52 protein-coding genes and 3 pseudogenes (2 of these 55 only partly in view) are annotated in these 57,671 nt (G+C 62.8%); 23 read left to right on the forward strand and 32 right to left on the reverse strand.

From position 1 onward, the window contains the following. The 4 genes in view from AC0L3A_RS07735 to AC0L3A_RS07750 are tightly spaced (at most 29 nt apart) and all read left to right on the forward strand, a layout consistent with a single transcriptional unit that may run on beyond the window. Window positions 1-377, forward strand: the 3' end of a protein-coding gene (locus AC0L3A_RS07735) for an ABC transporter ATP-binding protein (protein WP_473253975.1). 718 nt of this gene lie to the left of the window's left edge; 377 of the gene's 1,095 nt are visible here — the last part of the coding sequence; its start codon lies off the left edge, out of view; it ends in the stop codon at window positions 375-377. 29 nt (window positions 378-406) lie between these two features. Then, window positions 407-1,453, forward strand: a complete 1,047-nt coding sequence (locus tag AC0L3A_RS07740) for an ABC transporter substrate-binding protein (RefSeq protein WP_473253976.1) — start codon at window positions 407-409, stop codon at window positions 1,451-1,453. A gap of 4 nt (window positions 1,454-1,457) precedes the next feature. Beyond that, window positions 1,458-2,321: an ABC transporter permease gene (locus AC0L3A_RS07745; protein WP_473253977.1), complete on the forward strand. Its 864-nt coding sequence runs from the start codon at window positions 1,458-1,460 to the stop codon at window positions 2,319-2,321. Then, window positions 2,321-3,136: an ABC transporter permease gene (locus AC0L3A_RS07750; protein ID WP_473254065.1), complete on the forward strand. Its 816-nt coding sequence runs from the start codon at window positions 2,321-2,323 to the stop codon at window positions 3,134-3,136. The genes AC0L3A_RS07745 and AC0L3A_RS07750 overlap by 1 nt, the downstream gene beginning before the upstream one ends. On the opposite strand, the gene AC0L3A_RS07755 is transcribed toward AC0L3A_RS07750, so the two are convergent. Continuing rightward, the gene (locus tag AC0L3A_RS07755; protein ID WP_473253978.1) at window positions 3,137-3,472 is read right to left on the reverse strand and encodes a hydroxyisourate hydrolase; all 336 of its coding nucleotides are present in this window, start codon (window positions 3,470-3,472) and stop codon (window positions 3,137-3,139) included. Between the two features lie 25 nt (window positions 3,473-3,497). Here AC0L3A_RS07755 and AC0L3A_RS07760 point away from each other — a divergent pair, with 25 nt between their 5' ends. After that, on the forward strand, window positions 3,498-4,694 hold the full coding sequence (locus AC0L3A_RS07760; RefSeq protein ID WP_473253979.1) for an MFS transporter: 1,197 nt from the start codon (window positions 3,498-3,500) through the stop codon (window positions 4,692-4,694). Further along, complete coding sequence (locus tag AC0L3A_RS07765) at window positions 4,675-6,048, forward strand: amidase (protein WP_473253980.1); 1,374 nt, start codon at window positions 4,675-4,677, stop codon at window positions 6,046-6,048. Before AC0L3A_RS07760 ends, AC0L3A_RS07765 begins: the two co-directional genes overlap by 20 nt. On the opposite strand, the gene AC0L3A_RS07770 is transcribed toward AC0L3A_RS07765, so the two are convergent. The 11 genes from AC0L3A_RS07770 to AC0L3A_RS07820 form a co-directional block, all read right to left on the reverse strand. Further along, on the reverse strand, window positions 6,045-6,806 hold the full coding sequence (locus AC0L3A_RS07770; RefSeq protein ID WP_473253981.1) for an SDR family NAD(P)-dependent oxidoreductase: 762 nt from the start codon (window positions 6,804-6,806) through the stop codon (window positions 6,045-6,047). The genes AC0L3A_RS07765 and AC0L3A_RS07770 overlap by 4 nt on opposite strands. A 52-nt stretch (window positions 6,807-6,858) precedes the next feature. Further along, window positions 6,859-8,598, reverse strand: coding sequence for a nitrilase-related carbon-nitrogen hydrolase (locus AC0L3A_RS07775; RefSeq protein WP_473253982.1), 1,740 nt, complete (start codon window positions 8,596-8,598; stop codon window positions 6,859-6,861). 13 nt (window positions 8,599-8,611) lie between these two features. Beyond that, window positions 8,612-9,601, reverse strand: coding sequence for an acetamidase/formamidase family protein (locus AC0L3A_RS07780; protein WP_473253984.1), 990 nt, complete (start codon window positions 9,599-9,601; stop codon window positions 8,612-8,614). A 31-nt stretch (window positions 9,602-9,632) separates the two neighbouring features. After that, window positions 9,633-10,352, reverse strand: coding sequence for an ABC transporter ATP-binding protein (locus AC0L3A_RS07785; protein WP_473254066.1), 720 nt, complete (start codon window positions 10,350-10,352; stop codon window positions 9,633-9,635). A 1-nt stretch (window position 10,353) separates the two neighbouring features. Further along, window positions 10,354-11,070: an ABC transporter ATP-binding protein gene (locus tag AC0L3A_RS07790; RefSeq protein ID WP_473253985.1), complete on the reverse strand. Its 717-nt coding sequence runs from the start codon at window positions 11,068-11,070 to the stop codon at window positions 10,354-10,356. Beyond that, window positions 11,070-12,134 (reverse strand): branched-chain amino acid ABC transporter permease, encoded by a 1,065-nt coding sequence (locus AC0L3A_RS07795; protein WP_473253987.1) that lies wholly within the window; start codon window positions 12,132-12,134, stop codon window positions 11,070-11,072. The genes AC0L3A_RS07790 and AC0L3A_RS07795 overlap by 1 nt, the downstream gene beginning before the upstream one ends. A 15-nt stretch (window positions 12,135-12,149) precedes the next feature. After that, entirely contained in the window at window positions 12,150-13,022 is an 873-nt protein-coding gene (locus tag AC0L3A_RS07800) for an ABC transporter permease subunit (protein ID WP_473253988.1), read from the reverse strand. Between the two features lie 194 nt (window positions 13,023-13,216). After that, complete coding sequence (locus AC0L3A_RS07805) at window positions 13,217-14,458, reverse strand: urea ABC transporter substrate-binding protein (RefSeq protein ID WP_473253989.1); 1,242 nt, start codon at window positions 14,456-14,458, stop codon at window positions 13,217-13,219. An 11-nt stretch (window positions 14,459-14,469) separates the two neighbouring features. Continuing rightward, window positions 14,470-15,135, reverse strand: coding sequence for an ANTAR domain-containing response regulator (locus AC0L3A_RS07810; protein WP_473253990.1), 666 nt, complete (start codon window positions 15,133-15,135; stop codon window positions 14,470-14,472). Next, entirely contained in the window at window positions 15,132-16,292 is a 1,161-nt protein-coding gene (locus AC0L3A_RS07815) for a transporter substrate-binding domain-containing protein (protein ID WP_473253991.1), read from the reverse strand. Before AC0L3A_RS07815 ends, AC0L3A_RS07810 begins: the two co-directional genes overlap by 4 nt. 449 nt (window positions 16,293-16,741) lie before the next feature. Further along, on the reverse strand, window positions 16,742-17,503 hold the full coding sequence (locus AC0L3A_RS07820; protein WP_473253992.1) for a GntR family transcriptional regulator: 762 nt from the start codon (window positions 17,501-17,503) through the stop codon (window positions 16,742-16,744). 77 nt (window positions 17,504-17,580) lie between these two features. Between AC0L3A_RS07820 and AC0L3A_RS07825 the strand changes: the two genes are divergently transcribed. From AC0L3A_RS07825 to AC0L3A_RS07865, 9 genes are all read left to right on the forward strand, one after another. Then, window positions 17,581-18,897 carry a M20 family metallopeptidase gene (locus tag AC0L3A_RS07825; protein ID WP_473254067.1) on the forward strand — a complete coding sequence of 439 codons (1,317 nt, stop codon included), beginning with the start codon at window positions 17,581-17,583 and terminating at the stop codon, window positions 18,895-18,897. 18 nt (window positions 18,898-18,915) lie between these two features. Then, window positions 18,916-20,463 (forward strand): ABC transporter substrate-binding protein, encoded by a 1,548-nt coding sequence (locus AC0L3A_RS07830; protein WP_473253993.1) that lies wholly within the window; start codon window positions 18,916-18,918, stop codon window positions 20,461-20,463. Window positions 20,464-20,478: 15 nt separating this feature from the next. Beyond that, complete coding sequence (locus tag AC0L3A_RS07835; protein ID WP_473253995.1) at window positions 20,479-21,426, forward strand: ABC transporter permease; 948 nt, start codon at window positions 20,479-20,481, stop codon at window positions 21,424-21,426. Continuing rightward, window positions 21,419-22,249, forward strand: a complete 831-nt coding sequence (locus AC0L3A_RS07840; protein ID WP_473253996.1) for an ABC transporter permease — start codon at window positions 21,419-21,421, stop codon at window positions 22,247-22,249. The genes AC0L3A_RS07835 and AC0L3A_RS07840 overlap by 8 nt, the downstream gene beginning before the upstream one ends. After that, entirely contained in the window at window positions 22,246-23,820 is a 1,575-nt protein-coding gene (nikE, locus tag AC0L3A_RS07845) for a nickel ABC transporter ATP-binding protein NikE (protein ID WP_473253998.1), read from the forward strand. Before AC0L3A_RS07840 ends, nikE begins: the two co-directional genes overlap by 4 nt. Before the next feature lie 16 nt (window positions 23,821-23,836). Beyond that, window positions 23,837-25,051 carry a M20 family metallopeptidase gene (locus AC0L3A_RS07850; protein WP_473253999.1) on the forward strand — a complete coding sequence of 405 codons (1,215 nt, stop codon included), beginning with the start codon at window positions 23,837-23,839 and terminating at the stop codon, window positions 25,049-25,051. Continuing rightward, a complete protein-coding gene (locus AC0L3A_RS07855) occupies window positions 25,042-25,239 on the forward strand; it encodes an aminopeptidase P family N-terminal domain-containing protein (protein WP_473254001.1) in 198 nt (65 codons plus the stop codon). Before AC0L3A_RS07850 ends, AC0L3A_RS07855 begins: the two co-directional genes overlap by 10 nt. 19 nt (window positions 25,240-25,258) lie before the next feature. Further along, a complete protein-coding gene (locus AC0L3A_RS07860) occupies window positions 25,259-25,873 on the forward strand; it encodes a M24 family metallopeptidase (protein WP_473254002.1) in 615 nt (204 codons plus the stop codon). 487 nt (window positions 25,874-26,360) lie between these two features. Continuing rightward, the gene (locus AC0L3A_RS07865; protein ID WP_473254003.1) at window positions 26,361-27,203 is read left to right on the forward strand and encodes a caspase family protein; all 843 of its coding nucleotides are present in this window, start codon (window positions 26,361-26,363) and stop codon (window positions 27,201-27,203) included. A gap of 759 nt (window positions 27,204-27,962) precedes the next feature. Here the strand turns inward: AC0L3A_RS07865 and AC0L3A_RS07870 are convergent. From AC0L3A_RS07870 to AC0L3A_RS07885, 4 genes and pseudogenes are all read right to left on the reverse strand, one after another. Next, window positions 27,963-28,733 (reverse strand): hypothetical protein, encoded by a 771-nt coding sequence (locus tag AC0L3A_RS07870; protein ID WP_473254004.1) that lies wholly within the window; start codon window positions 28,731-28,733, stop codon window positions 27,963-27,965. Window positions 28,734-28,974: 241 nt separating this feature from the next. After that, on the reverse strand, window positions 28,975-29,382 hold the full coding sequence (locus tag AC0L3A_RS07875; protein ID WP_051058399.1) for an AMP-binding enzyme: 408 nt from the start codon (window positions 29,380-29,382) through the stop codon (window positions 28,975-28,977). 12 nt (window positions 29,383-29,394) lie between these two features. Then, window positions 29,395-29,505, reverse strand: a pseudogene (locus tag AC0L3A_RS07880) (hypothetical protein); the annotation flags it as partial. Window positions 29,506-29,624: 119 nt separating this feature from the next. After that, window positions 29,625-29,747 (reverse strand): annotated as a pseudogene (locus AC0L3A_RS07885) (hypothetical protein); the annotation flags it as partial. A gap of 72 nt (window positions 29,748-29,819) precedes the next feature. Here AC0L3A_RS07885 and AC0L3A_RS07890 point away from each other — a divergent pair. Together AC0L3A_RS07890 and AC0L3A_RS07895 are read left to right on the forward strand one after the other, a co-directional pair. Next, window positions 29,820-30,146, forward strand: a pseudogene (locus tag AC0L3A_RS07890) (alpha/beta-hydrolase family protein); the annotation flags it as partial. Between the two features lie 794 nt (window positions 30,147-30,940). Then, a complete protein-coding gene (locus tag AC0L3A_RS07895; RefSeq protein WP_473254005.1) occupies window positions 30,941-36,820 on the forward strand; it encodes an AAA family ATPase in 5,880 nt (1,959 codons plus the stop codon). Between the two features lie 738 nt (window positions 36,821-37,558). On the opposite strand, the gene AC0L3A_RS07900 is transcribed toward AC0L3A_RS07895, so the two are convergent. Together AC0L3A_RS07900 and AC0L3A_RS07905 are read right to left on the reverse strand one after the other, a co-directional pair. Then, complete coding sequence (locus AC0L3A_RS07900; protein ID WP_007592612.1) at window positions 37,559-38,335, reverse strand: cyclase family protein; 777 nt, start codon at window positions 38,333-38,335, stop codon at window positions 37,559-37,561. A gap of 46 nt (window positions 38,336-38,381) precedes the next feature. Further along, entirely contained in the window at window positions 38,382-39,371 is a 990-nt protein-coding gene (locus AC0L3A_RS07905; protein ID WP_007592614.1) for a fumarylacetoacetate hydrolase family protein, read from the reverse strand. A gap of 88 nt (window positions 39,372-39,459) precedes the next feature. Here AC0L3A_RS07905 and AC0L3A_RS07910 point away from each other — a divergent pair, with 88 nt between their 5' ends. From AC0L3A_RS07910 to AC0L3A_RS07930, 5 genes are read left to right on the forward strand one after another with little or no spacing between them, the layout of a single operon-like run. After that, entirely contained in the window at window positions 39,460-40,407 is a 948-nt protein-coding gene (locus tag AC0L3A_RS07910; RefSeq protein WP_007592616.1) for an ABC transporter substrate-binding protein, read from the forward strand. Window positions 40,408-40,418: 11 nt separating this feature from the next. Next, on the forward strand, window positions 40,419-41,123 hold the full coding sequence (locus AC0L3A_RS07915) for a GntR family transcriptional regulator (RefSeq protein ID WP_354127824.1): 705 nt from the start codon (window positions 40,419-40,421) through the stop codon (window positions 41,121-41,123). Next, window positions 41,120-41,926, forward strand: a complete 807-nt coding sequence (locus AC0L3A_RS07920) for an ABC transporter ATP-binding protein (protein WP_354127823.1) — start codon at window positions 41,120-41,122, stop codon at window positions 41,924-41,926. The genes AC0L3A_RS07915 and AC0L3A_RS07920 overlap by 4 nt, the downstream gene beginning before the upstream one ends. Beyond that, window positions 41,923-42,687: an ABC transporter permease gene (locus tag AC0L3A_RS07925; RefSeq protein ID WP_473254006.1), complete on the forward strand. Its 765-nt coding sequence runs from the start codon at window positions 41,923-41,925 to the stop codon at window positions 42,685-42,687. Before AC0L3A_RS07920 ends, AC0L3A_RS07925 begins: the two co-directional genes overlap by 4 nt. Beyond that, window positions 42,684-43,451, forward strand: a complete 768-nt coding sequence (locus AC0L3A_RS07930; protein WP_473254008.1) for an ABC transporter permease — start codon at window positions 42,684-42,686, stop codon at window positions 43,449-43,451. The genes AC0L3A_RS07925 and AC0L3A_RS07930 overlap by 4 nt, the downstream gene beginning before the upstream one ends. A gap of 183 nt (window positions 43,452-43,634) precedes the next feature. Here AC0L3A_RS07930 and dhaK read toward each other — a convergent pair whose 3' ends face one another. From dhaK to AC0L3A_RS07990, 12 genes are all read right to left on the reverse strand, one after another. Further along, complete coding sequence (dhaK, locus tag AC0L3A_RS07935) at window positions 43,635-44,624, reverse strand: dihydroxyacetone kinase subunit DhaK (protein ID WP_473254009.1); 990 nt, start codon at window positions 44,622-44,624, stop codon at window positions 43,635-43,637. Window positions 44,625-44,663: 39 nt separating this feature from the next. Continuing rightward, window positions 44,664-45,095, reverse strand: a complete 432-nt coding sequence (locus tag AC0L3A_RS07940; protein ID WP_007592625.1) for a hypothetical protein — start codon at window positions 45,093-45,095, stop codon at window positions 44,664-44,666. Then, entirely contained in the window at window positions 45,092-46,690 is a 1,599-nt protein-coding gene (gene ptsP / locus AC0L3A_RS07945) for a phosphoenolpyruvate--protein phosphotransferase (RefSeq protein ID WP_354127820.1), read from the reverse strand. Before ptsP ends, AC0L3A_RS07940 begins: the two co-directional genes overlap by 4 nt. A gap of 5 nt (window positions 46,691-46,695) precedes the next feature. Further along, window positions 46,696-47,010, reverse strand: a complete 315-nt coding sequence (locus AC0L3A_RS07950) for an HPr family phosphocarrier protein (RefSeq protein WP_473254010.1) — start codon at window positions 47,008-47,010, stop codon at window positions 46,696-46,698. Continuing rightward, complete coding sequence (dhaM, locus tag AC0L3A_RS07955) at window positions 47,003-47,404, reverse strand: dihydroxyacetone kinase phosphoryl donor subunit DhaM (RefSeq protein ID WP_007592631.1); 402 nt, start codon at window positions 47,402-47,404, stop codon at window positions 47,003-47,005. Before dhaM ends, AC0L3A_RS07950 begins: the two co-directional genes overlap by 8 nt. Continuing rightward, a complete protein-coding gene (gene dhaL, locus AC0L3A_RS07960; RefSeq protein WP_007592634.1) occupies window positions 47,401-48,015 on the reverse strand; it encodes a dihydroxyacetone kinase subunit DhaL in 615 nt (204 codons plus the stop codon). The genes dhaM and dhaL overlap by 4 nt, the downstream gene beginning before the upstream one ends. Then, window positions 48,012-49,019 (reverse strand): ABC transporter ATP-binding protein, encoded by a 1,008-nt coding sequence (locus AC0L3A_RS07965; RefSeq protein ID WP_354127817.1) that lies wholly within the window; start codon window positions 49,017-49,019, stop codon window positions 48,012-48,014. Before AC0L3A_RS07965 ends, dhaL begins: the two co-directional genes overlap by 4 nt. Continuing rightward, window positions 49,012-50,109 (reverse strand): ABC transporter ATP-binding protein, encoded by a 1,098-nt coding sequence (locus AC0L3A_RS07970; protein ID WP_354127816.1) that lies wholly within the window; start codon window positions 50,107-50,109, stop codon window positions 49,012-49,014. Before AC0L3A_RS07970 ends, AC0L3A_RS07965 begins: the two co-directional genes overlap by 8 nt. 6 nt (window positions 50,110-50,115) lie before the next feature. Continuing rightward, window positions 50,116-50,328, reverse strand: coding sequence for a hypothetical protein (locus AC0L3A_RS07975; protein ID WP_354127815.1), 213 nt, complete (start codon window positions 50,326-50,328; stop codon window positions 50,116-50,118). Further along, window positions 50,325-51,278, reverse strand: a complete 954-nt coding sequence (locus tag AC0L3A_RS07980) for a carbohydrate ABC transporter permease (RefSeq protein ID WP_354127814.1) — start codon at window positions 51,276-51,278, stop codon at window positions 50,325-50,327. The genes AC0L3A_RS07975 and AC0L3A_RS07980 overlap by 4 nt, the downstream gene beginning before the upstream one ends. Further along, complete coding sequence (locus AC0L3A_RS07985) at window positions 51,275-52,234, reverse strand: carbohydrate ABC transporter permease (RefSeq protein ID WP_354127813.1); 960 nt, start codon at window positions 52,232-52,234, stop codon at window positions 51,275-51,277. The genes AC0L3A_RS07980 and AC0L3A_RS07985 overlap by 4 nt, the downstream gene beginning before the upstream one ends. Before the next feature lie 102 nt (window positions 52,235-52,336). Beyond that, window positions 52,337-53,683: an ABC transporter substrate-binding protein gene (locus tag AC0L3A_RS07990; RefSeq protein WP_473254011.1), complete on the reverse strand. Its 1,347-nt coding sequence runs from the start codon at window positions 53,681-53,683 to the stop codon at window positions 52,337-52,339. A 472-nt stretch (window positions 53,684-54,155) separates the two neighbouring features. On the opposite strand from AC0L3A_RS07990, the gene AC0L3A_RS07995 reads away from it, so the two are divergent. After that, window positions 54,156-54,362, forward strand: coding sequence for a hypothetical protein (locus AC0L3A_RS07995; RefSeq protein ID WP_354127811.1), 207 nt, complete (start codon window positions 54,156-54,158; stop codon window positions 54,360-54,362). A 431-nt stretch (window positions 54,363-54,793) separates the two neighbouring features. Here the strand turns inward: AC0L3A_RS07995 and acmB are convergent, their stop codons facing one another. Together acmB and AC0L3A_RS08005 are read right to left on the reverse strand one after the other, a co-directional pair. Further along, window positions 54,794-55,987 carry a methyl acetate hydrolase AcmB gene (acmB, locus tag AC0L3A_RS08000; protein ID WP_473254012.1) on the reverse strand — a complete coding sequence of 398 codons (1,194 nt, stop codon included), beginning with the start codon at window positions 55,985-55,987 and terminating at the stop codon, window positions 54,794-54,796. 54 nt (window positions 55,988-56,041) lie between these two features. After that, window positions 56,042-57,671 carry the 3' portion of a flavin-containing monooxygenase gene (locus AC0L3A_RS08005; RefSeq protein ID WP_473254014.1) on the reverse strand. Its footprint extends 11 nt past the window's final position, so the window shows 1,630 of its 1,641 coding nt (coding positions 12-1,641); the start codon falls outside the window, past its right edge — the gene reads right to left on this strand; its stop codon occupies window positions 56,042-56,044.

Here is a 57,671-nt window from a genome sequence, read left to right on the forward strand (position 1 = left end):
TCGTCGGCTCCAGCAACCGCATGCCCGGAATCGTGGTCTCGGCGGACCGCACCGCCGCGAAGGTGCGCCTCGATGCCGGCGCGGAGATCATCGCACGGCCCGCGGGGGGCGCCCTCACCGAGGGCGGCCGCGTCACAGTCTGTATACGCCCCGAACATCTGCAATTCGTCGGCGACGAGACCGGCTTTGCCGGCGTGGTCGGCATGTCGCTGCCGCTAGGCGCCACCGTCGTCCACGAGATCAAGACCGCCGACGGCTCCGGCGTCAAAGTCTCCCAGGCGCGCATTGGCGAGACCCGTGCACTGGAGAACGGCGCCGCAGTGCGCCTCGCTCCGCTCGCGCCGTCACTCGCCAACGCCTTTCCCGCAATACTTTAAACCCAGTCATAGTCCACAGGGAGTTCGACATGATCCTCAACCGCCGAAGCCTGATGACGACCGCACTCACACTCGGTGCCATGAAGGCGTTTCCCGGACTGAGCTTCGCTCAAGCCCGCCCACTGGTGTTCGCTACCTTCACCGGAAGCTGGGAGGAGGCGCACAAGGCCGTGCTGGTACCGGCCTTCCGCAAGGCGAACGCCGATGCCGCAATGGTGCTAGACCCCATGCTCTCGGTCGACCAGATCGCGAAGGTCAATGCCGCAAAAGGCAATCCGCCGATCGACGTCATGCTGCACGACCCCGGCCCCGCCCTGGTCGCAGTCGGCCAGGATCTGGTCGAGCCTTATCCGGTCGAGAAGAGCGCCTATTACAAGGACCTCATCGCCGAGGCGCAGGAGCCGATGGGCCCCGCGCCGTTCTTCCAGGTCGTCGGCCTCACCTACAATCCGGAAACGATCAAGACGCCGCCGACCTCCTGGGCGGATCTCTGGAAGTCCGAGTTCAAGGGCCGTGTGGGCATCACCAACCTCAATTCAACGCTGGGCACCGTCTGGCTGGTCGAGATCGCCAAGATGCGCGGCGGCTCCGAGGCCAATGTCGATCCCGGCTTCAAGGCGCTGGAAGAGCTCAAGCCCAATCTCGCGGCCGTCGCCGCCAATCCCGGTGCGCTCGCGACCCTGTTTCAGCAGGGCCAGATCGACATCTCACCCGGCAATTTCAACGCGATTCAGATCCTCAAAGCACACGGCGTGCCGGTCGAGTTCGTGGCGCCGAAGGAAGGCGCCATCGCCTTCAAGACCACGATCCACATTGTCAAGAACTCGCCCAACCGCGAGCTCGCCTTCAAGCTGATCGAGGCGTCGCTGACACCGGAGGTGCAGACCACGTTGATGAACCCGCCCTACCTGATCGTGCCGACCAATTCCAAGGTGACGATGGGCGGCGAGATCGCGCGGGTCCTCGCCAAGGACACCGCCGAGCTGAAGCAGAAATTCGTGTTCCAGGACTGGAAGAAGATCAACGAGCAGCGCTCGGCCTGGATCGAGCGTTTCAACCGCGAGATCAAGATTTAAAGCCATGGGCACAGCACCGGCATCACGGGACGTCACCTCCTACGGCATGGGATTGGCAGCGCCGCTGGCGCTGTTCTTCCTGGTCTTCTTCGTGGCGCCGCTGCTGCAATTGCTCTGGCTCTCGCTGCACAACGACACGGCCGCGCTCCATTGGGGGCTCGGCCAGTATCTGCACTTCCTCACCGATCCCTTCAGCCTCGGCGTGCTCGGCTCGACGCTGTTGTTAGGGGCCGAAGTGACGGCCGTCTGCCTCGTGCTCGGCTTTCCCATCGCGTGGCTCTATCAGCGGGTCGGGCCGCGGCTTCAGACCATCATCATTCTGATCGTTCTGCTGCCGCTCCTGACCAGCGTGGTGGTGCGCACCTTTGCCTGGATCGTGATCCTGGGACGCCAGGGCATCATCAATGCGACGCTGCAATCGCTTGGCATTATCGATACGCCCCTGAAACTCCTTTACACGCAGTTTGGCGTCGTCATCGCGCTGGCGCAGGTGCAGATGCCGCTGATGACGCTGCCCCTGATCACCGCCCTTGGCCGCATCGACCCCAATCTCGACGATGCCTCCTGCTCGCTCGGCGCCGGAAGCTGGCGGACCTTCTTCAGGGTCGTGCTGCCGCTGTCGCTGCCCGGCGTGATCGCCGGCTGCACGCTGACCTATGCCGCCGCCATCACCGCCTTCATCACCCAGTCGCTAATCGGCGGCGGGCAGATGCTGTTCATGCCGATGTATCTCTATCAGCAGGCCTCGACACTCCAGAACTGGCCGTTCGCATCCGCGATCTCGATCATCTTCCTGCTCGCCGTGCTCGCGGTCGTCTCCGTCTTCACCACGCTCGGGCGCCTGTCGCGCGGCTATGGAGGCGCATGATGAGCGGACGCAAGCGGACCTTGGAAGCCATCAGCTTCGAGTTGGTCATGACAATGATCGCAGTGATAGCGCTGGTCATCATCATCGCGCCCTCGCTCGTGGTGCTGATCGTCTCCTTCACCAGCGGATTCTCGCTGCGATTCCCTCCGCCAGGCTATTCGCTGCGCTGGTACGCGGAACTGTGGAATGCCTGGCAGCTTCACTTCGCGGCGAAGAACAGCCTCATGGTCGCTTTGTGGGCAACGGGCCTGTCGGTGGTGCTGGGCGTCGCGGCCGCGCTGGCGATCTCGCGCTCGCGAACGTTGTCGGGGCGGCTGCTCGATTCGCTCTTCATGTCGCCGCTGGTGCTGCCGGCGCTGGCCTTCGGGCTCGCTGCGCTGATGCTGTTCTCGCTGGTTGGCCTGCCGGTGTCGCCGCTTACGCTGGTGATCGGCCACACCGTAGTCTGCGTCCCCTATGTCGTGCGCAACACGGTCGCTGCACTGGCCCAGCTCGAACCGACCCTGCTCGAGAGCTCGGCGGTGTTGGGGGCGAGCCGCCTCTACACGTTCCGTCGCATCGTGCTGCCGCTGATCCGGCCGGGCATCATCGCGGGCGCCTTCATCGCTTTCATGTCGTCGTTCGACAACGTGCCGGTATCCTTGTTCCTGCGCGATGCCGCAACTGATATGCTGCCGATCCGGATGTGGCAGGATCTCGAGGGGAAGCTCGACGTCACCATCGCAGCGCTCTCAAGCGTGCTGATCATCGCCACCGTCGCGATGGTCGCGGTCATGGAGCGCGTCACGGGCCTGTCGCGGCGGCTGACGAACTGATCAGGCGCCACGGAACAGCGAATAACCCCAGCGCGTGAATTTGAGCGGCAGATGAAAATGCTCGTCAACATTCTTGATGCGGAAGCGGAATGGCACCACCGTGAGAAAGCCGTCGCTGCCCGCAAAGAACTCGCCGAGATGAAACAGCACCTCATACTCGCCCGCCGTCACACCAGCGCCTTGGGCAAGGGGATGATCGAGCACGCCGTTGGCACCGAGCCGCCCGTCGGCGATACGCGACGGGTCCGGATCGATCCGCCAGATCTCGACGCGCAGCCCCTGCGCAGGGCGTCCGCTCGCCACGTCGACTGCGTGAATGGAAATGCCGCCTGCCACCGTGATCCTCCATGAGCGCAACGCCATGGTAGACACAAACACAGCCGTTCCGCCAGCACCTGCGCTGCTGCCGGCCCTCGGGGCGATGACCTCGCTTCAGGCGCTGGTGGCGCTCGCCCTGTTCGCCCCGGGCGTAGTCGCGCCCCGCGCCAACATCGAGGTCTGGCAGCTCTCCATGTTCTCCTGTGCGGTATTCGCGATTGGTATCCCGGCCTCATTCTGGGGCGGCGGCTTTATCACGCGGCTCGGGTCGATGCGGATCGCAAGCCTGTGCGCGGTGGCTATCGTCGTCAGCATGGCGCTGGCGTCGCTCGGCTCGACCGTCACCCTGCTGGCCGCCGGCCTCTGCCTCGGCCTCGCCTTCGGCCCGGAGACGCCGGCAAGTGCGGCGCTGCTGGCGCGCCTAGTGACCTCCGAGCAGCGCGCTTTCGTGTTCTCGGTGCGCCAGACCGGTAACCAGATCGGCGCCGTATGTGGCTCGCTGATCCTGCCCGCGATCGCGATCTCTCTCGGACCAGCCTGGTGCTACGCAGCGGTCGGCGCCTGCGCGCTGCTCGCGATCCTGATGTTCGAGCAATTGAGGCCAGCTTATGCGGGCAAGGCCGTTCCCGCGCCAGAACTCGATCTCCGCGCGCGACTGGCGCTGGTCACTGCGGACCGGCGGATCACGATGCTGGCACTGGCCTCAATGCCGTTCAGCGCCATGCAAGTGTCGCTCAACACCGTCTTCGTCACACTCGGCACCCGCGAGCTTGGGCTCAGCCACATCGAAGCCGGCATAGCGCTCGCCTGCGCGCAAGGCGGCGGCCTGGCCGGCCGGCTCGCCTGGGGTCTTGTCGCAACGCGCCTGAACGCCTCGCGCGGGGTTCTCATCGTCATCGGCCTCGGCATGACCTTCTGCGCCGCACTGCTTGGCCTCGATGGCGCATCGCTCGGTCGCACCGGACAATTCGCGGTCGCCACGCTGTTCGGCCTGACAGCCTCGGGTTGGAATGGTGTCTTCGTCGCAGAAATCGCGCGCCTTGCCCCCCAAGATAGGATTGGCGAGACCACAGGCGCGGTGCTGACGGCGTCCTATGCCGGCCTGCTGGCGGCACCGGCGCTTGTTTCCATATTGGATACTACCGCGAGCCTCGGCGCAGCCTTCGTTGCGTTGGCGTGCCTCGCTCTGTGCGGCACAGTGGCGTTGATGTGGGGAGGCCATGACAAAGCCGGCACATAGCGCGTGCGACATCGCAGCCGAAGTCGCTGCCGGGCGGATGACCGCCGTCGAGACCGCCAAGGCTGCCCTCGGTCGCATCGAAGCCGCCCAAAGCTTGAACGCGGTGGTTACGATCGATCCTGCGCGCACGCTGGCCGACGCGGCGGCGGTCGATGATCGCCTGCGCGCAGGCGAGCGAATGCCGCTGGCTGGTGTCCCCGTCGTCGTCAAGGACAACATCTGGGTCGGCGGCTGGCGTATCACGCAAGGCTCGCGCCTGTTCGCCGATTTCATCGCGCCACGGGATGCCGTTGCGATCGAGCGACTGCGTAGCGCGGGCGCCCTGGTCGTCGGTATCGGCGCGACGTCCGAGTTCGCTTGCAAGGGCCTCACCACCTCGCCGCTGTTCGGGCCGACAAGGCATCCGCTCGATCTCGCGCTGACACCCGGCGGCTCATCGGGCGGGCCGGCAGCGGCGGTAGCGGCCGGACTTGTGCCGCTCGCAATCGGCACCGATGCGGGCGGCTCCAGCCGCAGGCCGCCGGCCCACGTCGGTGTCACCGGCTTCAAGCCGTCCTACGGCGCGATCCCCTATGGACCCGGTTTCGCCGAGCCGTTTTTCGAACTGTCCGTCATTGCACCGATCGCCGCCACCGTCGCCGATGTCACGCTGGCGTTCGAAGCCATGACCGGTGTCGATCCGCGCGACCCGAATTCCGCTTGTATCGCACAAGAGGCGGATGACCCGGCCAGCCTGCGCATCGCGTTCTCGCCGCGCCTGGGACTGGACGTCGCGGTCGACATCGTCGTCGCCGACGGACTTGCTGCTGCCGCAGAGCGCCTTTCCACCGCCGGCCTGCGCATCGCCCGGCGGGATCCCGTCTGGCCGGCGGGCGCGACGGAAGAGGCCATCATGCCGCTTCAGCACGCGGGCCTCGCCGCGCTCCATGGCGACGCCTTCCGCAGGGATCCGAGCGTGTTCGATCCCGATATCGCGAAGCAGATCGAACGCGGGCTGTCCTGGTCGGGCCCGGACGTTGCCAGCGCGCTGGTTGCGAGCACCGCGATCGCCAACGCGTTCGCGGCCTTCTTCACCGACATCGACCTGTTGCTGGCGCCGACCGTCCCCTGCGTCGCCTGGCCGTTGACCCAGCTTGGACCTGACACGATCGGCGGCCGCCCGGCGAGCCCGCGCGCGCACGCCGTATTCACGCCCTTCGTCAATCACGCCCGGATTCCCGCTATCTCCATTCCCTGCGGGACTGACGCAGCCGGACTTCCCTACGGCCTGCAGCTGATCGCCCGGCGCGGCCAGGATCGAGCTCTGCTGCGGGCCGCGCGGTACGTCGAGACGCTTCTTCGGGACGACACCTAAAACTGCACACCACGTGTCAGGGCGCCGTCGACGACGAGATTTGTCCCCGTGATGAAACTTGCCGCGCGACTGGCGAGAAACACGGCGGCGTTGGCCATCTCCTGCGGCGTCCCCATCCGCCCCGTCGGATTGAGGGCTAGCGCGGTCTTGTAGAGCTCGGGGTTGTTGTCCTTGATCATGTTCCAGACCCCGCCCTCGAAATAGGTGTTGCCCGGCGAAACGGAGTTGGCGCGGATGCCTTTCCCCGCGAGCTGATTGGCCAACCCCTGAGTGTAGTGGATGATCGCCGCCTTGAAGGTACCGTAGGGACCTGCCGCGAAATCGACCTCTCGCCCGGAGACGCTGGAGATCGTGACGATCGCGCCGGCCATGCTCTTCTCCAAATACGGCATGGCCGCATTCACCAGCCGGACCGTGCCCATCATGTCGGTCGAAAACTCCTTTTCCCAGCTTTCGTCGTCCTGCCCGATCGCGAGCGCGCTGACGTTGGCGACGACAACGTCGATGCCGCCGAGCTTGGCCGCCATATCGCCGACCCAGGCTTTTAGCGCGGCACCGTCGGAGACGTCGACCGCGCCACCAAAAGCCGCGACGCCCTTTGCCTTCAGCGCGGCGACCGTGCTCTCAACCTCGGCCCGATTGCGGGAACAGACACCAACGTCGGCGCCTTCTGCTGCAAACGTTTCAGCGATCGCCCGGCCGATGCCCTTGGTGCTGCCGGTGATGAGAACTTTGGCGCCCTTGAGTCCGAGATCCATGGTCGGTTTCCTCTTCCTTGTTTAGGCTCTGTAGATCGCATTCGCCGCCAGGTCAGTAGTTGCTCGCAGCCGCCTTGACCAGGCCGCGATAGCTGTGCGGCATGCGCATCGAGACCAGGTCCTTGCGCCGCACCACGTTGGTCGGATAGACGCTGTCGAGATTGCCGGTGTCGACCAGCGCCGTGGCGAGGCCAGTGCCGTTGGCAACGATCGCTTCCCGGCGCGGAAATTCGAATGTATCCGGCCCGAACACGCCGCTCAGTCCGGGATAGCCGCGCTCGGGATCGAGAACATTGGCGAAGGCAAGGAAGACGTTGTTCTCGCCGGCGCGCACCCGGAAGTGATGCCAGTGGTGCGGATCGCCTCCCGTCGGAATGAAGCCTGGCTGGATTACCTCCGTGCCCGCGTGCGACGAGCTGAAGCGCCCCTTGATCGCCGCTGGGCAGACGATGAGATCGCAGCCGCGAAGTGCGAGCACTCGCCCCGCTTCCGGGAACGATGCGTCGTGGCCGATCAACATCCCGATGCGACCGATCGGCGTGTCGACAACGCTCCATCCGGTACCGGCGGTTGCCCAACTTCTCTCGTCAGCCGCGAGGTGCGTCTTGCGATAAATCGATATCTTTCCGTCAGGCGCGACGAGGCATGCGCTGTTGTGGAGCACATCTCCGTCACGCTCGGCTAGGCCGCAGACAAGGTAGATACCGAATTCGCCTGCGATGCGGCGCAGGCGGTCTGTCGCGGATCCCGGTATCGGCTGCGCCGATTTCGCGGGATCCGCAAGGCCCGTCACCGCCAACTCCGGGAAGACGACAAGTTCGGCGCCTTTCTCCTTGGCCGCCCGCGCCAGCGCTTCGATCTGTCGTAGATTTTGGACGACGTCGTCGACAGGCGCGAATTGCGCGACGCTGACCCGCGACGTTTTGCCGGTCGGCCAGGGCTCGTGGCCATAGAGACCGAAAAAATCGCGTGGGTTCCAGCTGAAGGTATCGGTGAGCAATTCCGGATAGAGCTCCGGCCGCCGCTGCGCGAACACGGTCTCGCCGAGGACGCGGCGCGCGCGCGCGGCATCGAGATCGATCTCCGACAGCAGGACTCCGTCACCCTTGTCGAGTACGGCGCTCACCTGCCCGTCTGGCGCTATCACGCAGCTGCCGCCGCTGAACTGCACGGTGCGCTCCAGCCCCCATCGATTGCTTTCAATGACGTAGCAGCCGTTCTCAAAGGCGCGGCTGATCCAGTACGGTGCCGGCGTGCGCTCGGCCAGCCAGTTCGAGATGTGACAGATGACGTCGGCGCCCCCGAGCGCCATCAGCCGCGCGGTTTCCACGAAGTGGATGTCCATGCAGATCAGCAGCCCAATGCGCCCAATCGGCGTTTCGAACACCTGATTGTGCAGATCGCCCGCCGCCGCCCATTTCGGTTCGGAAATATACGGATGCGTCTTGCGATGGCGGCCGACCACGCCATTAGGCCCGATCAGCACGGCCGTGTTGAAGTAGATGCCGTCCTCGTCGACCTCGGGCATGCCGACGACGATATGGCAATCATGCTTGCGCGCCAGCGCTGCAAAGCGGCTGGTGGTCGGCCCCGGGACCTTCTCGACGAACGGCGCGACCTCGGCACGGTCGAACCAGCAATAGCCCGTGGTTCCCATTTCCGGCGTGACGATGAGCTTGGCGCCGGCCGCCGCTGCCTGCTCGCAGAGATCGAGCAGGCCTGCAATGTTTTGCTCCTTCTCGAACATGGTCGGCTCGAACTGAACGGCGGCGACTTTGTGGATGGTGGACATGATCCGGCCGGTTTCAAACGAGAAAGGATTTCTTGATGGAAGCGCCGAGCGTGTATTTCGGATCGACCATGTTGCCGAGCCGGACACGACCTGCCTGGGTCAGGAGCATGTAGGCGTCGATCTCGTCGAAACCGTAGTCGGTCGCCATCCAGCGGCAGAGCTCGCGATAAGCAATGCGGGCCGCATCCTCCATTGGCCGCGCGGAGCCGATGGTCATGATGAAATCCCTGGTCTCGAGCCGCGGCCAGGCGATGGTCCAGTTCTTGATCAGGTCGATCTGCACCGTGGTCACGGTCGGATGCTCGATAGCGACGCCGCAGAGCTCGCCATCGCCCTGCGCGGCGTGACAATCGCCGAGATAGAGCAACGCGCCCTTGGTGTTGACCGGCAGATAGATGACGGCGCCGACGCCGACATCCGGCAGGTCCATATTGCCGCCGTAATAGTCCGGAACCAGCGACGAGATCGCCTCGATTTCGGGGGACGTGCCGATGGTGCCGATAAACGGCTCATAAGGCAGCGTAATCTTGTCGTTCCACTTGGTTCCGGTCTTCGCGTCGATCACGAGCTTCTTCACTCGCTCCGGCAGCGCCGGGTTGAGCAGCGCGGTCTGCCCGGTCGAGACCAGCCCGCCGAAGTCCGGCATGACTACGGTGGTGCCGCACGGCTGCGGCCCGCGCGGCACGATATTTTCAATATAGACGGCGAGCACGTCGCCTTTCTCGGCGCCGTTGACGTGGATCGGTCCGTTCTGCGGATTGAGGAATGGAAAATTGAGGATCTTCGACGGGCTGTCGGTCTCGTGCTTGATCGCCCCCTCGAAAGCGTCATGGGTCTCGGCGGCGACCACGGCACCGGGATCGACCGTCAGCACCGGCTTCACATAGGGGCCGTAGACATAATGATACTTGCCCTGGTCGCTCTCCGTGATGGTGTAATGCTTGCCCCGTTCGCCCTTGGCGACGCCTCTGCGTGCCATGATGGAAGTTTCTTGCCAGGCCATTGCTGTTCTCCTTGGTTGGGCGTCGTTTTTTTTAAACTGCCAGATGGCGGCGCATCTCCGCCTCATCGTCGAGCGCACAGCGGTCAAGGCTTGCGACGATACGTCCCTTGTCCATGACGTAGCAGCGCTGCGCCATGGCGCGGATCATGTCGAGATTCTGCTCGACCAGGATAATGGTCACGCCGGTCACGCGATTGAGCTCGACCATGTTGCGTGCGATGTCCTGGACGATGTTAGGCTGGATGCCTTCGGACGGTTCGTCCAGCAAGATGAGATTTGGATCTGCAATCAGGACCCGTCCGATCGCGAGCTGTTGTTGCTGGCCGCCGGACAGGGTGCCGGCGCGCTGGGTCCAGCGCTCGCCGAGGATCGGAAACGCCTCGAGGATCTTGCGGCGGCCTGCTTCGGGAATGCCGCCGCCCCTGATCGCGGCACCGACGGCGACGTTCTCGCCAACGGTCAACCGGGGGAACACATCGCGCCCCTGCGGCACGTAGCCCATGCCGAGGCGTGCCCGCTTGTGCGCGGGCAAGGACTCCACCGCCTTGCCGCGATAGACGATCGAGCCGCTCATCGCCGGCACCAGCCCGATCAGGCTCTTCATCAGCGTTGATTTGCCGACGCCGTTGCGTCCGATGATGGCAACGATCTCACCCTCCCGTACCTCGATCTCGAGGCCCTGGAGCACCGGCTTGCCGCCATAACCGGCGCGCAGGCCCAGCGTCGAGAGGATCACTTCCTTGCGCGGCATATCAAGCATGGGCCTGCCCCAGATAGATCGCCGCCACGCGCTCGTCAGCCACGATCTCGGAGATCGTGCCCTGCGCAAAGACCTGGCCGAGATGCAGCACGGTGACGCGCTGGGCGACCTGGCGCACGAATGCCATATCGTGCTCGATCGCCAGCACCGTCATGCCGTCGGCATTGAGCCGCTGCACCATCGCGCCGGTCGCACGCGTCTCCTCCGGCGACATGCCGGCGGTCGGCTCGTCCAGCAATAGAAGACGCGGCTTCAGGCTGATCGCCATGCCGATCTCCAGCCATTGCTTCTGACCGTGGCTGAGATTGCCGGCGGTCTGGACCTGCTCGCTCTCCAGTCCGAGGAAGGCAAGCAGCCGGTCGATCTCCGCAGCGAGCTCGGCGCCGCGATGACGGCTCTGCAAGGCGATCTCGAGGTTCTGACGGACCGACAGGCCCTTGAAGACGCCGGGCACCTGGAACTTGACGGAAAGGCCGCGGTGAATACGTGCAAACGACTTCAGCGCCGTGATGTTTTCTCCTGCAAAGAGAATCTCGCCGCTGCCGGGATGATGCTCGCCGAGGATCAGGCGGAACAACGTGCTCTTGCCGGCACCGTTCGGGCCGATCAGGCAGTGAATCTCGCCGGCTTCGAGCGTGAGGTCCACGGCGTTCGTGACGTGGAGGCCGCCAAAATGCTTGTTCAGATTGCGAAGCTCGAGCAGCGACATCAGCCTGCCCTCTGCGTCAGGCGGGCTGAAAGCCGTCCGAGCCAGTTCATCAGGCCGAGCACGAGGCCGTTCGGGGCGATGAGGACGGTGAGCACCAGCAGCACGCCCATGAAGATGAGGGCATACTGGCTGCCATAGATCGTGAGCGCCTGGAACGCAGCAAGCACCACCAGCGTGCCGATCACGGTCGAGGTCAAGTCGCTGCGACCGCCGACCGCGACCCAGATCAGCGGCAGCGCCGCCGCCGTCATGCCCATGCTCGATGGCGTGATGTACTGTCCCCACACCGTGTAGAGCACGCCGGATATCCCTGCGAGCGCGGCGCCGATCACGAAGGTGATGAGTTGGTACCTGCGCACGTCGTAACCCAGCATCTCCGCCCGCTCGGGATTCTCGCGGATCGCAACGATGACGTTTCCGAATGATGAGTTCATCAGGATGCGCAGGCCGAGATAGACGAAGACGAGGAGACCGAGCACAAAGTAGTAAAGCCCGACGTCGGCAAACAGCACGATCGGTTCGCGCGGCCAGGGAATGGTCAGGGGCGGCATCGCGCTCATGCCGTTGAAGCCGTTCAGCCGCGCGCTGCCGATATGCCATTCCGGTCCCGCGGTCTGGGCCATGAAGCGCTCCAGCATCAAGGTCACGGCGAGCGTGACGATGCCGAGGAAGACGCCGGCGATGCGGCCGAAGAACATGAAATAGCCGAGCAGGACGGCGAACAGCGCGGCGATTGCGACCGCCGCCACCATCGCGACTAGCGTAAAGCCATAGGCCGGGCCGAAATTGATGGTCAGGACGCCGTAGCCGTAGCCGGCGATCCCGAAGAACGCCGTCTGGCCGAACGAGAGCGAACCGCCATAACCCCAGATCAGGCACAGGCTGAGCGCGATGAACACCCAGACGAAGAAGTAGACGGTGTTGCCGACGGTGTAACCGTCGCTGAACAGCGGATAGGCCAGCGCGACCACCAGCATGATGGCAAACACAGCCCAGAAGGCCCGGCCGCGACCGACGGTCTGCGGGCCTTCGAGACGTTGAAACAAGGACAGTAAACCGCTCACGACGCCATCACTCCGTCAGGTGCGCTCACGCAGTACGAAGCCGGAGATGCCTTTCGGCAGGACCCGGACGACAATGATCACGGCGACCAACAGACCGATCTGGCCGAACAACTGCCCCTGCCACGACGTCATCACCGATTTCACCACCGCAAGCACGCCGCCCGCCGGCGCCGTGCCGAGGAAAACGTCCGCCCCGCCGATTACCACGGTGACGAACGCTTCCATGATGAAGGTCGCGCCCATGGTGGGAACCAGCGTCATGGTCGGCGCGTACAGCCCCCCGGCAAGGCCGGCGAGCCCTGCCCCGCAGGCGAAGGTAAGGCTGTAGATCAGCCGCGTGTCCACGCCGAGGGCCGCCGCCATATGCGGCACCTGAATGGTGGCGCGCGCCAGCACCCCGAAGCGCGTCCAGTTGAACAGAGCGTAGAGACCCGCCAGCACGCCGAGTGCTGAGCAGAACAGCACGATGCGATAGATCGAATAGGAATAGTCACCGACTTGAAAACTGCCGAACGGCGTGCCGACGCCCGCCATCGTGGAGCCGACCATGATCAACGTGCCTTGAGTGGCGATCAGGCTCAGACCCCAAGTCGCGACAATGGTATCAACAGGCCGATCGTACAGATGGCGGATCACGGCGAGCTCCACCAGCACGCCGACCAGCGCAGACACGATCGTGCCCGCCAGTATCCCCAGCGGCAATGGCAGGCCGGCATGCACGGCAGCCGCCGTCATGTAGGCACCGCACATGATGAACTCACCATGGGCGAGATTGATCACGCCCATCATGCCGAAGATCACCGCGAGCCCGCAGGCTGACAGCACCAGGAACGCGAAGGCGTCGCCGAATTGATAGAGAGCCGAGAATGCAAGGGTCGCGATGTCCATGGACCTGCCAGACTGGTGTGAGAAGCGGAGTCGCTACCGCGGATGTCCGTGGTGGGGCCCCCCCGGGCCCCCAAACCCCGCGCCCCCCCCCCCCCCGCCGGGGGGGGGGGGGGGGGGGGGGGGGGGGGGGGGGGGGGGGGGGGGGGGGGGGGGCTCGCCCTCCCCCCCCCCCCCCCCCCCCCCCCCCGATCCCGTCAGGGCTTCGGCGGCGGATTCGACGGCGTGTACTGGGCCATCGGATCTTTCTTGGTGAGATCGCAGCCGGCATCACCGAGCCAATAGGGCTTGATGTCCTCCCAGACCTTGGGGAAGGAGATCGCGTGATTGGCGTCGACCTTCGCCAGATAGATCGTATGCGACATGTGCTGGCTCTCCGGGTCGATGCAAACCTTGCCTTCCGGCGCATCCATGCAGACATCGCCCATCGCGATCACCTTGCGGATGTCCTCGCGCTTGGTCGACTTCGCCCGCTCCACCATCTGCTTGTAGAGATAGACGGCGAGATAGGAGTTCTCGGCCTCCTGGTTCACGTAGGGCTCGCTGGGGAATTTCGCCTTGAACTTGGCGTAGAATTCCTTGCTCTTGGGCGAATCGATTTCCTCGATGTAGTTGGTGGTGACGTACATGTCCTTCAGGCTCGGCGGCTTGAAGCGCTTGTGCTCGTAACCTTGGCCGACGTTGACGGAGGACGCCATCGGCAGATTGACGTTGGCGGAGGCGGCCTGCTCGTAGTAGGAGGCCTGCGCGGTGCCGACCAGCAACGTGACCACGAAGTCCGGCTTGGCCTTCTGGATGTTCTGGACGCTCTGCGAGAACTGCGACACGCCGAGCGGGATGAACTCCTCGCCGGCCATCTTGCCGCCGTTCTCCTTGACGATCTTGCGCACCCATTCGGCCGATATCTGACCGAAATTGTAGTCAGCGGCGAGCGTGTAGACGTTCTTGCCGTACTTCTCCATCATGTAGGGAATAAGCGTCGAGAACTGCTGCTCCGGCACCGCGCCTGTCACGATCATGTGGCCGTCGCAGACGCCGCCTTCGTATTGGTTGTTGTAGAAGGCGAAACCGTTGAATTGGTCGACGATCGGACGATAAGCCTCGCGTGATGCCGAGGAAAAGCCCGCGAACACCACGTCGACCTTGTCGCGCTGGAGCACGCGCCGCATGAACTCCTGGTAGCGTGTGTTGTCGGATTGCGTGTCATAAGGAACGAGCTCCAGCGGCCGCCCCATGATGCCGCCGGATTTGTTGATCTCGTCGGCGGCGAGCTGGATGGCGTGGACCTTGCCGATGGTAGCGGCGGCGAAATCGCCCGACTGATCTTCCAGCACGCCGAGCTTGATCGGGTTTTCCGCCGCGAGCGCCTGATGTGAGCCGAAGACAAGCGTCCCCGTGAGGGCTGCGGCGCGCAGCCCCCGCAATACAGACTTGGTCATATTTGCTTCTCCTAGATGGCCTGCTTGTTGCCGCCTTGCAGCGAGATGCCGGTTGTGCGGCCGGACGTATCGGGCGGCTTCGCCCGCTTGCTCAGAAACTCCTCGCAATAGAGTTCCATGTTCTGCCGCGCGCGCATGCTGTCGCGGCGGAGCTGGGAATAGGCACCCTCCTCGTCGAGGCCGTCTTGCTGCATCAGCAGGATGACGGCCCGGATCACCGCGCGGCGCCCGCGGCGGCGCTCTTCGAGGCCCTGCAAGCGCTCGTACATTTCTGCACGCAGCAGGAACTGGTTGATGCCCATGAACAGTGACGTGTAGACGGCGCCGCCATGCACCGGCTTGCGCAGGAACGAGGTCGCCCCGAGGTTGACGAGCGCCTTGAGCCGGCTCGGCGCCTCGACGCCGACGAGGCCGATCACTGGTACCGGCGGCAGCCGCGAGGCCGGATTGACCTCGATCGCAACCGCACCTTCGAGATCGCCGTCGACGAACAGGATGTCGCGATCAGGCTGGAGACCGGCGATGTCGATCTGCGCGCGGCCCTCGACGATCTCCGGATATTCGGTCGAGACACCGAGCTTGGCCAGTGTAGTTTCGAGCGTGCTCTCCCACCCGCCTCGTCGGGTGACGACAATGGCCCGGCCACCTTTGAAATTCTGCAGCAATCGTGAGCTCATGATTGCACCACCTTCAACAGCGGAGAGCGCATTGCGCTCGCAAAGCGCGGCGACGACTGAACGAGATAGGGGTCGGGCGCGATCGGCTCGCGGGACTCCAACAGCACCTCGAACTGTCCGTTCGCGGACGAGCGGCCGATGCGCGGCGTGAGCCAGGCATGAAAGGTCTGCCGGTCGATGCGGACCTCGCCTTGCGGAGCGCGCAGCCGCTGATCAGCCACGGCGGAACGCACCGTGCGGGCGTCGTCGGTGCCGGCCTGCGCCAATGCCGCCGCGAGCAGTTTGACGGCGATGTAGGACGATTCAGCATCTGCCGAAGAGACCGGTCCGTCCGGGAAGGATTGCGCATAGGCCGCGATAAAGGCCGCATTCTCCGGCGAATTCAGGGACGAGAAGTAGACGCTCGAGGACAAATGTCCGTCGACCGCGTCCGGGCCGATCTCCGGCAATTCCGGTTCCGACAGCGTGCAGCTCGCGACCGGAATTTCCGCGGCCTGGTCGATGCCGTGCGCCCGGCAGGCGGCCCGGAATGCGCGGAAGAAGGCATAGGCACTGGTGCCGATCAAATTGTTGAACACGAAGTCGGGGCGCTGGTCGACGATCGCCGCGATCACCTGGTCGACTTCGGTATCGCCGACCGGGAGATAGCGCTCGGCGAGCACGGTGCCGCCTCGGGCGGTCAGCGCCTCGCGGAAGATGCGGTTGTTCTCCCAGGCCCAGATGTAGTTGGAGCCGACGCAGAAGGCGCGTGAGCCGACCCGGGACGCTAGATAGTCGACCAGCGGAAGCACGTGCTGGTTCGGCGCGGCGCCGGTGTAGATGACGTTGTCGGAGCTTTCGAAGCCCTCATAGTGCGACGGATACCACAACAGGCCGTCGAACTTCTCGAAGCAGGGTATCACCTCCTTGCGGCTCGACGAGGTGTAGCAGCCGACCACGTGCCGGACGCCGGAACCGAGGAGATCGAGGCTGAGCGAACGATAGCGCGCGAGGTCGCCGGACGGGTTGACCACCACCGGCTCAAGCGCGATGTCGTCCCGGCTCGCATTGACTTCCCTTAACGCGAGCAATGCGCCGTTGAGGATCGAACGTGCGACGACGCTGTAGGAGCCCGTCGTCGAGAACATCACGCCGATCCGATATTGTTTTCGCGTCATCACTCGATCCAAAAACAAAAAAAACGCCCACCGGCTGTGAAGCCGAGGGCGCCCTCGCCGCCAACCGAACACGCGACGAACGCGTGGTGTTGGAAATGGTTGAACTTACCGCGTTGACGGGCCATTTTGCCCTACGCTCGCCTAATACGGTCGTTGAGATCGGATATTATGTCAAGCGCGTTGTTGCAGCGAAAATTGCCGCACTTCGTGTCGACGTGTAGCAAAACTGTGCAGGGCTGCTCATGGCCGCCGTATGGGCCGACTGGCGGCGTGCAAACCTAATTGCCGCGCCGCCCAACCATCGCCTGCAGACGAGCATCGGTCTGTGCACGCAAGGCGGTCTATGGCGTCCGGGGCCCTCGAACATTCCGGCGCTTCCTGAGAGGAAATCGACGCAATCGTCGGTCAGTAGGAAGGATAAGGGGCGCTTGGCACCGGCTCGAAACAGGCTAGCGGATCTCGTTTACGTAGTGATGATGCGCAGTCGTGGCGCGGTGCTCACTCAGGAGTGCAAGCGTACCGGCTTGATCGTACGCCTCCTCGCGGATCACCAGAACAGCGTTCGGCGAAGCTAGCGCAAGTAGACGCCGATCCTCCTTGTCGGCGAGCTCTGCCAGAAGCTTCTCGCGTATCGCTGCAATGCGAATGCCGTAGGCGTCGAGCAGGTGGAGGTAGAGCAGCGCAGGCACCTTCTCCGCCTTGTGCGGGAAATCAGGCACGCGGCGCGCAATGAGCCGTATTCGCGAATGCATCACCGGCACGCGTCCAACACGTCGGATGCGATGAAGACAGAGCAGCGGCTCACCAACGGCTTCCGTGAAGAGCACCGCCTCCTCCGCATCTGCCGGCCGCAGCGTCACGGACAAGACTTCGGGCACGGAACGCTGGAGGCCGCCGTCTTCGCCATGAAGGCGGAAATACTGGAAGAAAAAGCGCAGACTGTGTTGCGGCGCGCGGCCGGTCACGACCGTCCCGGTCTTGCGCCGGCGCACCAGCATGCCGTCGGCCGTCAGGTCCGCGAGCGCTCGGCGGATGGTGCCGACCGCAACTCCGTATCGCGCAGCAAGCGCAACTTCACCGGGAAGCACCGTGCCCGGAGACAGTTCGCCCACCAGGATCGCCTCGGCGATCTGCCGCTTGACGTGCTCATACAAAGGAACCGGAAGGCTAGATGAGCCGCTCGCTGCTGCTTTTGCCTGTTTACCGGTCACGCCTGCCTCATTCTTCAGAATTGACAGCAATCGGCTTTGCCTATTTCTTTATAGAATATAGAAATGAGCCGCAGCAAATGGTTTCTGCACCGCCAGACCCAGAACAGGCCAGCCCGACGCTGGCAGACGGTTTCGCCGAGATCGAGCGCACGGTAGGACGTGCGGTCGACGATCTTGCGCGGATGGTGGCGATCGACACGACTTTCCCGCCTGGCGCAGGATACGAAGCGTTTGCCGGATTGATGGAGAGCACGGTTGCAACGCTCGACCTCGACTGCCAACGCGTCGATGTCCCCGAACATTTGTGGCGGGTGGCGGGCGGCCCAGCGCAAGGGCGCAGAACCAATCTCATCGCGCGCCGCCGCTCGGACAAACCGGTGCTCGGGCTGTATTTTCATGTCGACACCGTACCGGTAGCGCCCGGTTGGACCACCAATCCGTTCCAGTTGACGCGCGACGACGATCGCCTGATCGGCCTCGGCGCCGCCGACATGAAAGGCACCATCGCGGCGGTGCTGCTCGCGCTGCGCGCCGCCGACGCGATCGGTCTTCCACTCGGCCACGACCCGATGCTGCTCCTTTGCACCGACGAAGAAGCCGGACTCTATCCCGGCGTGCGTTATCTGGCGGAGCGGGGTCTGCTCGAAGGCCACATTCTGAACTTCAACGGTGCCGCAGCGCCGCGCATCTGGGCCGGCTGCTTTGGTCTCTTCACGCTACTGGTGCGCGTGCGCGGCAGGACGGTTCACGCAAGCGAAGCCAGAACCGCCGGCCTGAATGCCAACGCGATCGAGGCCGCACTACCGATACTCAATGCACTCGCAGCATTGAAACCAGAAATCGCCGCGCGGACGTCCGCCCTGCCTGCGCCGCCGCATGCGACGCATCCGCTCGCAGCCCAGCTTGATATTTCCGCAGCCCATGGCGGCCAATGCGGCGGCCAGACTCCATCGCTCTTTGAAATTCTCGTCTGTCGGCGCTATGCGCCGGAGGAAGACTTTCAGGCCGCGCGTGCCAAAATCGAGAACACCGTCTTTGCAGCGGCCCCCGGAGCTGACGTCGACGTTGTTCTCACCGGCCACCTCATGCCGACATCCGATCCGACAGGCCCGCATTGGCCGCGCTGGCAGGAGGCGCTGTCGGCCGGGTTCGGATACACACCGGACGATTTCGCCAAATGGGGTGCGACGGGCTGCTCTGATTTCGGCTGGGTACAGCGAACCGGAATGCAGGAGATCCTGCTGACCGGCCTCGGCCGGCCGCAAAGCCGCATTCATGCGCCTGGCGAATTTACCACGCGCGCCGACATCATCGCGCTGGCGAAATCGGTCCTTGCCTATCTGTCCGCCGAATTCCGTTCCGATCTGTGTCCCGAAACACTCGCCGCCCGCTAGCTCAAGGAGCACGCATCTATGCTGTCCCTCACGCGCCGTCTTTTTCTTGCAGGAACCGCGATCAGCCTCGCCGGTCTACCCAGAATCGGCTTCGCCGAAGCCCCGAAGCGCGGCGGCGTGCTCCGGATGTCAGTCGACCAGGCCGCATCGGTCATCCATCCGATGCTGGCGCGCGTGAACCCGGAATATCTCGTCACCGAACTGCTCTACTCCAACCTCACCCGGCTGAAGCCGGACATGACCGTCGAGCCGGATCTCGCGATGTCCTGGGAGCCCAACGCGACGTTGACCGAGTGGACCTTCAAGCTGCGCCCGGGCGTGACGTTTCATGACGGTTCGCCGCTGACCGCCGACGATGTCGTCGCCACCATCAATGCCGTCCTCGATCCGAAGACGGCTTCGCCCGGCCGCACCAATGTCGGTCCGATCAAGGACGTCGCCGCGGTCGATCCGCTGACCGTCAAGTTCACGCTCACAGGCGCCTATGCCGACCTGCCGGTCGCACTCACCTATCTCAACGCACGCATCGTTCCGGCCAAGGTCGTCGCCGGCGACCTCGCGAGCCTCTCGACCACCGCCAACGGCACCGGCCCATTCAAGCTGGCATCCTACGAGCCCGATCGCCGGATCGTCGTCGAACGTAACCCCGCTTATTATGATCCGGCGCGGCCCTACCTCGACCGGATCGAGCTGCTGGTCTATCCGGACCGCACCGCCGAAGCGTCTGCAATGATCTCCGGTGAGATCGATCTGTTGCTCACGACCGCGCCGGGCGAATATGAGCGCCTCGCCAAGGCCAATGGCGTCAAGGCGCTGCGCACCCCATCCGGCCAGTTCCTGAACATCAACCTCGGATGCGACCAGAAGCCGTTCAACGACGTGCGCGTCCGCCAGGCCTTGGCCTTAGTGGTGGATCGCGAGGCAACCGTGGGCTTCGTCGCGGGCGGCTATGGCACGCCAGGCAACGACACGCCGTTGAGCTCCGCCTACCACTTCTACAAGAACATTCCGCTGAAGAAGCCCGACATCGCCAAGGCGAAGAAGCTACTGTCCGACGCGGGCTATCCCAACGGCATCGATTTGACGCTGGTCGCGTCCGACAGGCCGCCAACCCGCACGCAGCTTGGCGTCGCGATCCGCGAGATGGCGGCCGCGGCGGGCTTCCGCATCAACGTGCAGACCATGCCGCATGCCACCTATCTCGACCAGGTCTGGAAGAAAGGTAATTTCTACGTCGGCTTCTACAACATGCAGCCGACCGCCGACGCCGTCTTCAAGCTGCTCTACACATCCGACGCGGCCTGGAACGAGACCCACTGGAACAACGCGGAGTTCGACGCCGTCATCAATACAGCCCGCGTCGAGACCGATGAAGCGAAGCGCACCGCGCTCTATGCGAAGGCACAGGACATGATGAACGCCGAGGTCCCCTCGGTGATTTCGGCGTTCTTCGACCTGCTAGCGGCACAACGGTCCTACGTCGAAGGATACGCTCTCCATCCACGCGGCTCGGTGTTCCGCCTCGACATGGTCTCGCTCGGCGCCGGCGCGCCGAAGCGCGCCTGACGCCGGAGACGCTCGGTGTCGCTGGCCTGGTTTGCGCGCCGTTTAATGCTGATGGTCTACACCGTCATCGTGGTCTCGATGCTGGTGTTCGCCATCACGCAGGTTTTGCCGGCGGATGCGGCCCAGTCGCTGCTCGGGGAAAATGCGACGCCCGAAGTGCTGGCCGCGCTCCGGGCGAAGCTCGGGCTCGGCGATCCGGCCTGGCTGCAATATGGGCGCTGGGCCCGCCACGTCTTCTCCGGCGATTTCGGCGTCTCGATGCGCACGAGCCTGCCGGTCGGCCCGGAAATGCTGGCGGCGCTGTCGCGCTCGCTGCTGCTTGCCGTATCAGCCATCCTGGCCACGCTGGCCATTGCCGTGCCGCTCGGCGTGGTCGCGGCGCTGCGGCAAGGCAGGCTCACCGACACGGCCGTCAGCCTCATTGCCTATCTCGGGGTCTCGCTTCCCGAATTCGTCACCGCGACGCTGCTTGCCCTGCTGCTGGCCGATACGTGGCATTGGCTGCCGGCCACCGGCTACGTCTCCCCACTCGAGGATTTCGGCGGCGGCATCCGTCATCTGGCGTTGCCGGTGCTCACTGTCTCGATGATCCTCGTCGCGCATGTCATGCGCATGATGCGCTCCGAGACGCTCGACGTGCTGAAATCGGACTATATCCGCGCCGCGCGCCTGAAGGGCCTGCCGGAACGCACGGTGCTGTTTCGTCACGCCCTGCGCAACGCGCTGTTGCCGGTCGTCACCATCATCGCGCTCGACGTCGGCTATTTGCTCGGCGGCATCATCGTGATCGAGGAGATCTTTGCCATTCCCGGCATCGGGCGCGCGCTGATGGTCGCCATCACCACGCGCGACCTGCCCTCGATCCAGGCGGGTGCGTTGATCATGGCCGCGACCTATGCCGTCACTAACACCGTGGCCGACATGGCCTATGCGTTTCTCGACCCGCGGATCCGCTATGACTGAGCTGTTCATCCGCCTGATGCGAAAACCACAGGGTTTTATCGGAATCGTGCTGCTGGCGCTGATCGCGGCCGTCTGCCTGTTCGGGCCCGCATTGGCGCCCTATGCGCCGGAGAAGATCGATTTTCTCGGCCGGTTTCGCGCACCCGGCTGGCAGAACTGGCTCGGCGCCGATCAATTCGGCCGCGACATCCTGAGCCGCCTGATGGTCGGCGCGCGTTCGACCGTGCCGCTCGCTTTCATCGCCACCTTTGTCGGCAGCGCCGCCGGGGCGACCATCGGCGTTGGCTCGGCCTATCTCGGCGGACGGACCGACGAAGCCATCATGCGCACGATCGACGCCGTGATGGCGATCCCGGGCCTGCTGATGGCCCTGTTGCTGGTCTCAACGCTCGGCAACGGCGCCAGCAATGCCGTCATTGCCATCGCGGTGGCCTTTGCGCCGGGCATGGCGCGGGTGACCCGCTCGGCCGCGCTCAACGTACGCAATCAGGACTATGTCAAGGCCGCCATCGCGCGTGGCGAGGGAGCGCCCTGGATCATCTTCCGCGAGATGTTGCCGAACGTCATGGCGCCGATCGTGATCGAATCCACCATCCGCGTGTCCTTCGCCGTCATGCTGTTCGCAACGCTGAGCTTTCTCGGCGTCGGCGCCCAACCGCCCGCATCCGAATGGGGGCTCATGGTGGCGGACGCACGCCAGTACATGCATCAGGCGCCGTGGGGGTTGATCGCGCCCTCGGCCGCGATCGCACTCACCGCCATTGCCTTCAACCTGGTCGGCGATGGTCTTCGCGACGCCCTCAATCCGAAGGACGAGCGGTGACCTCCGTACTTTCGATCCAGAATTATACGCTCGACTACAACACGTCCGCTGGACCGGTACGTGTGCTGCATGACATTTCGCTGCAGATCGGACCAGGCGAAGTGCTGGGCCTTGTCGGAGAATCCGGCTCCGGAAAGAGCTCGCTCGCCTGGGCGCTGATGCGCCATTTGCCGGGCAATGCCCGCGAAGTTGCCGGCTCGTTGCGCCTCGGCGACATCGACCTGCAACGATTGAGCCCACGCGAGCTCACCAGCATGCGCGGACGCCGGCTCGGCATGGTGTTTCAGGATCCCTCGACCTCACTCAACCCGACGCTCACCATCGGTCGTCAAATCACGGAAGCCTTGATCCAGCACCGCGGCCTCAAACCGCGCGACGCTGACGCGCTCGCCATCGATCTGCTTGGCCACGTCGATCTCAACAATCCTGCCGCGATCATGCGGCGCTACCCTCACGAGATCTCCGGCGGGGAAAAACAGCGCGTGATTATTGCCACTGCCTTCGGCTGCCGGCCCGACGTCATCCTGTTCGACGAGCCGACCACGGCACTCGACGTCATCACAGGCGCGCGCATCCTCGAACTGTTCGCGCGACTACGCCGGGAGACGGGCGTTGCCGCGCTCTATATTTCCCACGATCTGGCACTCGTGACGCGCGTCGCCGACCGGGTCGCAGTCCTGGAGCGCGGCCGCCTGGTCGAGCAGGCGCCGGCGGCCGACATCTTCCGCGCGCCGCGCCATGCCAACACGCGCGCACTTGTGGACGCCGTGCCTAGACCGGAACGTCGTCTTGTCCATGACAACCCGCGCGACCAAGTCCTTCTCGCGGCCTCCGAGATCGAGGTCCGATATGGCAGCGGCGGGCTGTTCCGCGACGCACCGCCCCCGGCCACAAAAAAGATCGGGCTTGAGGTTCGTGGCGGCGAGATCCTCGGTCTCGTCGGCGAGTCCGGCTCTGGCAAGTCTTCGATGGCGCGGGCCCTAACCGGGCTTGCGCACTTCTCAGGCAAGATCACCTTCGACGAGCACGAGATCCACGGTATACGCGACATGGACGCCGTTTACCGCCGCGACGTGCAGATCATCTTCCAACACCCCGATGCCTCGCTCAATCCGCGTCACAGGATCGATGAGATCCTGTCGCGTCCTCTCAAGCTCTACGGCGGCCATCTTGCGGATATTCCCCACCTGCTCGACCAGGTGCGCCTGCCCCAATCCTACGCCAACCGCTGGCCGCATCAGCTTTCGGGCGGCGAGAAGCAACGCGTCGCCATCGCACGGGCCTTTGCCGCACGGCCGAAGCTCGTGATCTGCGACGAAATCACCGCGCCGCTGGATGTCTCCGTACAAGCACAGATCATCGAATTGCTGCTGGCGTTGCGCGCCGCGACCGGAACCGCTTTTCTCTTCATCACCCACGATCTCAACCTCGTCCGTCAAATCGCCCACCGCATCGCCGTTATGCGCCGGGGCGAGATGGTCGACCTGTTGCCGGTCGAGGATTTCGACGCAGACCACGTTCATCCCTATACCCGCGAACTGATGGCCGCCTTGCCCATACCGGTCGGGTGACGACAAGGATTTCCCCATGGATCACGACACTCTTCTCGCCCGGATCGATGTGCCCGCCGCCGTCGACCTCCTGTCACGCATGGTGCAGCACAAGAGCTACTCCAAATCGGACGGCGAGAAGCAACTCGCAGCTTTCATGGCTGGCCGCATGCGCGAGATCGGCCTCGAGACCGAGCTCGCCGCCTTCGGCAGCGAGGGGCGCGTCAATGCCGTCGGCCGATGGAAGGGTGCGGGCGGCGGCAAGAGCCTGATGTTCAACGGCCATCTCGACACCAACCCGGTGACCGAGGGCTGGACCGTCGATCCCTGGGCAGGCAAGGTCGACGACGCCTTCATCTACGGCATCGGCGTTTCCAACATGAAGGCCGGCGACGCTGCCTACTTCTGCGCGGTCAAGACGCTGATCGACGCCGGCGTCAAACTCAGGGGTGACGTCATCCTCACCTACGTGGTGGGCGAGCTGCAAGGCGGCGTCGGCACCTACTCGCTGGTCGAGCAGGGACTTCGCGCCGACTATTTCATCAACTCCGAGCCGACCGACCTGAAGGCGATGACGATGCACGCCGCGGCCTTCATGTTCATCATCGAGCTGACCGGCGATACCCGTCATCTGTCCAAGCGCGAAGAGGCGGTCGACGCCATCACGGCGGCCTGTGACCTCATCCCGCGCCTCAATGCGATGAAGTTTTCCGGCGCGCTATCGCCTGAGCATGAACGGATCAACCGCGTCCATGTCGGCGTCGTCCACGGCGCACTCGGGCGCGAGCTGCACGAATGGCGTACCCCGCAGGTTGCGGACTTCGTGCGGATCAAGGGCTCGGGCCGCTATGCGCCGGGGCAGACCGAGGCCGGCGCGATGGCCGACATGCGTCGCGAGCTCGATGCGCTTGAAGCACGTTTTCCCGGCCTCAAGGCCGAGGTCATGTCGGAGGACCGCTCTGGCGTGCCGACCATGCCGCCGTTCGAGGTGGCGCGCACGAGCCCGATCGTGGAGGCCGTCAACCGCGCCTATCGCGCGGTGCGCGGAGAGGATCAGCCGACGGGAGCCGTAGCGCCGAGCTGCTTCTACGGCACCGACGCCGGGCATCTGCATTATTTCGGCGGGATGGAAGGCATCGTCTGCGGGCCCGGCGGCCGCTACAACACCATGCCCGACGAGCGGGTCGACATCGTCGACTTCGTCGACATGATCCGCATCTACATGCTCGCCATCCTGGAGATTTGCGCCTAGGCGCACTCGAAGGCCGCGTCGGACTCGACGAAGACTCCTACTGCATGCCGCTCTCCCGCTTCAGGCGCCTGTCGGCGCAACTGCCGGACGCGCGCTTTGTCGACGTCTCCGGGGTGATGGCCGAGCTCCGCGCCAGGAAGAGCGCACGAGAGATCGCCGTGCTTCGGCGCGCCGCTAGGATCGGGTGACCTCGGCATTGAAGCTGCTTTGAAGGCATCCGGCGAAGGCCGATCGGCCCGCGACGCGGCGGCGGCCGTCTATCAGGTGTTCATGCAGGAAGGCGCCGACGCGGCGCGCGCGGGTATCATTACCGCCGGTGTCGGCAACGCCTTTTTGCACGGCGGGCTGACCAGCGAGCGGCTCGCCAAGGGCGACATCTTGCATATGGAGCTGCTGCCCTATATCGCCGGCTACAGCGCCCGCCTGATGCGCTCGGCGGTGATCGGAGAGATCGCCCCCTCCCGATCGCAAATCGCCCGGCGCCTGATCAAAATCCAGGACCGGCAATTCAAAGCGATGAAGCCGGGAGCCAGCGCCGCCAGTGTCGACTCACTGGCGAGAGATGCCATGCTCGCCGATGGCCTGCGGCCGGACTATCCCAAGATCACAGGTTATTCGCTCGGCTGCGATCCGGCCCACACACCGCGCACGAGCGACTTCTCACGCGTCTTCCTGCCTACCGCGGACTGGACGCTGGAGGAAGGCATGGTGTTCCACATGTACGTATCCGCCGACGGCCTCGCGCTGAGCGAAACCGTACTGGTGACGGCGACCGGACATGAATGCCTGACGCGCGCACCGCGGCAGATTTTTCGGGTTTAAGTTGCGGGCCTGCAGCGTCGCAACAGCCGCTAACTCAGCTGTCGGAATGACGAATTGTCACTCGCCTGTAAGTCCTTGACTTAACAATGGTGGGCGCACCAGGGCTCGAACCTGGGACCCGCTGATTAAGAGTCAGTTGCTCCGATCCCAGGACGCCGCGTCGTTGATCAAGTAGGCAGCGGGCGTCCCGCCCGCTTCAGAAAGCTTGGCTCCCGTGGGCTGTCGCTAGATTTTTCTTGACCTTCCGGTGCACACGTCGTGCACACGCGGTCCACCAACTACTTGAAAAACCTGAGCTCTCGGTCCAATCCATCATGGGCGCCACAGAAAAGCGATAGTGTTGCGATTTCAATGGTTTACCTTATGCCTTCAATAGGATGAAGCATGAACGTGTGCACTCCAAACTAGCCGAATTTGCACACGTTTGTACCTGTTTTGACCTCTCAGTGCACACGTAGCGCACACGAATTGGGGAGTGCACAGGGCCGTGGCCAGCTTCACGCAATTGTCTTCCGGGAACTGGCGCGTCCAGGTCCGCCGCAAGAACCGCTACGTGTCAGAGACTTTCCGCCGGCGCAAGGACGGCGAGGACTGGGCGCTCGATATGGAGCGCAACATCGACCGCAGTGGATCACCAAAACCGAAGGCTGCTGTGCAGGCTCGAACGTTCGGCGACATCATCGACCTTCACGTCGAGGACACCCTTGCAGCCATCCGCGACCTGCTCACTTCAACACTTGATGCAGCAGGACCTGAAGACACGGTCATTCTGAGTTTCGCAGGCCATGGTACCCATGACCATCGTCTAGTCACTCATGACACGCAATTTTCTGACCTAGCCGCCACGACTCTCCCAATGGATGAGCTAGGCCGTCGATTCAAGGTCTCACGCGCAAAGGCCGTCATTTGTTTCCTCGATCGTTGCTTTAGTGGTGGCGCCCCGGCGCGCGTTCTCGAAGGTAGCCCAATTCCTCGCGACGCTGGGTCAGCCTTTGTGGAGATTACCGGTAATGGGCGCGTTCTATTCGCTGCGTGCGGTGTGACCGAAGAGGCGCTTGAGGATCCGATTTCTCAACATGGGCTTTTTACCCAAGCAATCATCGCGCTCCTTCAGGAGGGCGATATCGCAAACAGTTTTGTAAAGCTGGTTCATGACACTACCGTACGAGTGCGCGCGGATGCTGCGCGATTTGGATACGTGCAAACCCCAGTTATGTTTGGTCACGTTGAAGGGGAAATAGCGGTTCCGGCATTGCGGCCTGGCACCGAATACAATGCATTATTCCCGGACGCTTCGTCTGTTCAGGTAGGGATACTGTTGAAGAAGTAGCCGTTGAGGAAGCTCACACGCCTCGCGCGAATGATGGCAGCACGGCTCACCTACAACCCAAAACTGCGACTAATCTGCCGCACAAGCCTGCGCGCAGCGTCAGTATTTCGACCATAGGAAGAGCGCCTGATCGAGCTGCGAAAGAATGGTCAGCCCAAATAGCGCGATAGCAAAACCTCTAAACATGGTGGTGGACCGGGTTGCCCCGGCTCCGAGGGATTGGGGGAGCTGGGGCGCGACTGCATTGCCCACTTTGGGGCCGTGTGCCGGGAACATTCGGTAATCGGCGAAGCGTTCCAACGCCGCACCGTCGCTAGCGGCCTCTGCCAGAGCCTCGGACGAAGTCAAGGGGAGGCTAAAGTTCGCGTGCCACAACTTCAAAGAGATGAACGGACTGGGGAAACTGGAAAACGCGTATGCCGCGATGGCGCTCGCGAACGGGACGGAGCGGTTTCGACAGTGATCAGTACGCTCCGCTCCGCTTCGAGCACGCGGGCCCGAAGACACTCCAGTTCGGACAATTGAGACGTAAGCTGTTCTAGACGCTCATGCAGCCGCACAATGGCGTCAGCCGCTGGACCGGGATATTCACGCATGTCGTGTAACCCCCAACCAAGCCTTCTAACAAGCTTGGATCATGGCCCGCCGGTGGACCAATCGGGAAAATGATGCAACGGAGACTGAAATCCGCCGACGTTGTTCCAGCATCCACATATGTGAATCGTATGTTGCTGTTGGAAGTTAATTCGGCGGAGTGCATCAGGCGCCGCGCGAAGGCGCAGCCGAACCGTCCGGTGGTGAGCGCCATTCCGCGGCGATGCAGGGCTTTACGTGGTCGACCTGTCCCGGCTCAGCGACCCGGCTCTTCTCGCCAGTGGTCCGAACAAGAGACGCGGCGCTGGCTGGGATTTCGTCCATTCCCGCGTCGCCTTCTCCGCGCCCGGACGAACTCGAAGACGAAGAGCCGCTAGTGTATGAAGAGCTCCTAGGCGAAGTGCGTCTCGAGGAAGACCGTCCTGTGCGAGTTGATCCCGATAAACGACCGGCTTCTTCGCTGGTGGTGAAATCGCTCAGCTCGTAAAGGGGAACGATCTTGCCGCAGGATTCGCAATGTCCTGTGGCGTACTCGGCCTCGTCCGACTCTGCTTCATCGGCATCGCCTAGCTGTTCTTCCAAATCTTCGAATGTTTGAAAAGCTGGGTCTGGTTCGTACTCGATAAATCTCGCGCCGCCCCTCTTAGGCGTGTGGTAGCCGTATCCTCTGGCGCGAGGCACCTCTTCGAGCATGTCAGCGTAGGGTTTGTTCCACCAGAACATCATCGGCTCCTCCTTTGAGGAACGTCCGACTTTGAACACCGCAGCTTCGCTCAGGTAGACGCCCTTGTCTTGATTAGCTCCGCTAAGCTTTTCCGCCTCACGCATTGCTTCATCGAAATCATCGAAGGTGCCAGCGTCCGTGTATTCCGCGTCTCCCGATAAGGGTGCGAGCGTTAAAACGAAGTAGCCCCGATTGGATGACCCGGCAGACATCAGTTCCTCAATTTCATTTTCTTGAGCGAATTACGTCCTTATGCCAAGATTCTGAGGTGACTGCAAAGACTGCCCGCGCCGGTGGCGGAACGCTTCAAGGCGCTGTATCCAGAACCGGACAGATAAGAAAGACTTTCCGACAGTGGCACAGGAAAAAGTTGCGGAAGCGCTTAAATCAATCTTCCACGGCATTACATAGCTGAAGCAGAATTTCTCAAACAGGCAATTTACGATAGATGGCCTAAACTATGCGCGCTTCCTCGAAATTGGCGTGGCGGGCCAACCCGACGACTACATTCTTTGGACAGGCGCGGACCTTCCCAACGCCTTTGCAGATCCCGCTTCGCAGCAGTTGGACGAACGCAACGACTTCCTCGTTGCCATCGACAGATCGTCCCACCACGGCCGATTGCACGACCTGATCGTGCGCATTCAGAACCGCCTCGACCTCGGCGGGGTAGACGTTGAACCCGGAGCGAATGATGAGTTCTTTGGTGCGGCCGGCGATGTAGAGATGGCCCTCACCGTTCACCCGGGCGAGATCCCCTGTGTTGAACCGGCCCTGGCTGTCGATCGCCGCCGCCGTCAGCTCCGGAGCACGATAGTAGCCCAGCATCACGTTGGGGCCGCGAACGTGCAGCTCGCCCACTTCGCCGATCGCAACCGTCCTGCCTTGCCCGTCCACGATCCGGTGCTCGATACCGGGAAGAAAGGGGCCAACCGACTCGTCTGGAACAGGTCTGAGCGGACACCGGAGAGACCCGGTGAACATTCGGTAATGCCATAATTGTTCAGGAGCGGAATACCAAGCTCGTCCTCGATCTGGATGCCCTTGACCGCCTTGTATTCGAGCAAGCGCTGATACGTGGCCGGCACGCCGAACAGGCTGGTGATCCCTTCCTCGGCGATGGCATGAGCGAGCGCAGCCGGATCGGCCTTGGCGATGACGTGCAAGGTGCTGCCGTGCATCAGCGTCGAAATCAGCAGAATGGAACAGCCGACGATGTGGGACATCGGCAGCACGCCGTAGGTGCGGTCGGATGGACGATTTTGGCGAAGCAGTCCGGAAACTCGCCCGGCCACCAGCAGGTTGCAAGTGACCCGATCGTATTCTTCGATTATCGGTACGCCTACCGGCGCCCGGCCTAGATGAATGCACCGCGCGGTCCGGACGTTTCGCCTGAACTTCGATGGTATCCGGTCGTGACCATGCTGCAGATCGCCGTTGACATGGCGGTCGCAACCGGCACGCCCTTCGGTTATGGCCATGTCTACGCGCCAGAACACTATCCCGATGCATGGGTTGCGGTGGCCAATCTCCGAAATTGGCCGGCCGAGGCACTTGGAAGACTTAAGAGTCATCTCGGAAGGGCTGCGAACGTCTCTGCCGGCGTCTGCGGCGACAATCCCTAATTCGACAGGGAAAGATAATGGCCGCTCGCGTTGCGCTCAATGCCTCGGCACCGAGAATTAATCACTCGGCCATCTGCACCGCTTTTCACTTCGACAAGATCAAGTTGACCTCAGCTTTGTCAACGATATCGGCGAGTGCGAGGAATTCTTCGCTGATCGTTCAAGCTGTGGTGCAGGCGGGTTGGGTTTGCTGCTCCATCACACCTTCGATCTGCATCGCCCGCCAGCCATTCTGCAGTGGCGCACACATCCGCTTCTCTTTCGCCTGCCTCCGCCGCCTTTAGAGAGATTTTGTTTGATGTCCCAGTGCACACGACGCCAACTAACAAATGCTCTGAATTCTGAATGATGGTGGACATTAACAACGGATTGCTACCATAGAGTGGGATGAAGGCGACCGGAATCAAAGGCGGTGCGCGTCCGCTTTATGAGCCAATCAGCTCGTGGGCCGCACCGCATAGCAATCCGGTGCCCAGACCACACCTGAGCCGCAGAAGCCGTTCGCATTCGAGTCGGTCCGGACGGCCAGCAGAAGTTGTGACGACGCATCGGGCAGCATATTTCGAGTTCGATACGCAGCTGAATTCGCCCGCCGGCTCGCGCGCGAACACGGTTGGTGTCCGGCTAGCGGCGCTTCGGCTTTCTCGCCGTCATCTGCCTGGCGCCGCAGCTTACGCTGGGCAGAAGCCCGCTTTTATGGCAGTGTCGATGTAGCCACAGAGCGCAACACAGTACCTCCTCGCCCGATATTGGTCACGCGGAGGCTTCGGGGTTGAACCCAGCGTTTTGGGTTGATGCGCATGGATAGCCGGTTCCAAGTGCTATGGGAGGACGATGACCGCATCTTTTGCCGGCCATTGCGTCCGGCTTCCGATGGCGCCTGCAGAACTGTATTGGCCGTACTTCCCAAGGCGAAACACGCTTCGTCCGGCCTCCTCGATCGTCTTGATCACGAGTTTGCGCTGAAAGACCAATTAGATGAGACTTGGGCAATGCGGCCGCTCGGGCTGGAGTGCGATGGTGACCGTCCAGTGCTGCTGCTCGAGGATCCTGGTGGCCAGCCGCTCGAACAGTTGCTTGGTGCGCCCATGGACATCGGACGCTTTCTGCAGCTCGCGATCGGCATCGCCGCAGCCCTGAACAAGGTGCACCAACGCGGCCTCGTCCACAAGGACGTGAAGCCGGCGCATATTATGGTGAACTGCGAGGACGGACGGGTCCGGTTCACCGGGTTCGGTATCGCCTCGCGCCTCGCCCGCGAGCGACGCGCCCCTGGGCCGCCGGAATTCATCGTGGGCACGCTGCCCTATATGGCTCCCGAACAGACCGGATGGATGAACCGGTCGATCGATTTCCGGAGTGACCTCTATTCACTTGGCGTTACGCTCTATCAGATGCTGACCGGCTCGTTGCCGTTCTCAGCGGCACATTCCATGGAGTGGGTGCATTGCCACATTGCGCGAAAGCCAGTGGCGCCCGGCGAGCGGGTAAGCACCGTACCGGCTGCAATCTCGACCATAGTCCTCAAGCTGCTCGCCAAATCCGCCGAGCAACGCTACCAGAGCGCTTCAGGTCTCGAACATGATCTACGCCGCTGCCTGATTGAATGGGAAACCGGAGGCCGCGTCGAAGAGTTCGCGCTCGCACAATACGACACGCCCGACCGACTGCGGATCCCTGAGAAGCTCTACGGACGGGACCGCGAGATTGAAGCCATGCTGGCCGCCTTTGACCGGATGATCAAGAGCGGCGCGCCGGAATTGATGCTGGTTACCGGCTATTCCGGCGTTGGTAAATCCTCGGTAGTCAATGAGCTCCATCGTCGCCTTGTTCCGTCCCACGGGCTGTTCGCATCAGGCAAGTTCGACCAGTACAAACGCGATATTCCCTATTCAACGGTAGTGGAGGCTTTTCAGAGTCTCGTGCGGTTCCTTCTGAGCAACAACGAAGCCGAGCTGACGCACTGGCGCCAAGCGCTTCGTGGTGCGCTGGGCGCCAATGGACGACTTGTTACCGATCTGATCCCTGAATTGCGCTTGATCATCGGAGAGCAGCCACCCGTCCCTGAGCTCCCTCCGCAGCAAGCACAGAACCGCTTCCGTCTCGTGCTCCGGCGCTTCATAGGGGTATTCGCACAGTCCGAGCATCCATTGGCGTTGTTCCTCGACGATCTCCAGTGGGTCGATGCCGCCACGCTCGATCTGATTGAGGACCTTTTAACCCGCTCCGAACTGCAATACCTGATGCTGATCGGCGCCTTTCGCGACAACGAGGTCACCGTCGCTCATCCATTGTGGTACAGGCTTGAGGCCATAAAGAGTTCTGGCGCTAACGTGCAGCAGATCATTCTAGCGCCGCTTGCCAGCTCACACATTTCGCGTTTGATTTCCGATGCTCTTCGCTGCGATTCGACGCGTGCCGCGCCACTCGCGAAGTTGATTCACGATAAGACGGCTGGCAACCCATTCTTTGTGATTCAATTCCTTCAGGCGCTTGCCGAAGAGGGATTGGTCCGCTTCGATCACGACGCACGGTGCTGGTGCTGGGATCTCGCTCGCATTCACGTCAAGGGCCACACCGACAATGTCGTGGATCTGATGATCGCAAAGCTGACCCGCCTGCCTGCCGAGACGCAGATCACGCTGCAGCGGCTGGCCTGTCTCGGCAACATCGCCGACACGAGGACAATTTCGATCGTCCTCGGTCGCTCCGAGCAGCGGGTACACGCGGATCTGTGGGAGGCCATTCGCCAGGAATTGGTCGAGCACCAGCCAGGAGTGTATCGGTTTGTCCACGATCGAGTGCACGAAGCCGCCTACTCGCTGATTGCGGATGATCAACGCGCGGCGCTGCATTTGCGAATCGGTCGGGAGCTGCTGGCGCAGACCCCCCGGGAGAAGTGGGAGAGGGCTATTTTCGAGATCGTCAACCAGCTCAACCGTGGCGAGCCCTTGATCACCTCGCGAGACGAACGCGAGCAACTCGCAGAGCTTAATCTGACAGCCAGCCTGCGCGCGTGGGGGGCGGCGGCCTACGCGGCATCGCTCAACTATGCCGCTGCCGGTGCCGCGTTGTTACCAGACGACTGCTGGGAGCAACGCCAGCAGCTTGCCTTTGCGTTCGAGTTGCATCGCGCCGAATGCGAGTTCGTGACTGGCTCGGTCCTGGAGGCAGAACAGCGCTTGCAGGAGCTGACGACGCGAACCGCGACCGCCGCCGACCTTGCTGTCGTCGCGCGCCGCCGGGTGGATCTGTATACGGCGCTCAGTGAGCCGGACCGCGCGGTTAGCGCCGGTCTCAGCTATCTGGAACAACTCGGGATTCGATGGGTAGTCCACCCAAGCGATGATGACGTCCGACGCGAATACGAGCACGTCCGATCTCGGCTCGGGAATCGGTCGGTCGAGGAGCTATTGGATCTGCCGTTGATGAGTGATGCACTCGCACTAGCGACCATAGATCTTTTGACGGCGCTCATGCCGCCGGCGTTTTTCACTGATGCGAACCTTCGCTCGCTGGTGGCCCTAAAAGCGGTGGAGATCAGCCTCGAGTGGGGGAACAACGATGCTTCATGCGTTCCTTACGTCATGTTCGGCGCCATTGCCGGCGCGCGCTTCGGCGACTATCAGGCGGGCCTTCGATTCAGCCGTATCGGCACTGAGCTGGTCGAGCGGCGCGGATTTTCGCGCGTGCACGCCAGGACCTACCTGAACTATGGCAACCTTGTCCTTTCATGGACCAAGCACCTCCAGCATGCCCGAGACGCCTTTCAGCGCGCATTTGAGGCCGCGAGCAGCAGTGGCGACGTCACGTTCGCGGCCTTCAGTTGCGCCAGCTTGAATACGAATTTCCTTGCGGCGGGCGATGCGCTTGCAGAAGCGCAGCGCGAAGCCGAGCACGGGTTGCAGTTGAGCAAGAAGGCGAAGTTTGCGTTGGTGGCCGACATCATAATGCCGCAGCTTGGGCTAATCCGTATGCTGCGCGGCCTGACGCGGCGTTTCGGCGCTCTGCACGACGACCCGTCCGACGAGCTTCGGTTCGAACGGAGTTTGGCCGCCGATCCGGCATTCGCGCTGCCCGAGAGCTGGTATTGGATCCGCAAGCTGCAAGCGTGCTTCTTTGCCGGCGACTATTCGCCGGCCGTCGACGCCGCATCGAAGGCGCGGAGACTGCCGTGGTCACCACCGCAGCTACTCGAGACGGTGGAATACGAGTTCTATGCAGCGCTATCGCACGCTGCATGCTGGAATTCGGCACACCCCGAACAACGTCAAGGGCACCTTGAGGCCTTGACTGGGCACCACACGCAGCTCGATTTGTGGGCGCAGAATTGCCCGGAGAATTTCGCGGATCGCGCTATTCTAACGGGCGCCGAGATCGCCCGTCTCCAAGGCAGAGAACTGGACGCGGAGCGTCTCTATGAACAAGCCATCCGCTCCGCTCGCGACAACGGCTTCGTCCACCACGAGGCGATCGCTTATGAATTGGCCGCGCGGTTTTACGGCGCGCGTGGTTTCGAAGAATTTGCTGGCATCTATTTGCGGAGAGCGCGCGACTGCTATGTTCGTTGGGGGGCAGACGGCAAAGTGCGGCAACTTGAGGATATGCACCCGCACCTCAGGGAGGCGAGATCAGAGCCAGGCCCGATGAGCACGATTGGAGCGCCGATCGAGCATCTCGACCTCGCCACTGTCATCAAGGTGTCGGAAGCGGTGTCAGGTGAGATGGTGCTGGAGACGCTTATCGAGACGCTCATGCGCACTGCCATCGAACAAGCAGGGGCTGAACGCGGTCTGCTGATCCTGTCGCACGACACCGAGCCGCGCATTGAAGCGGAAGCCACGACAACCGGCGATAAAGTTACTGTTGAACTGCGCAATACAGCGGTGACCGCGGATCTCCTTCCCGAATCCGTTCTCCATTACGTACTGCGAACCAGAGAGTGCGCGGTTCTCGGGGATGCCACGGTCCAGCCTCCCTTTGCCACGGACCCCTACGTTAATCAGCGCAACGCTCGTTCCATTCTCTGCATGCCCCTGATCAACCGTGCGAAAGTTATCGGCGTGCTTTACCTCGAGAATACACTGACGCCCTACGTTGTTGCACCGGCGCGAATTGCGGTGCTGAAGCTGCTCGCCTCACAGGCAGCAATCGCGCTGGAAAATGCGGCTTTGTACCGCGATCTCGGAGAACGGGAAGCGAAAATCCGACGCCTTGTCGATGCCAACATCATCGGAATCATCATCTGGGAGCTTGAAGGTTCGATTCTGGAGGCCAACGATGCGTTTCTCAGCATCGTGGGATACGACCGTGAGGATCTCGTCTCGGGCCGCCTGCGCTGGACTGACCTGACGCCGCCTGAATGGCTCGACCGCCACGAGCGATGGTGGATCCCGGAACTAAAAAAGATGGGTAGCGTGCAGCCGTTCGAGAAAGAGTATTTCCGCAAGGACGGAAGCCGCGTGTCGGTGTTGATCGGCATGGCTGCGTTCGACGAACAACGAGACCAGGGCGTCTCCTTTGTCGTTGACCTGACGGAGCGCAAACGATCGGAAGTGGCTCTGCAGGAGAGCGAGGAGCGTTTCCGGACTCTCGTACAGTTCTCTTTCGACGTGTACTGGGAATCCGATGCGCGGCATCGTTTCATTCGCCAGGAATTCGCCGAAGGCATGGTCGACGCACCCGCGTCGGGCTCTGAACTTGGTAAGACGCGCTGGGAAGTGCCCTACTTGGAGCCCGACGAGGAGGCTTGGCGCAAGCATCGGGAGACGCTCGATGCCCACCTTCCGTTCCGCGATTTCGAGCTCGCGCGCCCTACGCCCGATGGCGGCAAGCGCTACGTGTCCGTCTCCGGGCTGCCGGTGCTCGACAAGTCCGGGCACTTCATCGGTTATCGCGGCGTTGGACGGCACATCACCGAACAGAAGCGGGCCGCAGAGGCGCTGCGCGAGATACAGAAGGAGCTTGCGCACGCTAACCGCCTCGCCACCATGGGCGAACTCACGGCCTCGATCGCGCATGAAGTGAGCCAGCCGATTGCCGCGGCATCCATGAATGCCGGTGCGGCCGCGCGATTCCTGGAGAGAAATCCGCCGGATCTTGAGAGGGTCAGGGAATCACTGGACTGGCTTATGAACGATACCGCTCGGGCCAGCGACATCATCCAACGAATTCGCGATCTCGTCAAAAAAGCACCGCCCCGGAAGGATCGCTTGGACATCAATGAGGCGATCAGGGACGTTATTGAGCTTACCCGCGGCGAAGCGATGAAGAACGGCATCTCGGTGCAGACGGAATTTGCAGACAGCTTGCCGCTTGTCGAGGGCGACCGCGTCCAATTGCAACAAGTGGTTCTCAACCTGATTGTCAACGCTGTCCAGGCAATCGGCACGGTCGCGAATGGAGCCAACAAAGTGCTGATCACCACCGCGCAGGCTGCACCGAACGGTGTTCTCGTCGAGGTAAAGGACTCGGGACCGGGGATGAGCTCTGAAACCTTCGAGCACGCCTTCGCGCCCTTCTACACGACGAAGCCCAGCGGTTTGGGGGTGGGACTGTCGATCTGTCGTTCGATTATCGAAGCGCATGCCGGACGCTTGTGGGTGACGCGCAACCAGCCCCACGGCGCAATTTTTCACTTCACCGTACCGGCCCACCCTGCCGACGCTTCTTGATTGTGGCCGGATTGCCGGTTCCAACTTCGAGCACGCACCTCGCGCTTTGCGATCGAGAAGATCAAGTCGATCACAGCCCTGCCGATCCCGGCTGCCGCGGCGGGGATTAAATCACCAAGCTGTCGCAGAACGGTCGAGGGATCACGACGCGACTGGGCAAAACAGGTTGTCCGTTTTGCCCGCCCTAGTATCCTATTCTACGACGAGCGCGTAGTCGGCCTGTACCGTTGAATCTGCACACCGTATCGCATTGCGCGAAGATGCAGAAATAAAGAAAAAGCATAAGTCGCACTGCTATCCGGGGCACGATCGCAAGAAACGTCGCACGAGATCCGCCTTTTTCTGGTCGACCCCATCCGTCTTGGCGCACCAGGGCTCGAACCTGGGACCCGCCAATTAAGAGGCGTATGATTTGCTTGGAAGATCAATGCCCATTCCGACAACTTCACCGCCAGACCTACATTGGACCTACCGTGGGTTTTCTCTTCGTCGGAATGACGGGTCTCAGTTTAACCAGAGCGCGGCGGAACACGGATCTTGACTCGTCGGGGGCTCAAGTCGGGAAACCGCTATCGCTTTTCCCCAACATGACTCAAATCTGCGATATTTCCTGCGATCGTCCGCCCAAACTCAGAAGCATGTCGAACGGTAAGTTCAATGGTGCAAGCGCAACCGGAGACCGACTATTGCTGATGATGGCCATTTGAACCGCGATTGGCGCGCACGGGGCCTGAGAGGCTAGCTCTCCAAAATTGCGACCGCTCGCGTCCATCCTGCAGAGGCTCGCTCAATTTTCACGGGGAAGCATGACACCTTGAAGCCGGTCGACGGCAGCAATTCGAGATTGTGCAGCTTCTCGAGATGGCAATAGCCGATATGGCGGCCGGCCTTGTGACCTTCCCAGATCAGCCTAGCGTCCCTGGTTTCGGCGTATTTCTTCGCGGTATGAACGAACGGCGCGTCCCAGCTCCAGCCGTCGATACCGGTCAGGCGCACACCGCGCTCGAGCAGGTACATGGTTGCTTCATAGCCCATCCCGCAGCCCGACGTGACGTAGTCCTGCCGGCCATATTTGGCACCGGCGCTGGTGTTGACCACGACGATCTCCAACGGCTTCAGCTCATGGCCGATACGCTTGAGCTCGGCCTCGACGTCTTTGGCCGTTGCGACATAGCCGTCGGGCAGGTGCCGGAAGTCGAGCTTCACGCCGGGCTGGAAGCACCATTCCAGCGGCACTTCGTCGATGGTCCAGGAACGCTCGCCGCGATTCATGGTCGGGTGAAAATGCCAGGGTGCGTCGAGATGCGTGCCGTTGTGGGTCGAGAGACTGACCTGTTCCACCGCCCAACCCTGCCCGTCGGGCAGATCCTCGGCCTTCAACCCGTCGAAGAACTGCAGCATGCGCGGCAGGCCCTGCTGGTGGTCGATATACTGGATCGTCGGATGATTGCCGGGCGGGTCGGCCGGCACGTCGTTCTGGAGGGGGACGGAAATGTCGATCAGCTTGGTCGTCATGGCGCTTCCTCGTTGATTGTTCTCGTTGGGGCCGTCAGGCGTCCCTTCAGACTTCTTGCCGCTCGACGCGGTTCTTCAAAATACCGATCTTCTCGACCGCGAGCTCGATCGTATCGCCATGCCCGAGAAACCAGCCGAGCTCGAGGCCGCAGCCATTGCCGACCGTGCCGGAGCCGATGAATTCGCCGGGCATCAGCGTCTCGTCCTGCGTGACATGGGCGATGATCTCCTCGAAGGAAAACAACATGCCCTCGCTCACGCCCTTCGAGCGGGTCTCGCCGTTGACGCGCGCTTCCATCTTCAAATGATAGGGATCACCGATCTCGTCCGGTGTCACGATCCAAGGACCCATCACGTTGCCGCCGTCGAAGCTCTTGCCCTTGGCCGGGCCGAGCCGTCCCTCCATCTCGATGCGCTGTGCGTCACGCGCGGAGAAATCGTTGAAGATCGTGTAGCCGAAGATGTGATCCTTCGCATTCGCGGCGGAGACGTTCGCACCCTTGTTCTTGGTGATGATTCCGAATTCGAGCTCGTAGTCCATGACCTTGCTGTAGCGCGGCCATTTCACCGTGGTGTTGGTGCCGCGGACGCTGAAGCGGTTGGTGATGTAGAAGATCGGCTGCTTGCGATAGACCTCGGGCAGCTCGCCGAGCGGCTCGGCGTCGATGCGGGCCAGTTCGGCCATGTCGCCCCTGGCGCGGGCGGCGAGCTTCCGCTGCCCGCGTGGCGCTTGCAGGATGTGCAGGGGAAACGACATGCCGTCGCGCATCTGCCGCGGCTCCGGCACCGGCGCGAGGATGTCGACGGCACTGACTGCCGCCGACAGCGTCGCGTCCGGGCCGTGCTTGTCGAGCAGGGCCCTGGCCCGATCGAGCGCGCGGGGCCCGGCGTCGATCAGCGCCAGCATCGAGCCGAAGGCCGGATCGGCCTGGCCGTCCCGCGCGGCGGCGGCGGCGAAGTCGAACAGCTGGCTGTCATTGTCGTGGACGGCTCCGATCTTCTCCTGACCGGCAGATCTGAATGTTGCGAGCTTCATCTTGGTTACCCCTTGCTATCGTTTGAAATATATGATCAGATAAAATATCGATAAACAAGCCTGAAAAATACAAATTGGGGAGAGCGCGGTGAGGCGAACGCAGATCAAGGCGATGTTGGGTCTCGCGCTTGGAGTTGCAGGGTCCGTTGCCTGGACGGCACCCGCGCTGGCGCAGGCCAAGATCCAGATCGGCTGCACTGCGACCTCCGACTGCGCCTCGGCCATGGTGGCTGTCGACGAAGGCATTTTCAAAAAGCACGGGCTGGATGTCGAGATGACGCCGATCGCGATCAACTCCAACATCCCGGCGGCAATCCTGTCGAACTCGATTCAGGTCGGCGGCCCCACCTCCACCGTCTTCCTCCAGGCCGTCGACGGCGGCCTCGACCTTGTCGCGATCGCCGGCGCCTCGGTCATGAACCCGACCTCGAACACCGCGATCGCCGCCTTCGTCCGCAACGGCATCACCATCAAGGAGCCGAAGGATTTCATCGGCAAGAAGGTCGGCGCGCCCGGCCTCAACGCCTTTCTCCACGTGCTGTTCGTGAAATGGCTCGTGGAGAAAGGCGTCCCGCCCAGAAGCGTCAATTTCGTCGAAGTCACCTTCCCGACCATGGCTGACATCATCAAGTCAGGCGGCGTCGATGCGGTGCTCACTGCCGAGCCGTTCGTCACGCGCATGACCAATGCGGGGATCGGTTCGGTCGGCGCGCGGTACGGCGCCGAGCTCGGCCGCACCGACCCGATCATTTTCTATGCCGCGGGGCGCGACTGGGCCGAGAAGAATGTGGCGACGGTGAAGAAGTTCCGCGAAGCCATCGCGGAGGCCGCCGCAATCGTCAATAGCGATCGCGAGAAGGCCTCCGCCTCGATCGCCAAGTTCACCAAGCAGCCACTCGAGCTCGTCAAGGCGACACCGCCGAACCAGTCCGAGCCGAATCTCAAGCCGGAAAACCTCGCCTGGTGGATCGATGTGATGTCGTCGCAGAAGATGCTGCAGTCGAAACTCGACACCGCCAAACTGGTGCTGAACTGAGGACATTGGCGATGCCTGCCCCCGAGCGCACTCTCGAACGTCCTCCGGCTGAGGCCGGCACCTTGAGCGAGCGCGCCGCAAACCTCATCGAGCAGGACATCCTTTCCGGGGATCTCGCACCGGGATCGCGGCTCGGCATCGTCGATCTCGTGCAGCGCTACGAGATCGGCGCCACCCCCCTGCGCGAAGGCCTGTCCCGGCTGATGTCGCGCGGCCTGATCGTCGGCATCGGCCAGCGCGGTTTTCGTGTCGCCGAGGTCAGCCATGACGATCTCGCCGACATCACCTGCATGCGGACGGCGGTCGAAATCGAGGCCGTCAGGCTGGCCATCCTCCACGGCGACGTCGCCTGGGAGGCCGGCATCGTCAGCGCGCTGCATCAGATGCGCCGGCATATCGAGCGCACCGGCGATGAATTCCGCGAGGGTGCGGCCGATTTCGATCGGCTGCACAAGGGCTTTCACACCGCCCTGCTCGCGGCCTGCGGCTCGCGGCGCATGCTGACCGCCCATTCCGACCTCTACGATCAGGCCTATCGCTACCGCCGCATGATGATGCGTGCCATCGACAGCGGCGAGGAATTCATACGGAGTCATCAGATGCTCGCCGACCGCGTGCTCGCCCGCGATCTTGCCGCCGCGCAAGCGATGCTGGCCGCGCATCTGCACTCGACCATCAATTTCGTCTATCCGGCGATAAGCGGGGAGCAATCATGAGTGTCGTTGCCAGGCTCGACGAGGCGCGCGCGGCGCGACGGCAAAAGGCGCTGATCGCGTTCAGCACCGCGACGCTGCAGCTCGGCGGCAAGACCATCATCGAGAATCTTGATCTGGAGGTGCGGCCGGGCGAATTCCTCTGCATCGTCGGCGCCTCCGGCTGCGGCAAGACCACAGCGCTGCGGCTCGCCGCTGGCCTCTACAGTCCCACGAGCGGCGTCGTGACCTTCGACGGCGAGCCGATCACCGGGCCGCGCCGCGAGGTCGCGATGGTATTCCAGGATTACGGCAAGGCGCTGCTGCCGTGGCGGACCGCGGCCGGCAACATCTCGTTGGCGCTCGAAGCCTCCGGCGTCCCGGCACGCGAGCGCAGCTCGCGCATCGCGGCGCTGCTGCGCAAGATCGGCTTGTCCGATCACGCTGACAAATATCCGACCGAAATGTCGGGCGGCATGCAGCAGCGCCTGCAGATCGCGCGCTGCCTTGCGCAGGAGCCGACGATGCTGCTGATGGACGAACCGTTCGGCGCGCTGGATGCGATGACACGCCAGGGGCTGCAGGACGAGGTCCTGTCGCTGACGCAAATGAGCCAAACGACCGTGATCTTCGTGACCCACGATCTCGAGGAGGCGATCTATCTCGGCGACCGCGTCATCGGCCTCCTGCCGCATCCGGGCCGGATCGGCATCGAGCTCGACGTCGACCTGCCGCGCCCTCGCGACCAGCTGGCCACGCGCGAGCATCCGGAATTCCTGCGGCTGCGCCGGCAATTGTTCGACTTCATCAAGGCGACCGAACATTGAACCTCGACCGCGCCAGACCCTTGCTGTTGCCGCTGACGCTGATGCTTGCGTTCGAGCTCTGGGCGCGCTTCACCCACCTGCAGAGCGACAGCCTCGCCCCGCCCAGCGCGATCCTCGCGGCGCTGGCCGCAGCGCTTACCGATCTCTCGATTCCGACCGCGACCCGCGACACACTGTTCGCCGCCTTTTCCGGACTGGCGATCGGCAGTGTCATTGGGCTTTCACTCGGTATTGCCTTCGGCATCTCGCGACCCCTCGACCGCCTGATGGAGGTAACGGTCGAGGCGATCCGCCCAATTCCCTCGATCGCGCTGCTGCCGATCACGCTGACCGCCCTGGGCTTCGGCTACCGGATGGAGATCGTGATCGTGGCGTTCGCCTGCATCTGGCCGATGCTGATCATGACGCGCAGCGCCGTGCGCGGCATTGAGCCGCGATTGATGGAAGTGTCACGGGCCCTGCGGCTGAGCGCGGCGCAGCGGATCGCGAAGATCGTGATTCCGGCCGCACTGCCGCGGATATTTGTCGCCTTTCGTCTGTCGGCCGGTATCGCCCTGATCGTCGCTGTCACGGTCGAGATCGCCATCAATCCGATCGGCCTGGGCGCCGGCATCATGCTGGCGCAGCAGGCGCTACGCGCCGACCTGATGCTCGCCTATCTGCTCTGGATCGGCGTGATCGGCTACGCGCTGAACCTCCTTTTGATTGCGGCCCAGCGCCGGCTGTTCGGCCGTGCCGCGCTCACCGGAGACAATCCATGAGCCGCGCTGCGATCCTCTGGCGTATCGCGAGCATCCTCGTCGCGGCCGGTTTCATCGCGGCGTGGCAGCTCGTCGCCGATCTGCGGCTGGTCTCACCGGTGTTCCTGCCCGGTCCGGACCGAGCCTGGGCTGCCCTGGCGCGCGGCTTTTCGAGCGGCGATCTCGCAAGCAAGCTCATCGGCACGCTCGAACACATGGCCTATGGCTGGCTCGCCGCCTCGATCGCCGGCGTTGCGCTCGGCGCGCTGATCGGATCGTCAAGGATGATGCGCGCCTATGTGGCGCCCTCCCTGGAATTTTTGCGGCCCCTGCCGGTCTCCGCGATCGTCCCGGTCGCGATCGCGATGCTCGGGCTGACGCAAGGCATGGCGTTGTTCGTCATCGCCTTCGGCGCGATCTGGCCTGTCATGCTCGCAACCATCCACGGCTTTGCCGCGGTCGAGCCGCGGCTCTACGAGGTCGCCCTCTCGCTGCAGATGTCGCGCGGCGCCGTCATCGGCAAGATCGCCCTGCCCTCGGCATTGCCCGACATCCTTGCGGGCATGCGGCTCAGCCTGACGGTCGCGCTGATCCTTTCGGTGGTCTGCGAGATCCTGGCCGGACTCGACGGCCTTGGCCAGTGGGTCTTGCTCTCGGCACGTGCGTTCCGATCCGCCGACCTGTTCGCCGGCGTCATTCTGCTCGGTGCGACCGGATATTTGACCTCAATTGCGGTGTCGCTCGTCGAGCAGCGAATGCTCGCTTGGCAGAGTACAGCCCGATAGCGTGGCGATCCATCGCCAGACAAAAATGGCCCGCGCGATGCGGGCCATTCCAACAATTGAGCCGCGAGGGCTACATTGAACTTTCGATGGATTTTCTCTTGGGTGGGAACGACGAGGCTTAGTTTCGCGGGAGCGGAGTCGATAAGTCATTGTTTGTGATCAAAACCAAGCCGCGAGCTGAGATCAGACGCCCCACCGCAGAGCTGCCGTCTGCACCGGGGCATCCCATAATTTCGTCGACTTACTATCGAGCACAGATACGGTGATCGAGACACCAGCCATGTCGAGGGATGTGACGTAGGAACCGGTCAGGTAGCGCGCCACTGCCACCCCCGCGCTGTCCAGAATCCGCTTTGCGGCATTGACCATCAGATAGAGTTCGATCAGAGGCGTCGCGCCAAACCCGTTGACGAGAAGCAGCACTTCACTCCCCTTGCCGGGCGCAAGATCGTTCAGGATCGCATCGAGCAGCTCGGCGGCAATCGCATCGGCGGACGCCAGCGTCACCCTGCGCCGGCCGGGCTCACCATGAATGCCGACGCCCATTTCCATTTCATTGTCGGCCAATGCGAAGTTTGGCCGCCCTACGGCCGGCACGGTGCATGGCAACAGCGCCACCCCCATCGAGCGCGTGCGCCGGTTGACCTCTTCGCCGAGCGCCGTGAGAGCGGCAAGCGGCATTCCGGTCTCGGCCGCAGCGCCGACCATTTTTTCCACGATCAATGTCCCCGCGACGCCGCGACGACCGGTCGTAAAGGTCGATTTCTCCACAGCCACGTCGTCGTTAGTCACCACGCTCGCAACTTCCCGCGCGGCCATCTCGGCTGCCATGGTGAAATTCATCACGTCACCTTCGTAGTTCTTGACGATGAAGAGCACGCCTGCGCCCGTGTCGACGGCCTCCGCGGCCTCGATCATCTGGTCTGGCGTCGGCGAGGTGAAGACTTGACCGGGGCAAGCGGCATCGAGCATGCCGAGGCCGACAAAGCCCGCATGCAGCGGCTCATGTCCCGCGCCGCCACCCGAAATCAGCGCGACCTTGCCTGGCTTCAACGTGCGGCGCCGGACGAATTTGCGCTCGGCACCAAGAAGCAGGATACCCGCATGAGCTGCCGCGAAACCGTCCAGACTTTCTTCGAGTATCGTATCGGTGCTGTTGATCAGCTTTTTCATGAACGTCCTCCCATCTCGTCTAAAGTTCAAATCAATGGCTCAACCCACACTTTCGGCATAGCGCGCGAGTTGCGCGGCGAAATCCACAATCAGCTGTTCGAGCGCACGGTTCTTCTTGTCGTCGCCGAGGTCGGGTACGGTCACCGAGACAATGCGGGTGCGCGCCTCGCGGTGGGGTGCGCGCAGCCGGCCGGGATGCGCGCGTCCATAGGCTTTGAGGAACGCCGCACGCTCAGTGCCGGACAGATGGCAGACTTCGAAGATGATCGCGACATGCTTCGCCGGAATAGGAACCAGATAGGCCGGATTGGTGATCTGGGTCACGAAGGAGCGATTCTTGCCCAACGCCGCCGCCAGCTTCAGCCGCGTCCCCGAGGGCCTGTTGTCGAGCACCCGTCGCAGGATGGCCTTGTAATCCGCCACATTGCTGTCACCAGGCGCGCGGGTATCCTCGCCTGCTTCATCCGTCATGAACGCACCTTTGCGATTGCGGCCTTGAGCCGCGCGACGGCAATCGGCGACACCGAGAGAATTGTCAACCCGGTGGCGATCAGCGCCGCGGTCAGGCGCGTATCGGCCGCGGCGTCACCACAGAGTGAGACCTCCACGCCACGCTTTCGTCCGGCCTCGACAGTCCGAGAGATCAGCGCCAGCACCGCCGGATTGCCGGTATCGTTGAGGTCCGCGACGGCACCGACGTCGCGCGCCGCCGCCATCGTGTACTGGGTCAGGTCGTTCGAGCCGATGGAATAGAACGCCGCGCCGAAATCCTCGGCGCGAAGCGCCGCCGCCGGGACCTCGACCATGATGCCGAGCGGCGGGTGGGCGCAGGCGATCCCTTCGGCCCTGAGCGCCGTGAACTCTGCATCCAGCAGGGCATTCGCACGATCGAGCTCCGAAGGGACCGCGATCATCGGCAGCATCACCTTCAGCACCCCGTGCACAGCCGCACGGCACAGTGCCCGCAGTTGCACCCGAAACACTTCCGGCCGCGCGAGCGAGAGACGGATGCCGCGCAGACCGAGGAACGGATTGCGCTCGTTATCGATCGTCAAGCCGGCGATTGGCTTGTCGCCGCCCGCATCGAGGGTGCGGATTGTCACCGGCCTTCCCTCGGCCCACTCGAGAATGCGCCGATAGACTGCATATTGCGCATCCTCATCCGGCAGGCCTTGGGCCGCCTCGAACAGAAATTCCGTACGCACGAGGCCGATGCCGTCGCAGATTGCAGGATCGAGGCCGGCGAGGTCCTCGGGCGCGGCGACATTGAGAAGGACCGCGATCCGCCGGCCGTCGGCCGTGCGTGCGGACTCAAGGCAGGCGGCATCGGCGGCGGCTTGGGCGGCATTCGCAACCGCCATGCGCTGTTCGAACAGGCGGCGCGTTTCCGGCTCGGGATCAAAGATCACGGTGCCGGCATCGCCGTCGACGAGCGCCAGCGCAGGTGGCTGTCCGTTCCACGACAGTGGGCCGAGCCCAACGACCATGGGCGCCCCGCGCGCCCGCGCCAACATCGCAACATGCGAGGAAGGTGAGCCCGCAGCCAGCGCGATGGCGCCGCCGTGCGACCAGTCGGCAGCAAGAAAAGCGGAAGGGGTGATGTCGTCAGCCGCCACGATCGAGCCGCTGGTAATCCTGGCGACCGTGTCCACGCCGCTCAGATGCGCAAGCACGCGGTCGCGGATGTCGACGATATCGGCCGCACGGGCACGGAAATATTCATCTTCAGCAGCGCGATAGCCAGCTATCTCCACGTCGAGTGCCAAGCGCCAGGCGTGGTCGGCAGTGATCCCGTCCGAGATGACCCCATATGCCGGCTCCGCCAGCGCATCATCCTCAAGCATGGCGACCTGGAATTCCAGAATGTCGGCTACATCGCCCCGGATCGTCTTGATCTGGTTGGCGATCTCCGCCCTCGCGCCCTCAATCGCCGCCCGCAGTGCCGCCGCCTCTTGCGCGGGATCGTCGCTCGCTGTCCGCCTGGCCACAGCCGCAGTCAGCATGGTGACCGGTCCGATCGCGAGACCCGGCGAGGCAGCACGGCCGGTGAGATGGATCTCTGCCACTGCGATCAGGCCTCACCGAAACCGTCATGCACAAGCGCCAGTACAGCAGCAAGTGCTGCCTTGCCATCGGAACCGGTAACGCGGAAATGCAGTGTTGCGCCCTGCGGCGCCTTCACACGCATGACCTTTACCGGGCTCTTGGTGTCCGTCCAGGGCCCGTCCGCCGAGAGGGCGAGCTCTATCTTCGCGGTAAAACCCTTTGCGCACTGCGTGAGCTTGACCGACGGTCGCGCATGAAGTCCGACTTTGTTGACGAGAACCGCCGAGGCTGTCAGCGGCACCGCCGTTTCGCCCGGCCGGCTGGCGTGAGCATCATGCATAGAATTCCTCCGCGCTACGCTTGACAGCGGCAAGCGGCGAGCCACCCGAAGACTCGGTTGCCGCAATCACAGCCCCCTCGACCACCGGAGCATTGCAGACGACGACGCGCGCGCGTCGATCTTCAGGCAGCATTTCCACCGCCATCTCGGAATTTGTCTCCGCCCCGCCGAGATCAACCAGCACCGCCACGCCTGCGGGCGACCACGCCGCTTCAATCGCGTCGAGGATCCCGGCAACATTGGTGCCGAGCCCTCCATCGATGTCGCCGCCTGTCCAGGCGAGCGGCACGGCGCTGCCTACCATCTGGCGCACCATATCCGCCGCGCCTTCCGCGATCTTGCGCGAATGTGAAACGATAACGATCCCGACATTGCAGGAATTTGAACTGTTCATGAACTTGCCTCGAATTCCAGTACCTTGACTGCCGCGCCAATCAAAAGGGACGCCGAACGCGAACCTGGATCCATATGACCGATGGAACGTTCGCCGAGAAAGGACGCACGGCCGCGGATCGCAAGCATGGGCGTGGTGCGATCGGCCGCTCGCGCCGCTTCCGCTGCAATCGCCTCGGCATCGCCACCGCCCGCCAACACGACCTGCACCGGCACCAGGACATCCAGCAACGTTTTCTGCCCCGCCTCAGAACGCCCGCGCGCCTTGACGGCGTCGATCGCCTTCTCGGTCGCTGCGACGAGATCAGCGCGGCTCGGCTGCTCCGGAAGTGCCTTGCCCAGCTCCATGAAGAAAGTTCCGACCAGCGGCCCCGAAGCACCGCCGACCTTCATGACTAAAGTCGTTCCGATCGCCTTCAGCATGTCCGGGAGCGCCTTGTCGGCAAGGCCCGGCAATGCCGCCAGCACTGCCTCGAAACCACGCTTCATGTTCAGTCCGTGATCCCCATCGCCAATCGCCTGGTCGAGGCTCGTCAATTCGTCGGCGTGCTCGATCATCGACCCCGCCAGCGCTCGCACCAGTCTTTCCCTGGCTACCCGATCAAGGCTCATGCCGCTACCCTCCAGCCCATCGCATCGAAGAACAGAGGTTTGTTCAGACAGAGCGACACCACATCACCGGCGCCGAAGCCCGCCTCGGGATCCGCCAGCGTCACCACCGGCCGGCCGGCGAGGTCGAGATGGAGATGGCTCTGATCGCCGAGATGTTCAACCCGTTTGACGGTCGCCGACACATCGCCACCGCCGCGCGCAATCGTCAGGTGCTCGGTCCGCGCACCGATCGTCTCGGCGCCATCAGGCGCGCCGCCGAACAGGGCCGCCGGCAGCAGATTGATCGTCGGCTGGCCCAACCTTGCCGCGACATGCGCGTTGATCGGGTTCTCGTAGATTTCGCGCGGCGAGCCGACCTGCATCAGCCGCCCGCCTTCGATTACACCGATGCGCGACGCCATGGTCATCGCCTCGGTCTGATCGTGGGTGACATAGAGGATCGTGGCGCCGAGATCGACCTGGATCCGCTTGAGCTCGAGCCGCAGTTCGCCGCGCAGCTTCGCGTCCAGCGAGGAGAGCGGCTCGTCCATCAGGTAGATCGAGGGCGAACGGACCAGAGCCCGCCCGATCGCGACGCGCTGCATTTGCCCGCCCGACAGCTGCGTCGCCTTGTTGTCCAGCTTGGTCTCGATATGAAGAAGACGTGCGACCTCCTGCACCTTCGCGCGAATATCGGCTTCCGGCACGCGCCGGGTCGGCGCGCGCAACGCGAAGGCCATGTTCTCGAACACCGTCAGGTGCGGATACAGCGAATATTGCTGGAAGACAAAGGCGACGTCACGGTCCGCCGGTGCATCGCAGGTCACGTCGCGCCCGTCGATGCGGATCGAACCGCTGTCCGGCTGCTCCAATCCCGCGATCAAGCGCAAAGCCGTGCTCTTGCCGGCACCAGTCGGCCCAAGCAACGCGACGAACTCGCCATCGCCAATTGTCAGCGACAGATCGTTCACAGCTTGCGTCTTGCCGAAGGCCTTGGAAATGGCGTTGATCTCGACCTCAGCCATGCGCGCCTCCCTCATGCAACGCGGTACGAATGGCCCGGCCCGACACCTTGTCGAAGACTGACAGCGTATCGGGCCGGAAATCGAGCCCGACAGTCTCGCCGGTCCGGAAGGATCTGCTGCTGGGTGAGCGGGCCTTCAGTGCGCCGTAGTGCGTCGTCACGGTCACGATCTGCGTCGTGCCGAGATATTCCGTGCCATAGACCACCCCGCGGACCATGCCGCGATCGGTGAAGCGCACATGCTCGGGCCGCACCCCCAGCACGAACTCGCTTTCCGCCATCGCCTCGCGCAAGGGAGGAATTGCAACGTCGCGCTCACCGAGCCGGATCGCCTCCGCGCCCGTCTGCAGGTGACCACGGAACGGCAGAAGGTTCATCGGCGGCGAGCCGATGAAATCCGCGACGAAGAGCGAAGCAGGCCGGTCGTAGATGTCGCGCGGGCTCGCAACCTGCTCGACGACGCCATTGTTCATTACCGCGATCCTGTCGGCCATCGCCATGGCCTCGAGCTGGTCATGCGTGACATAGACGGTGGTTGCTCCCAGGCGGTCATGCAGGGCGCGTAGTTCATGAATCATGGCCTCGCGCATCTCGGTATCGAGCGCGCCGAGCGGTTCGTCCATCAGAAAACACTTCGGCTTGCGCACGATCGCTCGCCCCAGCGCGACGCGCTGACGGTCGCCGCCGGAAAGGCCCGACACCGATCGGTCGAGCAGATGGGAGATCCGCAGGATGCGCGCGGCCTCTACGACCCGCCGATCGCGCTCGGCCGCACTGATCCCTTCGCATTTCAGGGGAAAGCCGATGTTGCGCCGGACATCCATGTGCGGATAGAGCGCGAAGAGTTGGAACACGAAGGCGATGTCGCGCGCCGATGCGCGGTTCATCGTCACGTCCTCGCCATCGAGCCGGATGGTGCCGGATGTCGGCAGCTCCAGGCCCGCAATCATGCGGAGCGTCGTGGTCTTGCCGCAGCCGGACGGTCCAAGCAGGCAGAGGAACTGGCCGTCCTCGACCGTGAAGCTGGCGGACTTGACCGCATGGAACGTCCCGAAGGACTTGTCGAGTGCCTCGACCCTGATCTGTGCCATCGCGCCCTACTCCCGAACCTTCGACACGATGGTGAGCATCACCGTGCCGAACAGGGTCGTCGCAAACGACCAGGAATACAGCGTCAGGGAGAATGGCTGCATCAGCATCACGACGCCGGCGGCGATGATCGCGGTCGCGGCGGCTTCGAGCGGACCACGGCGCAGAACGCGATCGGCAACACCGCGACGCGCGACGGATCGGGTGGCATCGATACTCATTTGCGGACGGCTCCAAAGGTGATGCCCCGCAGCAGATGCTTGCGCAGCAGCACCGTGAACACCACGATCGGCACCAGGAACAGCGTCGTGCCCGCCGCCACCGCGGGCCAGTCCTGTCCGCCCTCGCCGATAATGATCGGAATGAAGGGCGGCGCGGTCTGCGCATTGCCCGAGGTGAGAAGCACCGCGAAGGCGTATTCGTTCCAGGCGAAGATCAGGCAGAAGATCGCCGTCGCCGCAATTCCCGTCGTGGCCTGCGGCAGCACCACCTTCACGAAGGCCTGAAAGCGGGTGTATCCGTCGATCATGGCCGCCTCCTCATACTCGCGCGGGATTTCGTCGATGAAGCCCTTGAGTAGCCAGACCGCAAGCGAGACGTTGACCGAGGTGTACAGCAGGATCATGCCGAGCCTGGTGTCGGACAATCCGATGCTGCGGTACATCAGATAGATCGGGATCGCGACCGCGATCGGCGGCATCATCCTGGTCGATAGGATGAAGAACATCAGGTCGTCCTTCAGGGGCACGCGGAACCGCGAGAAGCCGTAGGCCGACAAGGTGCCGAGCGCGACGGCGAGCACGGTCGAGCCGAACGCGATGATCAGCGAATTGACGAAGCGCGGCACATAGTTCGAGGGACCGGCGACCACCATGTTACGGCTGCGCGCGAGGCTGTCGCAAAGCCCCTGCGGCGCCCCCAGCGAACGGATGAACTCCGGGGTCTGGCGCGAGCGGGTCGTGAAGACGTTACAGAAGCCTTCGAGCGATGGCTTGAACATCATCTTGGGCGGATAGGAGATTGCATCGTCCGGCGACTTGAACGCGGTGAGCATGATCCACACCAGCGGGATCATGGTGATGATGGCATAGAGCACGACGAGCGAGCCGGCAAAACGCCGCGTCGTGGTCGACGGCTCGACGACGGAATGGGCTGTGGTGGCTGAGATCATCGGCTTTTCACCCTGTTCAGCGCCTTCACATAGATGTTGGCGAGGCCGAAGACCGTCACGAACAGGATGATCGCGAAGGCCGAGGAATAGCCGGTGCGCCAGCTCTCGAACGCCGCACGCTTGAGCGTGATCGACGCAACTTCCGTGGTCGACCCCGGCCCACCGCCGGTCAGCAGGTTGACCATGTCGAACATCTTGAAGTTCTCGATACCGCGGAAGAGCACCGCCAGCATGATGAACGGCAGCGCCATTGGCAGCGTGATCGACCAGAACTGCCGCCATTTCGACGCGCGGTCGACCTCCGCCGCTTCATAGATGTAACCAGGGATCGAGCGCAGGCCCGCGAGACAAATCAGCATCACATAGGGCGTCCACATCCAGGCATCGACGATGACGATGGCCCAGGGGCTCAGCGTGACGTCGCCCAGCATCTGGAACGACGAGGCCGCGCGTCCGGTGAAGAAGGCGACGACGTAGTTGAACAATCCGATCTGCGGCTGATAGAGGAACGTCCAGAAATTGCCGACGACGGCAGGTGACAGCATCATCGGCAGCAGGATGATCGTGGTCCACATCCCGTGGCCGCGGAACTTCTTATCGATGAGGTAGGCAAGGCCAAATCCGAGCACGGTCTCGATCACCACCGTCCAGATCACGAAATGCGCCGTCACCTGCATCGCCGCCCAGATATCCGGATCGGTCAGTATCGACTGGTACCAGTCGGTGCCCAGCCATATCGTGGGCGCGTTCGCCCGATTGGCGCGGTAGTTGGTGAACGAGAGATAGATCGTCCACACCAGCGGGAAGATGTTGATCGCCAGCAGCAGCACGATCGTCGGCGTGATAAAGAGCCAGGCGAGCGCCTGGTCCGACAAACCCCGGATACGACGCGCCACGGCTGGCCGGGCCGGGACGGCCCGATAGGTGATCTGGGACGAAGCACTCAAATCGTTCATGGCTTTGGTCGATCCTCGCGCCGGGACCATCAGCTATGCGACAGCTGCCGAGATTGCCGAAGAGTGCCTGGAGCGCGCTCGCGTGCGCCCCAGGCGGTTGCCTTAGAACTTCTTGCCTTCTTCCTTGAAGATGGCCTTCCAGTCCTTCACCAGACCGTCGAGCGCTTCCTGCGCGGTGCCCTTGCCCGCCACCACGTAGTCATGCACGCGCTTCTGTTCGGCCTGCAGGAGTTGCGCATAGGAGGGCTCGGCCCAGAAGTCGACGACCATTCCCATCGACTTCAGAAACTCCCCGGCGAACGGCGCGCTGTTCGGGAAGCTCGGATCGTTCAACACGGATTTGGCGCAGGAATAACCGCCCAGCGCCCACCACTTCTTCTGCACATCCCCGCCGGAGAACCATCTGATGTATTGCAGCGCTTCGCCCTGGTTCTTCGAATAGGAAACAACCGAGATACCCTGTCCGCCGAGCTGCGTCGCCTGTGTCGCGGGGCCCGCGGGATTGCTGAAGAAGCCGATCTTGTCGCCGCCAACGTTCGGATCCTTGTAGAGGCCTGGGAAGAAGGCGAAGAAGTTCATCTGCAGCGCGACCTGGCCTGACTTGAACGCATCAAGTCCTTCGGACATGTAGGAGTTGGAGGCGCCGGGTGGCGTACAGCACTTGTAGAGCTCCTTGTAGGCCTCAAGCCCCTTGACGGCGCCGGGCGCGTTGACGAAGCCGTCCATCGCATAGGGCTTCTTGGGATCCTGATATTGGAAGCCGTAATCGTAGAGATAGTTCGACACGCCCATGGTGATGCCTTCCGAGCCGCGCTCGGTATAGATCGAAGCGCCATAGACCTTCTTGCCGTCGATCTCACGGCCCTGGAAGAATTTCGAGATGTCTCGCAGTTCGTCGAGCGTCTTCGGCGCAGCGAGATCGCGGCCGTACTTGGCCCTGAAGTCGTTCTGGATCTCTGGCCGCGCAAACCAGTCCTTGCGATAGGTCCAGCCAACCGCGTCACCCATGGCGGGCAGCGCCCAATAGTTTGGCGTATTCTTCGGCCACTCCGAATAGCCGACCACGGTGGCCGGCATGTAGTCGTCCATGCTGATTCCTTCCTTCTTGAAGAAATCGTTGAGCTTGACGTACTGGCCGTTCTCCGCGGCGCCGCCGATCCACTGAGAATCTCCGATGATGAGATCGCACAACGAGCCGTGCGAGTTAAGCTCGTTCAGGAAGCGATCGGCATAGTTGGTCCACGGCACGAACTCGAACTTCATACCGATGCCGGTCTTAGCGGTGAAGTCCTTCGACAGTTCGACTAGCGCGTTGGCAGGGTCCCAGGCGGCCCAGCACAGCGTGATGGTCTTCGCCTGCGCGTGCGCAGGGGTAGTCCCCACTCCGGCACTGAGCGCGGATGCGAGAACTCCGAAACTAGTAAGAAGCGCCTTTACTGTCTGTTTCATAACGCTTTCCCTCCCAGTGGGGCCGGCCATCGACATGGCGCGACTCTCCAACCCGCTCGAATGCTTCGAGCAGAGCGATACAGTCCTTCACGGGCTGAACGACTAACGGACGTTTCCTCGTGCCTGCCTGGATTCTTAGGGATTCAGCCAAGCTCGATTTGTTTAGTGAACCACGATATACTAAACATTGCAAGCAGGCTGTTCGGGCATGGAGTTCAAACACTCATATCGGCGGCCCCACGAGCCCGCGCTCTCTTGTCGGTCAGCGGCAATGACATTTTTGGGACGAGCAGAGAAGATTTCCGCCGCGATAGCGCGACGCCCGTTCAAGACCTTGGACTCTCCCTCCAAGCCATCATGGGCAAGTATGAGCTAGCTCCGGCAACAGATGTCCAATTGAGTGCAATCGGGGACAGTGTACTCTCACAGACGACAAAACAAGGACCGCTCTTTCCTCCTTGCTTCTCGACCCATGATCCTGCCGCAGCTCAAAACCGTGGAGACGCAGCCACCGATACTGGCATTCAGTTCGGCTTGCGATCTAACCGACGGTGCTCCCCTTTCGAGGGCGATCGGCGCCGTCGTCGGTGCGTTCATGCTGCCCTGGATGAAGGCGACCTTCGGACCCGACAGCGCTGAAGCGCTTGTCAACATTCTTCCGATTACGTTGCCAACTTGAGCTCTACGTTGCGTCGACGCCATTGGCCTCGTGCAACGCGCAAAGATTCGTAAGCGACTTAGGTGGTCAGCACCGGCCAAACGATGATCCATCCTTAGAGCCACGAACCGGGCAGCCGCACCAGTTTCGCCTCAGAAACGGCGTGAACGAACCGCAACGAACGCGATCGAGCCCGAACGAAACTGCAGCGAAATCAGCGAACCCGATCGATAGTCTGCCGCTCATAACGGTCTGGTTGCAGGTTCGAGGCCTGCCGGGCCCGCCAGCTTTCGCTCGCTTCGCGAGCTGCGGCTCGGCAAAGCCGGTGCCGCAAAAGGCATGGATTATAGTGACAGTGCACTCAATGGCTCCGGTCCCTTTTGCGAGTTCGAACGCTCACAGCTAAGTGCACCGTCACGTAATTCCTACAGTTTCGTGTCGTTCCATCAAACCTAGCTCGCCATTCGCTGCCTCAGGTTCTGGTAGAATGCCGTCTCGAAATTCATGAAGCCGATGAACGATGCCGGGTCCCCGAAGGGAAGAATTTGGGTGGCCCAGAACCCACCGACCCCGTTCTGCCGATCAATCCAATAGAACAGATTGGCAAGGCCGGCCCAGCCTAGAGCGCCGGCGGGACGCCCGGTAGGGGCTTGCTCATCATTGATCATGAAGCTCAGCGCCCAGGATTTTGACTGGCCCGGGAAGAACTCCGCGTCGTTGCACAGCGACGGGATGACGCCGGTAATCGGCGTCACCTTCTTGTCGCCCAGGTGGTTCTTTTCAGCCATGCGCACGGTCTCCGCCTTCAGCACGCGGCCGTGCTCGCCCGCGCCGTCGTTTAACCACATCCGGATAAAGCGCATGTAGTCGCCGACCGTGCCGTAAAGGCCATGGCCGCCCATATGCACTTCGGGCTTGGCCGGCAGCTCGAGATCCATCGGGGTGAGCGAGCCATCGGCACCTCTCGCATGGATCCCGGCCAGCCGTCCGCGCATCGCATCGGTCAGCTCGAACGTCATGTCCTTGATGCCGAGTGGTTCAAAGATGCGCGTCTTGAAGACGTCACCAAGCCTTCGGCCGGTGATGGCCTCGACGATCTGGCCGCACCAATCGAGATTGGTGCCATAATCCCACCGCTCGCCCGGATCGAACAGCAGCGGGGTCATCAGGCAGGCCTTGGTCGCCGTGATCACGCTCGGCTGATCCTTTTCCTGCGCCAGCCGATTGTAGGTGTGATTGATGAAATCATAGCTCAGGCCTGCGGTGTGCGTCATCAGCATGCGCGTGGTGATGTCGCGCTTCGGAGGGCGCAGGATCGGGTCGCCCTTGTCATCGAAGCCCTCGATCACCTGGAGCTTGCCGATCTCGGGCGCGTATCGCTTGGCCGGCTCATCGAGATCGAGCTTGCCTTCCTCGACAAGCTGCAGGATGGCCGTGGCGGTGATCGCCTTGGTCGTTGAGAATATCCCGAAGATGCTGTCGGTCGTCATGTTGGCCGCCTGGTCGAGACGGCGCTTGCCGGCTGCCCCTTCGTAGATGTTACGATGGCGGTTCGTCACCATCGCGACGACGCCGGGTACGTGCGGCGTCGATGTAACGACATCGTCGAGAACGGTGTCTGCCACCGCACCAAAATTCATGATCATGATTGTGCTCCAGCCTGACTTCGATTGATTTGGTCGACACGGTGCTGCGCAACCCTAATGCATGGCAAAGCCCTGGTAGCCGTTCGCGGCGACCTCGTCGCATTTCTGCCGATAGGCGCCGACCCCACCGCAGTACGACAGAACGCGCCGCGGCTTGCCTTCGACGTTCGAGCCCAGGTACCAGGAATTAGTCTTCGCGATCAGCGTCGCGTTGGCGATCTCATCGTGATGCGCCACCCATCCGTCTTCCGCATCCTTCGTCGGCTCGACGACCTTCAGATTCTTGCCGCGCATATGCCTGATACAATCATCGATCCATTCGACCTGCTGTTGCAGGCACGTGGTCATGTTGCAGAGCGCCGCTGAAGGGGCGAGCGGCACGGCCGTCGTGAAGAGATTCGGATAGCCGTGAACCTGAAGGCCCATTGTGGTGCGGATGTCCCGGCTCCAATCCTCCTTCAGCGACCGGCCGCCGCGACCTCTGATATCAATGCGCGTCAAGGCTCCGGTTCCGGCGTCGAATCCGGTGGCCAGAATGATGATGTCGAGCTTGTGGATGGTGCCGTCGGCGGTCTGGATACCCGTGGGTGTCACCCGTTCGATCGGATTTTCCTTGACGCTGACGATCTCGACATTCGGGCGATGGAACGCCTCGAGAAATTTCTGCTCGAGCGGCACCCGGTGTGTCCCGAAGCCATAATCGGCTGGGATCAACGCGTCACACAGCTTTGGATCTTTGAGCCGCTCGCGCATCTTCTCGCGCACGAATTCGGATATCTCGGCGTTGACCTCCGCGTCGAAGAACAGCTCGCCGAACGAGGATATCCACAGCTTCAGGGAGCCGTCATTCCAACAATCCTCGATCACCTCACGGCGCCGCCCTGGCGACAGTTCGGCCCAGGCGTGCTCGAAGTCATACTCGAATCCGGTGAAGGTGTGCGGGAGGCGCTCCGTGAACGACTTGAATTTCGACTTGTAGGCATCGACATCCGCCGCGCCGTATTTGGGATTCTTCATCGGGATAATGTATTGCGGCGTGCGAATGAAGACCTTGAGGTGACCGACCTCGCTGGCGATCGTCTGGATGACCTGGATTCCGGTCGCGCCGTTGCCAATGACGCCGACGCGCTTGCCGGCCAGATCGACCGGCTGCTTCGGCCAGCGCGCGGTGTGGAACAACTGCCCCTTGAAGGTCTCCTGCCCCGGAAAGGACACGTGCGGGGCCGAAAGCATGCCGCAGCAGGTGATCAGGAACTGGGTATCGATCACGTCGCCCTTGTCGGTCGTGACCAGCCAGCGCTGGGCGGCTTCGTTGAAATGAGCGCTCTTGACCGTCGTACCGAACTGGATGTCCTTGCGCAGATCGAGGCGATCGGCGATGTAGTTCAGCCAGCGTTCGATTTCGGGTTGGCCAGGGAATTTCTCGCTCCAGCTCCATCCCTTGTAGAGCTCTTCGGAGAACAGGTACTGGTAAATATAGGCTTCGGAGTCGAAGCGCGCGCCAGGATAGCGATTCCAGTACCAGGTGCCGCCGACGCCGGATCCAGCATCGATCACCCTGACGTTCAATCCCTGTTCACGCAGGCGATAGAGCTGATAGAGTCCGGCGACGCCGGCTCCAACCACCACGGCGTCGAATTTCGCCGTTACATGCGCGCCGTTGCTTCCGTCGAACTCGGTCACG

Source organism: Bradyrhizobium sp. MI1.3, assembly GCF_055811695.1.

Coding starts and splice junctions, on each gene's coding strand:
- AC0L3A_RS07740 (WP_473253976.1), top strand. CDS start 407: ATGATCCTCAACCGCCGAAGCCTGATGACGACCGCACTCACACTCGGT.
- AC0L3A_RS07745 (WP_473253977.1), top strand. CDS start 1,458: ATGGGCACAGCACCGGCATCACGGGACGTCACCTCCTACGGCATGGGA.
- AC0L3A_RS07750 (WP_473254065.1), top strand. CDS start 2,321: ATGAGCGGACGCAAGCGGACCTTGGAAGCCATCAGCTTCGAGTTGGTC.
- AC0L3A_RS07760 (WP_473253979.1), top strand. CDS start 3,498: ATGGTAGACACAAACACAGCCGTTCCGCCAGCACCTGCGCTGCTGCCG.
- AC0L3A_RS07765 (WP_473253980.1), top strand. CDS start 4,675: ATGACAAAGCCGGCACATAGCGCGTGCGACATCGCAGCCGAAGTCGCT.
- AC0L3A_RS07770 (WP_473253981.1), bottom strand. CDS start 6,806: ATGGATCTCGGACTCAAGGGCGCCAAAGTTCTCATCACCGGCAGCACC.
- AC0L3A_RS07775 (WP_473253982.1), bottom strand. CDS start 8,598: ATGTCCACCATCCACAAAGTCGCCGCCGTTCAGTTCGAGCCGACCATG.
- AC0L3A_RS07780 (WP_473253984.1), bottom strand. CDS start 9,601: ATGGCCTGGCAAGAAACTTCCATCATGGCACGCAGAGGCGTCGCCAAG.
- AC0L3A_RS07785 (WP_473254066.1), bottom strand. CDS start 10,352: ATGCCGCGCAAGGAAGTGATCCTCTCGACGCTGGGCCTGCGCGCCGGT.
- AC0L3A_RS07790 (WP_473253985.1), bottom strand. CDS start 11,070: ATGTCGCTGCTCGAGCTTCGCAATCTGAACAAGCATTTTGGCGGCCTC.
- AC0L3A_RS07800 (WP_473253988.1), bottom strand. CDS start 13,022: ATGGACATCGCGACCCTTGCATTCTCGGCTCTCTATCAATTCGGCGAC.
- AC0L3A_RS07805 (WP_473253989.1), bottom strand. CDS start 14,458: ATGACCAAGTCTGTATTGCGGGGGCTGCGCGCCGCAGCCCTCACGGGG.
- AC0L3A_RS07810 (WP_473253990.1), bottom strand. CDS start 15,135: ATGAGCTCACGATTGCTGCAGAATTTCAAAGGTGGCCGGGCCATTGTC.
- AC0L3A_RS07815 (WP_473253991.1), bottom strand. CDS start 16,292: ATGACGCGAAAACAATATCGGATCGGCGTGATGTTCTCGACGACGGGC.
- AC0L3A_RS07825 (WP_473254067.1), top strand. CDS start 17,581: ATGGTTTCTGCACCGCCAGACCCAGAACAGGCCAGCCCGACGCTGGCA.
- AC0L3A_RS07830 (WP_473253993.1), top strand. CDS start 18,916: ATGCTGTCCCTCACGCGCCGTCTTTTTCTTGCAGGAACCGCGATCAGC.
- AC0L3A_RS07840 (WP_473253996.1), top strand. CDS start 21,419: ATGACTGAGCTGTTCATCCGCCTGATGCGAAAACCACAGGGTTTTATC.
- AC0L3A_RS07850 (WP_473253999.1), top strand. CDS start 23,837: ATGGATCACGACACTCTTCTCGCCCGGATCGATGTGCCCGCCGCCGTC.
- AC0L3A_RS07870 (WP_473254004.1), bottom strand. CDS start 28,733: ATGTCTGCCGGGTCATCCAATCGGGGCTACTTCGTTTTAACGCTCGCA.
- AC0L3A_RS07895 (WP_473254005.1), top strand. CDS start 30,941: ATGCGCATGGATAGCCGGTTCCAAGTGCTATGGGAGGACGATGACCGC.
- AC0L3A_RS07900 (WP_007592612.1), bottom strand. CDS start 38,335: ATGACGACCAAGCTGATCGACATTTCCGTCCCCCTCCAGAACGACGTG.
- AC0L3A_RS07905 (WP_007592614.1), bottom strand. CDS start 39,371: ATGAAGCTCGCAACATTCAGATCTGCCGGTCAGGAGAAGATCGGAGCC.
- AC0L3A_RS07915 (WP_354127824.1), top strand. CDS start 40,419: ATGCCTGCCCCCGAGCGCACTCTCGAACGTCCTCCGGCTGAGGCCGGC.
- AC0L3A_RS07920 (WP_354127823.1), top strand. CDS start 41,120: ATGAGTGTCGTTGCCAGGCTCGACGAGGCGCGCGCGGCGCGACGGCAA.
- AC0L3A_RS07930 (WP_473254008.1), top strand. CDS start 42,684: ATGAGCCGCGCTGCGATCCTCTGGCGTATCGCGAGCATCCTCGTCGCG.
- dhaK (WP_473254009.1), bottom strand. CDS start 44,624: ATGAAAAAGCTGATCAACAGCACCGATACGATACTCGAAGAAAGTCTG.
- AC0L3A_RS07940 (WP_007592625.1), bottom strand. CDS start 45,095: ATGACGGATGAAGCAGGCGAGGATACCCGCGCGCCTGGTGACAGCAAT.
- AC0L3A_RS07950 (WP_473254010.1), bottom strand. CDS start 47,010: ATGCATGATGCTCACGCCAGCCGGCCGGGCGAAACGGCGGTGCCGCTG.
- dhaM (WP_007592631.1), bottom strand. CDS start 47,404: ATGAACAGTTCAAATTCCTGCAATGTCGGGATCGTTATCGTTTCACAT.
- dhaL (WP_007592634.1), bottom strand. CDS start 48,015: ATGAGCCTTGATCGGGTAGCCAGGGAAAGACTGGTGCGAGCGCTGGCG.
- AC0L3A_RS07965 (WP_354127817.1), bottom strand. CDS start 49,019: ATGGCTGAGGTCGAGATCAACGCCATTTCCAAGGCCTTCGGCAAGACG.
- AC0L3A_RS07970 (WP_354127816.1), bottom strand. CDS start 50,109: ATGGCACAGATCAGGGTCGAGGCACTCGACAAGTCCTTCGGGACGTTC.
- AC0L3A_RS07975 (WP_354127815.1), bottom strand. CDS start 50,328: ATGAGTATCGATGCCACCCGATCCGTCGCGCGTCGCGGTGTTGCCGAT.
- AC0L3A_RS07980 (WP_354127814.1), bottom strand. CDS start 51,278: ATGATCTCAGCCACCACAGCCCATTCCGTCGTCGAGCCGTCGACCACG.
- AC0L3A_RS07985 (WP_354127813.1), bottom strand. CDS start 52,234: ATGAACGATTTGAGTGCTTCGTCCCAGATCACCTATCGGGCCGTCCCG.
- AC0L3A_RS07990 (WP_473254011.1), bottom strand. CDS start 53,683: ATGAAACAGACAGTAAAGGCGCTTCTTACTAGTTTCGGAGTTCTCGCA.
- AC0L3A_RS07995 (WP_354127811.1), top strand. CDS start 54,156: ATGATCCTGCCGCAGCTCAAAACCGTGGAGACGCAGCCACCGATACTG.
- acmB (WP_473254012.1), bottom strand. CDS start 55,987: ATGATCATGAATTTTGGTGCGGTGGCAGACACCGTTCTCGACGATGTC.